We start from the raw sequence: 56628 nt of genomic DNA on the forward strand, positions 1-56628 counted from the left end.
CGCGTCGGGCGCGCTCGACCTCACGTCGATCGTCACACGCACCGTGTCGCTCGAGGATGCCGTCGCCGACGGCTTCGACGCGCTGCTCGCCGATCGCGCGCAGATCAAGATCCTCGTTTCACCCGCGCAACGGCCGGCCCGTCGCGCGTCCACCACCGGGAGCATCGAGCATGAGTCGTCAGTGGGCGTTTGACGGGCAGTCCGTCGTGGTGACGGGCGGCACATCGGGCATCGGCGCGCGCACCGCGCTGCGGTTCGCGCAGGCCGGCGCATCGGTCGTCGCGCTCGGGCTCGACGCCACCGGCCCGCATGCGCCCGTGCATGCCGGTGTCCGATGCGTGGAACTCGACGTGGCCGACGGCGCGGCGCTGACGCGCACGATCGCCGCGCTGCCGCGGCTCGACGTGCTCGTCAACGGCGTGGGCATCAGCCGGCACGCGGATGAATACCGGATGGACCAGTTCGAGCACGTGCTGAACGTGAACCTGACGTCGGTGATGCGGGCATCCGACGCCGCGCGGCCCGCGCTGGCGGCCAACGGCGGCAGCATCGTCAATATCGCGTCGATGTACACGTACTTCGGCAGCAAGGACCGGCCCGCGTACAGCGCGAGCAAGGGCGGTATCGCACAGCTCACGCGTTCGCTCGCGCAAGCGTGGGCCGATCACGGCATCCGCGTGAACGCGGTCGCGCCGGGCTGGATCGACACGCCGCTCAGCAGCGCTCTGATGGCCGCCCCACTGGCATCGCGCCGCATTCTTGAGCGCACGCCGCTCGGGCGCTGGGGCACGGCCGACGAAGTCGCGGAAGTGATCCTGTTCCTGTGCTCGCCCGGCGCGTCGTTCGTCACCGGCGCGGTCGTGCCGGTGGACGGCGGATATTCGACGGTCTAGCGCGCGGCGCGCGGGCCGCGGAAGGTCGCCGGATCGACGCGACCTGCCGATACCCGTTGCGCACCACCGCTTCCTTTGACCGTCGCCGAACCGGGTTCGCCCGGTTCATGTTTCTTCATATCAATCAGTAGTCCAATTAAAAATATCCGGCTCGATCGGATCATGTGAGGAGCACTTTGGAGATGACGAAAAAGACCTTTCTGGCGCTCGCGGCCTGCACGTTTCCGGCCGCGGCGTTCGCGCAGAGCAGCGTGACGATGTTCGGGCTGATGGATACCGGCATCAGCTACGTCAGCAATCAAGGCGGCCACGGCGCCGCGAAATTCGACGACAACATCTTCTTTCCGAACCTGCTCGGCTTCGAGGGCAAGGAGGATCTCGGCGCGGGCACGCGTGCGATCTTCCGGCTCGTCAACCAGTATTCGCTCGGCAACGGCGCGATCATCGGCGGCGGGCTGTTCGCGCGCACCGCCTATGTCGGGTTGCAGAACGACCGGTACGGCACGCTGACGCTCGGCAACCAGTACGAATTCATGGTCGATGCGCTGGCCGCCAGCGGCAACGAGATCGCGCAGGATCTCGTCGGCCTGTACGGCTTTCGCAACGGGCCGTTCGATCGGCTCGCGCTGCCGAACAACCCGACCGGTGCGTTCGACTGGGACCGCGTCGCGGGCAGCAATCGCGTCGCGAATTCGGTCAAGTACACGAGCCCGTCGCTGTCGGGCCTGACCTTCGGCGCGCTATACGGTTTCGGCAACGTCGCGGGGTCGATCGGCGCGAACAACACGGTCAGCGTCGGCGCCAGCTACGACCACGGCCCGTTCGGCGCGGGCGCCGCCTATACGAACCAGAAATACGGCGCGGCCGACGGACTGCCGCCCACCAGCGTACGCAACTGGGGCGCGGGCGTGCACTACACGGTCGGTACGGTCACGGGCAAGGCGCTCTTCACGACCGTGCACAATGCGCGCAACGGCGCGGGCGCGTGGTCGGCGGAAGCCGGTGCCGCCTGGCGGCCGTCGCCGGTATGGGTGATCGGCGCGAGCTACACGTACATGAAAGGCAACGACACGCTCGACGACACGCACGCGCATCAGTTTCTCGCCGCCATCCAGTACTGGCTGTCGAAGCGCACGATGGTGTACGTGGCCGGTGTGCATCAACGTGCGAGCCACGGCGGCAACGCGCAGATCAACGGCGTGATGGACGCGAACGGCGCATCGAGCGGCGCGTTGCAGTCGATCGCGCGGGTGGGGTTCAGTACGCGGTTCTGATCCGGCGCGGACGCGAACGGTCGGCGTTCCGGCAGCCCGCGCTGTTCGCCGACAACGCGATTGCGCGCGCAGGTCACAGAAACAGCAGCGCCGGATTCAACGCCGTTTCGTCGCACGGCTGCGCGCGCCAACCCAGCGCCACCGGCACCGAATACAGTCGCCGCGCGCCGAAACGCGGCCAGAAATGGCACAGCCCCGGTGCGATCACCTGCACCACGGACAAGCCAATGTCGGGCCGCGTCTTGTCGACGACGAGCACGTCCATGCCGGCTGCCGCGATGCGCTCGACACACTCCGCGATCACCGCCGGTAACGACGCGGCATCGGGCCGCCGCCACGTCGAAGGCGTCGTTGCCGGCATACCTGCCGCCGGATACAGAAATCCGGTCGACGAAAGCGTGTCGCGATCCCATGGATGCGGCGCATCCGCCGCGATATCGAGCAACTGGTTGACTTCGGTCAGCGCCCGCTGCACCGCGATCCGGCCATCGGGATGACAGCCGAAACCGATCGAGAAACGCCCGTCCTGCGGATTCTCCGCGAGCGCGACCACGGTCGGCACCGCGAGATCGGTCGTGATGTCGAGCGCCCATACGCGCCATCCGAACGTCGCGTATTCGTGCACGAGCGCGTCGAAATACGGATCGTCGAAACCCGCGAGATCGATGCCGGGGCGCGCGATCCGGTTGTACCACCAGATCGCGACCGCATCGCGCTCGATCAACTCGAGCATGCCTTGCAGAATCGCCTCGTCGAGGCTCGAGCCGGCGGCGCAGCCGTTCGGGTTGTGCACGCAGGCGGCCGTGGCCTGCGCGCTGTCGGGCGTTTCCGCGTAGCAGTAGCTCAGCGGCACGAGGCGACGCCGGCCGTTCACGAGCGACCACGCAGGCGTCCAGTCGATCACGTCGTGCGACGTGAAGCGCGGCGGCACCTGCTTGCGCACATCGCGAGTCAACGCGTTGATCGCGTCGCGCGCGTCGAATTGCCGTTCGCTGAACTGCTGAAGCGCGTTCACATGGATCGGCTCGGCGTCGCAGGCCGGATCGGCGCGCAGGCTGTCGAGGCTGCCGGTCACCGTCGCCTCGTCGCCCTGATACACGCTGCTGAAACGTTCGAGCGCCTCGCACAGCGCGCTGGTACGGGCCTGCTCGTCGGTGCGGCCCTTGCCGGAGCAGAGCCGGTCGAACCGGTTGCTGTCCGGCACGGCGGCCGGGCATACGAGAAAGCCCGACGCATAGACCTTGCGCAGGCCCGCGTGCCGCTTCGGCATCGGATGCAGATACGCGATCGCGCCGCTGACCGGCGAGATCAGATGCGCGTGACGCGCGAACACCTGTTGCGGATCGGCGCTCCGGTAGCCGCCGTCCGTCCGCGCCAGCGGCGCATCCCCGGCGAGTCGCGGCGCCCGCGCCGCCTGCTCGCGCATCCACGCGGGATTCCCGCAGCACGGGCATTGCGGCCGCCTGACCACGCGATGCCGTTCGACGGCCAGCGTGTCGAGTCGATGCGCAACGATGTGCGTTTGCGCACGTTCCGCGACCGCGCGGTTGGCCGCGAGCTGCTCGACCGTCGCGGCCACGAGCGCGGCCGCGGCGGCGGCGGCCGCACGCGAGGCGGCCACCGGTACACGCGTCGCGTCGCTGCCGTGATGGCGCGCCAGCAGCGCCTCGACCGGCCGGTTGACGCGCATCCAGTAGCGCACGCATTCGATGCACGGCGCCTCGGCGAGCGCGGCGCCGCCGGCCAGCAACGGTCCGATCAGCGTCTGCACGCCGCCGGTCGCCACGACGAGCAGCGCACCGCCGCGCGCCGCCACGCGGGCGGCATACGCGGCGAGATCGTCGCGGTCGTGCGTATCGACGATCGCGACGGTCAGTTCGGCCTCCTTCGCGATGCCGATACCAGCCGCGTCGAACGCGCGCCGGAGCGCCGCACCGGCCGCACCGAACGTCTCCACCGCGACCCGCAGTTGGGCCATGCGCGCGCACGCGGCGTCGCCGTCGAGCCCGGTCCGTTCGAAGAAGCCGCGCGCCGCATCGTCGGCGTGCGGTGGATCGGCGCGCACGTAGCCGCGCCGCACCAGATGATCGAGCCGCGCGAGCACGTCCCATTCGCCGAACGTGCCGGCCAGCGACGTCACGATCTCGGCAATCGTCATGCGCGCCCGCAGGCACGCGGCGATCCGCACGAAGATCGCGCCGGACAGCATCGCGCGCCTGAATTCGTCGACGACGAACAGGGTCTCGGGCCCGGCATCGAGCACGAGCAGGTGCGGCTTGAAGCGCAATACGCGCGAAAGGTCATCGAGCATGCGTCGGGTTCCGTGCGACGGGTCGGACAAACGTCGCGCGGCCCCGGGCAACCGCCCAGGGCCATGCGACGGTGCGCGGGTCGGCCGCGCCCGGTCAACAGCAGGTGAACAGGTAACACGGCCCCGCGTCGCAGTAGGCCGCGAGCGCCACGGCCTCCTCGTCCAGGTGCGTCGGCTGCTCCGGTATGCCGACCGTCATCACGTTGCGCGGCAGGTTCCAGCTCCCGCCGCCTTTCCCGTCGCTCGTCCAGCCATGATCGCCGCCCGTCTTCTCGATGTCGATGTCGATGATCCACGGGCACTGATAGCCGAAGTATTTCGCGAGCGTATCCAGCGGCCGGTCCAGCAGTTCGGCCTTGAACGCCGGGTCGCGCCACGAGAGCGCGATCGCGCGCAGATAGACCTTCTGAAACTCCAGCATCGATTCGAGCGTCGGATTAGCGTTGTCCTTTGCCATGTCGGTTTCCCCGGAGTCATTCCATGATGGTGATGTGGTCCGCGTTGTACGCAGCCAGCGCCTGCGCGAACTGCGCGTCGTCCACCGGCGCGGGCGGCAGGTACAGCGTGAGCCTGTTTTTCTGGCCGGCCGTCCAGTCGCCGTTGACGGTTGGTGTCCACTCCGACGATTTGAGCTGCACCTTCAGGTCGAGCTTGAACGGAAAGTGATAGTCGAACTGCTCGCGCAATGCGTGGACCGGATCGGCTTCGAGCTTGTCGAGAAACGCCGGCGAATGCCAGGCGAGGGCGATTGCCCGGATGACGGTCGCGCGGTATTCGAGAAACTGTTCGTACGTCGGTAATCGAAGATCCTTGCTCATCTTTATGCTCTCCTGAATGACGGTTTGAACTGCTTACGGCAACGACTGCAACGTCGCTTCGGCGAGCCTGGCGATCCGGCCCATGCCCGCCGTCGTTGCAATTTCGACTGCGCGCCGGCACGCGTCCAGCGCGGCCACGCCGCCGCAACGCGGATCGGCGCGGCGCAAGTACTCGCCCTGCTTGAGCAACAGCTGGGCTTCGTAATACCGTTCGCCGCTCGATTCGCACCAGGCGAGGCACTCCCCGATCTGCGCGAGCGCCGCGTCATAGTCGCCGCGTTCGGCATCCAGCTCGGCAAGCAGCGACGCGTAGTAGGTCAGCCCGAGCAGGCCGCCCGACTGCCGCTGTGCGTCGAGATGCGCGACGACGCCCGCGCGATCGCGTTGCGTCCATGCATGAATGATCGCGGCGTAGTGCCCGACCGCGCGCAGCCGGTGCGCATCCGCCAGCCGGAGAATCGCCTCCGACACGGCTCGCGCCGCGTCGCGGTCGCCCGCGAGCTGATGCGTGCGCGCGAGGTACATCATCGTGACGCCGAGCGTCGGCAGATGATCGAGGCAGGTCGCGCAATACACAGCCTCGCGCGCCATCGCGAGCGACGGTTGCGGATCGTCGTCCATGCACCAGCGCACGCTGGCGAGCGACGCCATCGTCCACGCACGCGTATCGAGCCCCAGGATGCGCCGGTGGCCCGCGTCGCGCCGCGCGTCGTAGCCGGCCAGCACCGCGTCGAACGCGGCACGGGCGCGCGCATAGTCGCCGTCGACCCACAGGCTCATGCCGCGCATCGCGTCCGCCGCGACCTGCACGCCCGCCTCGCCGCGCTCGGTCGCGAGCGTGTCGAGCCGCTTGCCGATCCGGCGCACGGTCGGACGGTCGCCGGCGACGTGGTAGTAGGTCGACAGCGTCCACAACGCGCTGATCTCGAGCTCCGGGTCGTCGAGCGTCCGGGTCTGCCGCAGCAACTGCTCCGCATGCTCGCGTATCTGCGGATCGGCCCAGCCGAATCGCGCCATCGTCGCGTGCGTCAACGTGGCGCGAATGCGCGCACTGTCGTGCTCGCGCTGGGCGTGATCGGCGGTCGCGAGCCAGTCGAATACGGCCTGCCCGTAGCGAATCGCGTCGTCGTATCGCGAATGTTCGAGCGCACGCCGCGCCGCGTCGATGCCTTGGGCGATCGCGTCCGCGCACGCGCCGGCGCGCGCGAAGTGCCCGGCGATGCCGAACGCGTGCGCACCGGCGCCGCGATCGGCCCGCGCGAGCAGCGCACGGCCGACGCGCGCGTGGTTGCCGCGCCGCACCGCCGGCGGCATCGATTCGTATGCGGCGTCGCGAATCAGCGCATGGCGGAACGCATAGAACACGCGATCGCGCCGATGTTGCGCGTACACGATCCGCTCTTCGAGCAGCAGCCGCAGATGGGCATCGAGCGTGGAGCGATCATGCGGCGATGCATCGGCGAGCAGTTGCGCATCCACTTCGAGCCCGATGGTCGCGGCGAGCTGCGCGGTGTCGCGCGCGTCGTCGATCCGGTCGAAGGCCAGACCGAGCATGCCGCCGAGACTGAGCGGCAGCGGATAAGGGTCCGTTGCCGCGGGCCCGGCAAGCGGACCGTCCGCGCCGCTCACCGTCAGTTCGCGCGCGACGGCCTCGATGAACAGCGGGATGCCCGCGGTGCGATCGGCGAGCCGATCGAGCCACGCCGGATCGAACGCGCCCGGGCCGAGATGCGCCGACATCAGGCGTTGCGCGTCGTCGCGCGGCAGGCGGCGCAGCACCACGCGGTCGGCCGCGCCGCGCCAGCGCGCGAGCCTGTCGGGGCGCGACGTGAGCACGATGCACAGTGCCGCCGCGCGCGGCGAGCGCCGCAGATACGCGAGAAACTCCTCGGTCGAACGATCGAGCCACTGAACGTCCTCGATCACGAGCAGCACCGGCGCGCCGTTGCCGAGCGATACGAGCAGTTGCTCGAGGACGTCGAACAGCGCGTGCTGCTCGCGCGCGCTCGACCACAGGAGCCCGTTCGCGTCGCAGGGCAGCCCGAGCCAGGTCGCGAGCGCGACACGCGCCGCCGCATGGTCGCAATCGAGCGGCGCGATCATCGCGTCGATCGCCGCGAGCGCCACGCCCGGCGCGCGATCGGCATCGACGAGCCAGTGCGCGGCGATGAACCGCAGGACCGGAAACAGCGCATGATTCTCGCGTTCTGGCAGGCAACCGCACTGCGCGAACGCGTGGCCCCGGGTCCGCACGGCCTCGCACAGCTCGTGCACGAGCCGCGACTTGCCGAAGCCCGCCTCGCCGACGACGAGCCGCGGCACGCCGAGCGGCGCCGGCTCGCCGCGCAGCGCGCGACGATGCCGCCCGAGCGTGTCCTGCCACGCGCGCAGCAGTGCGTCGAACTCACGCGCGCGGCCGACCATGGGTGTCCGTCTGCCGGCGTCGAGCGAATCGAACGGCGTATCGGCGTGCCGCTCGCCAAGCAATTCATGAACCGGCTGCGACACCAGGCCCGCCCGTGCGAGCCGCAACGCGGTCGGCCGCGAATCGGCATGCCGTTCGAGCACGAGCCGCGCATCGTCACTGATCAGAATCTGTCCGGGGCCGGCCAGCCGCAGCAGCCGCGACGCCGCGGCGGGCGTCGAGACGCCCGACATGTGCGACGCATGCGCGAGCACCTGCCCGACGTGAATCGCGGCGGCCACTTCGACCCGCCAGCCTTCTTCACCCTCGGCAGCACGGCCGCCGGCGGCTGGCGGCACCGGCAACCGCGCGCGCCCGGCGACGCGCACCATGTCGAGCGCCGCCCGCACCGCCCGGCGGGCGGGCCGGTCGATGTCGCCTTGCAGGCCGAAATGGAACAGCAGCGTGTCGCCGAGCCGTCCGCCCGCATGCGCGCCGTAACCGACCGCGATATCGGCGCACTTCGTCAGCCACTGTTCCTCGTAGCCGTCGAGCGCCATGCCGTGCTCGGTGCCGGCATGGCGTTGGCGGCCCTCGCCGGCAATCGTCACGCAGCAGCACAGCGTGGTGATCTGCCGGTACTCGCCCACTTCGGCGAGCGTCTCGCCGCGCGGCGCAAGCGGGCGCGAACGCGCCTTCCGACCGGCGCGACCGGCGTCGAACTGGCCGACCAGCGCCGCGAAGTTGAGCGCACGAAACTGCGTCGCGAGCGCCTCGGCCGACGCGGCACGCTGCCGCGGATTCTTGTTCAGCGCGTGCCGCAGCACCGCGCCGAGCGGCAGCGACGCAATCGACGGCGGGAGCGCGACATCTACCGGGCTCAGTTGCTGATAGAGGATCTCGGCCACGCTGGCGCCCTGCATGACGACCTCGCCCGTCAGGCATTCGAGCACGATCAGGCCCCACGCATACAGGTCGCTGGCGGGCGTCGGCGGCTCGTTGCGCAATTGCTCCGGCGCGCAGTAGGGCGGCGAGCCGAGTACTTCGGTCGCGAGCGTCGCGGTCTGGCGCGCGATGTCTTCGGTGCCGGGCAGCAATGCGCCGATGCCGAAATCGAGCAGCTTCGCGTGCGGCCCGTCGTCGGCGACCGCGATCACGATGTTCTGCGGCTTCAGATCGCGATGCACGATGCCGCGCCGATGGGCGGCCGCGAGCGCGTCGAGCACCTGCGTCATCAGCCGCCCCGTGTCGATGGCCGACAGCGGCCCGTCCGCCGCGAGCCGGTCGCGCACCGTCCGGCCCTCGACCAGTTCGAATACGGCGAACAGCCGGCCGTCGGGCGCTTCGCCGCGGTCCAGCAGCGCGACGATGTTCGGATGCCGCAGCGCCTCGCACAGGCTCGTCTCGCGCCGGAAGCGCGCACGCCGGTGCATCCGCTCCGGCACGGTCAGCGCGGCATCGTCGCGCATCAGCTTGATCGCGACGGCGTGCCCCGTCTCGTCGCAGGTAGCCCGAAACACCACGCCGTTGCCCCCTTCGCCGAGCAGCGGGCCGAGCCGGTAATGCCATTTGCCGGCGAGCGTTGCAAAAGGCACCGCGTGCTTCGGCGGTTCAGGTGCATCCGGCCGGGCGAGGGCGCGGGATACGGTCGGCAGCACGGCCGGTTCTCCCGCGTTCACGGGCAATGGACGATCGGGCCCGGCACCGCGCGCGGCACGCCGATACGCGGCCCGGCGGCCGGCACCGACTCGCATTCGAGATGCTCGCCGCGCATCACCCGGAACGGCACATCGCCGAAACGGACGCTGCCGCGTCGGCGCTCGACGAGCTGGCTCGCACCGAGCCCCGGCAGCGCCGCGAACTGGCTCCGCGCGCGATGAATCTGCACGTTGACATGGGACGCGTCGATGCCGAGCATGCGCGCGAGCCGGTCGAGTTCGATCCACCCTTGCGTGGCGGCGTCGTAGCCGGCCTGCATGTCGGCCGAGCGGGCGCGGGCGAGCGTGACGAGGCTGTAGTGATGGGCGCGCTCGCCGAGGTCGACCACGCCGCCGCGGACATGCAGCAGCATGCGCACGTGCTCCTCGTTGCGGCTGACGAGGAATTCGAGCAATGGCGCCGGCGCGGCCGGATCGGCGGGGGCGGCGAGCATCACCGTCGAGCCGTGGCGCGCGAGCGCGAGACGCCACGCGAAGTCGCCGGTCGACACTTCGTCGCCGTCATGGAGCGCGCGCGGCGGCAACGTGTCGTCGCACAGCCATTCGCCGGCCGGCGAACGAACGATCGTGACCGGCTGCGCGGCAGGCACCGGCAGGATCTGGCGCGGCGCGAGCACGATCGGCGCGGCGGCACCGCGAATCGGCCACAGCGTATCGGCCGGATCGTCGAGCGACTCGACCCGCCACGGCGCGGTGCCGGCCCTGCCGAAGCGGATCACGTCGCCTTGCTGCAGCACCGCATGCTCGCCATCGCGCAGCGATACGCCCGATACCGACGTGCCGTTGCTGCTGTGATCGTGGAGTTCCCAGAGCCCGCCGACCCAGCGGATATGGGCATGGACGCGGGACACCGAGCCATCCCGGATGACCGTGTCGCAGCGCGCGTCGTCGCGGCCGAACACGTGATACGCGCGGAGCAGGCATGCGTCTCCGGAAGCGTCGTTCTTGAGTATCGCCATGGCCGCCCCGTGTCGGATTCGCCCGGATCGTTCGAGTGACGCATCGACGCTGCCGGGCAAGCGATTGATTCGATGATCGCGAACAGTGCCGCCCGTTCGCCGCCTCGTTACCTGTTTTTCTGGTCAGTTGCCTTGCCGGGCGTTACCCAAGCGCCGCGCGTCATTTCAGTAAATTGAATGGTCGATTACTTTGTTGTTTTAAAACCGAGCGCCTCGATGAAAATCCTGCCAAATAAAATCGTGCTCCGCAACCGGCATACCTGGATAACGATTTTATATTGCAATGCTTTACCTTTTCGATGAATTTTCGGGGTGCAAATAAAGGGTCGAAATTCTTCATCGCCGCCCGAGATGCCTCCAGTCATGCGCAAGGCCGGCACGACGAAATTGAACGACGGAGCGGGATAATTGATCTTTGCCCGCGCGGAAGTTTTGTTTGGCCGGTCGAAAATAAAACCGTTTCGATTTTATAAATAATTTTCTCTGGTGTTTTTATAATCGCCGCCGTTTAACTTATTCATGAATCACGTCGTGCCGCGGCAAATATCCCGCGATATAGTCGGCGAACGCAGGGGGTGTCGGCACGACAGTGCCTCGGGAATGGTCACCCGACGGCAGCGGCACGTGATGCGGCATCGCGCCCTCTGTTTATCGAGGAGCCATCCACCGGCGCCCTCGACGGAGCGCGCCCACGAACCACGCCGGCACCGGCCATCCACCACAGCCCCCACCACCATCCCGCCCTCAATAATCCCCTTGACGCTGTATCTTTCGATATATATCTTTAGATATGTTTTACGACATATAGGACACGATCATGCGACACAACCCCTCCCGCGGCCATGCCCGATGCGACGGTCATGGTGCGCATGCCGGCCCTGACTGGTTCGCCGGCGTCTTGCACGCGATCGGCCGCCATCGCCGCGGCCACGACCCGTTTGGCGGTGGCGGCCCGTTCGGCGGCCGGGGCGGACGCGGCGGCTTTGGCGATTTCGGCGACGACGGCATGCCGCGCGGCCGCCAGTTCAGCTCCGACGACCTCCAACTGCTGCTGCTCGCGCTGGTGGCCGAACAACCGAGCCACGGCTACGAACTGATCAAGGCGCTCGACACGCGCTCGAACGGCTTTTACAGCCCGAGCCCCGGCATGGTGTATCCGGCGCTCACGTACCTCGAGGAAGTCGGCTTCGTCGCGTCGCAGGCGGAAGGCAACCGCAAGCGCTATGCGCTGACCGACGCAGGCCGCGCACATCTCGACGCCCAGCGCGAACGCGTCGACACGCTGTTCGCCCGCCTCACGCACCTCGCCCGCAAGATGGAGTTCATGCGCCGCGCGTTCGCCGGGGAATCGGCGGGCAATGAAGCGCAGGACGAATCGCAGGCCGGCTGGCTGCCGGAATTCGTCGAGGCCCGTCTCGCGCTCAAGCGCGCGCTGCTGCACAAGAGCGCCGCCGATGCCGACGAACAGCGCCGCATCGCGGCCATCATGCGCCGCGCGACGGCCGAAATCGAAGGCGGCGCCGGCGCGTGATGCGCGCCGCCCCGTCACCACCCAAGGAGAACGGATTGATGCAGAACACGTCCGAGCGCACCGTGACCCGCGTGCGCCACACCCTCAAGTTCCGCCTGCTGCAGGTGCTGCGCGTGCATGCCGTGACGCCGCATCTGCTGCGCGTCACGCTCGGCGGCCCCGATCTCGCGGATTTCGAATCCGCATCGTTCGACGATCACGTGAAGGTCTTTTTCCCGCCGCCCGGCGCGGAACGCCCCGCGCTGCCGACGCTCGGTGCGAACGGCCCCGAGTTTCCGGCAGGCGAACCGAAGCCGGTCGCGCGCGACTTCACGCCGCGCCGCTTCGACCGCGCCGCCCGCGAACTCGATCTGGAATTCGTGCTGAACCATCCGGGCCCGGCATCGCAGTGGGCCGCGCAGGCACGCGTCGGCCAATGGCTCGGCATCGGCGGCCCGCGCGGTTCGTTCGTCGTCCCGACCGGTTTCGACTGGCATCTGCTGATCGGCGACGATACGGCGCTGCCGGCCGTCGCGCGGCGCCTCGAGGAATTGCCGGCCGGCGCGCGCGCGGCGGTCGTGCTGGAAGTCGCGGATCGCACCGCGCAGATCTCGTTCGATACGCGCGCCGACGTGCATGAAATCTGGCGCTTCCGCGCCGAAGCCGACGCGGCGGACGGCGACGTGCTGCTGAATGCCGTGCGCGATCTGCCTTTGCCGTCGTCCGGCGACGGCTACGTGTGGGCGGCCGGCGAAGCGCTGTCGATGCGCGCGGTGCGCCAGCACCTGACCGGCGAGCGCGGCGTCGACAAGTCGCGCATCCGCGCGGCGGCCTACTGGAAGCGCGGCGCGGCGGCCGTGCACGAAACGCTGGAAGACTGACCGGGAGCGCCCGCTCGACCGGCGGCCGAAACAATCGTGGCGCCGGCGCAGCGGTGGGCTTGGCACCGGCATCGCGGCTGGTATATATGTATGTCTGCGACGCCGCTGTCGGGCGACAGCCGCCGCAGCCCGTCCAGGAGCGCCCGGTCATGACAAAAGCAAGCCACGCTTCGCCTTTCCTTCGCCATCTGAAGATCGCCGGTTATTGCGGCCTCGCCGCGGTCGTCCTCGCGCTGTTCGTCGCGATGTGCGCGATCCTGAAGGAAAGCGCCCTCGACCGCGATGCCGCGCGGCATCCGGCCGATACGCCCGAACTGCACGACGCGAGCGACGGCCCGTCCGCCTCGGCCGAATCGGCCCGCACACCCGGCTCGCCCGGCTGACGGCGTCCCTGCCGCTGCGTTCCGCCTCGTTCCGCTTACGGCGCCTGCCGGCGTCCCATCACGACCGCATGCACCGAATCGCCGAGCCGTTCGAGCAGCGCGGTCACGCGTTGCCCGTACAGGTGCGCGGCCAGCGCGCCCACCGTGCCGACCAGCACGCCGCCCGCCATGTCGAACGGCCAGTGCACGCCCGCATAGATGCGCCCCCATGCGATCGCCACGGCCATCGCGGCCATCACGAAACCGGTGACCCGCGTCGTGCCGCCGAGCAGCAGGCCGACCGCCATGCTCCACGCGAACGTCATGTGATCGCTCGGAAACGAACTGTCCGGCGCGTGCGGAATCAGCTGCGTGCCGACGCCGGCCATGAACGGGCGCGGCGAGAACCAGACATGCCCGAGCACCTGCGCGAGCACGAGCGCCACGCAGACGCCGACCCCGGCTTCGATCGCCTGGCGCCGCGCGGGGCGCGCGCCGAAGAGCCAGGTCAGCAGCAGCATCGCGGGCAGCGCATAGACGAGCCAGTCGGCGGCGAAGATCGCGAGGCGGGCGACGCCCGGGTGCGGTGCACCGCCGGCGTTGATGGCGGAAAAGAGGGCGAGATTGAGGTTCTGCATGAATCCGGTTGCGTGGGGCGTAAAAGATCGGCCGGTTGCCCGGCCGGAGTCGAACGATGCTAGGGCGTGGCCGCTTAAGCGGTGCTTAATGCGGCCGCCGCCCGGGCGAGGCGCGCGCGGCGAACGCACTTAGAGCCTGCACTGCAACACAAGTTCACACAATTGTCATATTCCCGCGCGACCGTCTCCCGTAAGGGCTCACCACCTCTCCCGTAAAGACTCACCCTTTTCACATGAGGGCGTCATCGACGCCTGCGACCATCGCCCGGCCGGCACGCCGTCCAGGCCGTTTGTCTCATTCATCTCAATATTTACGCCGCAAATTATTCGAAATCGGCAACAATTAATTCCAGATGCGGCATCGCACAACGGCAACGCACAGGCATACGATTACGTCCACTCATCCACGAAGCGATCAACAACAAGGAGTCCGCATGAAACCCAGCGATGTCCGATCGAAAGCGTTTGCGATGCCGTTGACCAGCCCTGCCTTCCCGATGGGCCCGTACCGTTTCGTCGATCGTGAGTTTCTGATCATCACGTACCGCACCGATCCGGACCGCCTCCGTGAAATCGTCCCCGAGCCGCTGCAGGTCACCGAGCCGCTCGTCCACTACGAATTCATCCGCATGGCCGATTCGACCGGCTTCGGCGATTACACCGAAAGCGGCCAGGTGATCCCCGTCGAATACGAAGGCCAGCCGGGCGGCTATACGCTCGCGATGTATCTCGACGATCACCCGCCGATCGCCGGCGGCCGCGAGCTGTGGGGCTTCCCGAAGAAGCTCGCGTCGCCCACGCTGCACGTGAACACCGATCACATCCTGGGCACACTCGACTACGGCAAGGTGCGCGTCGCGACCGGCACGATGGGCTACAAGCACAAGGAACTCGACATCGACGAGCAGACGAAACGGCTCGCCGGCCCCAATTTCCTGCTGAAGATCATCCCGCACGTCGACGGCACCGCACGCGTCTGCGAACTGGTGCGCTATTACATGCAGGACATCAAGATGAAGGGCGCGTGGACGGGCCCCGCATCGCTCGAGCTGGCGCCGCACGCGCTCGCGCCGGTGGCCGATCTGCCGGTGCTCGAAATCGTCGAAGCGCGCCACCTCGTCGCGGATTTGACGCTGGGCCTCGGTGAAGTCGTCTACGATTACCTGGCTCAGTAACACGTCCGCAGTCCTTTCTCCCTGTCAATCCTTTCACCACGGGAATTCGAACATGAGCAACCTGAATGGCAAGACCGCAGTCGTCACGGGCGCCGCGAGCGGCATCGGCAAGGAAATCGCGCTGGAACTGGCCAAGGCAGGCGCGGCCGTCGCGATCGCCGACCTGAACCAGGACGGCGCGAACGCGGTCGCCGACGAGATCAACAAGGCAGGCGGCAAGGCGATCGGCGTCGCGATGGACGTGACCAACGAAGACGCCGTGAACAGCGGCATCGACAAGGTGGCCGAAGCGTTCGGCTCGGTCGACATCCTCGTGTCGAACGCGGGCATCCAGATCGTCAACCCGATCGAGAACTATTCGTTCTCTGACTGGAAGAAGATGCAGGCGATCCACGTGGACGGCGCGTTCCTGACGACGAAGGCCGCGCTCAAGCACATGTACAAGGACGATCGCGGCGGCGTCGTAATCTACATGGGTTCGGTGCACTCGCACGAAGCGTCGCCGCTGAAGTCGGCGTACGTGACGGCCAAGCATGGCCTGCTGGGCCTCGCCCGCGTGCTGGCGAAGGAAGGCGCGAAGCACAACGTGCGCTCGCACGTCGTGTGTCCGGGCTTCGTGCGCACGCCGCTGGTCGACAAGCAGATTCCGGAGCAGGCGAAGGAGCTCGGCATCAGCGAAGAGGAAGTGATCAAGAAGGTGATGCTGGGCAACACGGTCGACGGCGTGTTCACGACGGTGCAGGACGTCGCGCAGACGGTGCTGTTCCTGTCGGCGTTCCCGAGCGCCGCGCTCACGGGCCAGTCGTTCATCGTCAGCCACGGCTGGTTCATGCAATGAAGCCGCACGCCCGCACCGAAAAGCAGGCCGTGGATGCGGCGGACCTGCACCACGAAGCCGGCGCACCGGCCGCTGCGCGGTCGCTGCCGTACGAAACGATCGCGCTCGTCCTGCAGGGCGGCGGCGCGCTCGGCGCGTACCAGGCCGGCGTGTTCGAAGGGCTGCACGAGGCGGGCATTCCGCTCGACTGGATCGCGGGCATCTCGATCGGCGCGCTCAACACCGCGCTGATCGCCGGCAATGCGCCCGAGCATCGCGTCGAGCGCCTGCGTGAGTTCTGGGAAACGATCTGCCAGCCGGCGTTCTTTCCCGCGATTCCGGCCGCGTTCGAATTCGCGCTGTTCAACAGCATCGATCAGGTGCGCACGTTCTTCACCGCGTCGCAGGCCGCGAGCGCGATGATGCAGGGCCAGCAAGGGTTCTTCGTGCCGCGCTTCCCGCCGCCGCTGCCGGGCGTGGCCGATCATCCGCAAAAGATCAGCTGGTACGACACGTCGGCGCTGCGCACGACGCTGCTCAAGCTGTGCGATTTCGACCGGATCAATTCGGGCGAGACGCGCGTGTCGGTCGGCGCGGTCAACGTCGGCACCGGCAACTTCGTGTACTTCGACAACTCGCGCATCCGTCTCGCGCCCGAGCATTTCATGGCGTCCGGTGCGTTGCCGCCCGCGTTCCCGCCCGTCGAGATCGACGGCGAGTATTACTGGGACGGTGGTGTCGTGTCGAACACGCCGCTGATGGAAGTGCTCCGCGCCCGGCCGCGCTGCGATACGCTCGCGTTCCAGGTCGATCTGTGGAGCGCGCGCGGGCCGCTGCCGCGCACGATGGCCGACGTCGCCGAGCGCACGAAGGACGTGCAGTATTCGAGCCGCACGCGTTTCGTGACCGACACGCTGCAGCGCGAACAGCGCTACCGCAACGTGCTGCGCCACGTGCTCGAACAGGTGCCGGAAGAGCAACGCAAGAACGATCCGTGGTGCGTCGAAGCCGAAGCGATGTCGAGCGGGAAGAAGTACAACATCCAGCATCTGATCTATCAGCAGAAGGCGTACGAGCATCACTACAAGGACTATCAGTTCGGTCTGTCGACGATGCGCGACCACTGGTCCGCGGGTCTCGACGACATCCGCAAGACGCTCGCGGTGAAGGACGGCCTCGCGCTGCCCACCAACGACGCGGGCTTCGTCACGCACGACATTCACCGCCGCCGGTAATGCCGTGTGCAACGGGCCGGTGCGCTGCCTGCGCCGGCCCGTCCTCCTTTCCGATTCGACATGCCGATTTTCATTGCGCTATTCGCGCTCATCGCCCTCGGATGGGGCGCCGTTCACCTGTTTCACGTCATCGCCGCGCAGTTCGGCCAGCCGGTCGCGATCGCGGCCGCCGTGCTCGCCGCCGCGCTCCTGATCGCGTTGATCGCGTGGTGGCTCAAGCGCCGCCGCGACATCGCACCGAACACGAAGGAAGCAGGCTGGACGCATATCGTGCATCGCGCGTGGGGCGAGTTGCGCGTGTCCACGACGCAAGGGTTGCTGTGGCTGTCGCATGACAGCGCGGACGGCCGCTATACGCTGTCGCAGCTCGACGGTTGCGAGGCCGCGCCGATCGACGGCCGCTGGCATCTCGTCGTGCGCGTGCGCGACGCCGTGCGCGGCGAATGGAAGCTGCCGATGATGGACAAGCGCGATGCGCAGCGCTGGGCGCGCGTGCTCACGCTGGCGAAGGACAACCGGCTCTGAACCTGCGTTCAGGCCGTACGGCCCGCACGGGCCAGCCGCACGACGGCCCGCTATCGCGCGCCGAGCGCCCGCAGCGCATCGAGCACGTGCTGCGTGGCCCGTTCGACCGGGCCGGCCCGATGGGCGATCCCCAGCTCACGCCACAGCGCCGGACGTAGCGGCCGCATGACGATGCGCGCATCCGGCAGCGGGGCGCCCGCCTCGTGCGGCAGCAGCGTCGCGCCGTACCCCGCGGCGACCAGGCTCTTGATCGCATCGTTGTAGTTGAGTTCGATCCGCGGCACGGGCCGGTGGCCGCCGAGCGCGAACCATTCGGTCGTGAGCCGCGACAGGCGCGTCGTCGCATCGTTGAGAATCAGCGGCCGCGCGGCCAGATACGCCGGCGTCACACGGGCCGGAAGCGGCCAGTCCGCGGGCAGGAAAGCCATCACCGGGTCGCGGCGCCACGAGCGGATCGACAGCCCCGCGACCGGCGCTTGCGGCAGCGCGACCAGCCCGACGTCGAGCGTGCCCTGTGCAATGCGCGCCAGCGTGTCCTGCGACGTGAGCACCGCGATCTGCACGTCGATATCCGGATGCTGCGCGCGCAGTCCAGCCACCGCCTGCGGCAGCAGATGCGCGATCGCGCCGGTCGACGCGCCGAGACGCACGCGCCCGGTCAACCCCTGCACCTGTCGCTGCACGTCGTCCAGCGTCGATTCGACTTCCGCCAGCAGACGCCGCGCCCGCTCCACCAGCACTTCACCGATCACCGACGGGCGCACGTTGCCGCGCGTGCGCGACAGCAGCGGCGCGCCGACGCGGCTTTCCAGCTCGGCGACATGCAGGCTGACGGTCGGCGGCGCGAGATGAAGCCATTGCGCCGCCGCCACGAAGGAACCCTGGTCCGCGATCGCGACCAGCGTACGCAGACGGTCCAGACTGATCTCGCGCATCACACTCCTCTCGTTCAGGAAATCTGAATCAGACGATCAGCAAATTCAACTTTTCCTATTCTAGGCGTTCGGTGGACGATACGGTTTCCCCGACGACCGAACGCGACGAGCACGACCATCATGAGCTTCCCCACTGTCTTCATCGACGGCGACCAGGGCACGACCGGGTTGCAGATTCACGCGCGTCTGCGCGACCGCACCGACGTGCGGCTGCTCACGCTTCCCGCCGCCGAACGCAAGGAGGCGGCGCGGCGCGCCGATGCACTCAACGCGTGCGATATCGCGATCCTGTGCCTGCCCGATGCGGCCGCGCGCGAAGCGGTCGGCTTCATCCGGAACCCGGCGGTACGCGTGATCGACGCGAGTTCGGCCCATCGCACGCAACCCGACTGGGTCTACGGCTTTCCCGAGATGGCCGACGGACACGCACACGAGATCGCGCATGCGAAGCGCGTGACCAATCCCGGCTGCTACCCGACCGGCGCGATCGGCCTGCTTCGTCCGCTGCTGCAGGCCGGGCTGCTGCCGCGCGACTACCCGGTGAGCATCCATGCGGTGTCCGGTTACTCGGGCGGCGGGAGAGCCGCCGTCGACGCATTCGAATCGGGCGACGCCGCGGCACGCGCGTTGCCGCTGCAGGTCTACGGCCTCGCGCTCGCGCACAAGCACGTGCCCGAGATCCGGCAGCATGCGGGGCTCGCGCACCGCCCGTTCTTCGTGCCGGCCTACGGTGCCTATCGGCAAGGCATCGTGCTCACCATTCCGATCGAGCTGCGCCTGCTTCCGGCCGGCGTGACGGGTGAGCGGCTGCATGCGTGTCTCGCGCACCACTACGCGGACGCCCGTCACGTCGATGTGATGCCGCTCGCGGACGCACGCGCGGCAACGCATCTCGATCCGCAAGCGCTGAACGGCACCAATGATCTGCGGCTCGGCGTGTTCGTCAACGCGAACGGCGGGCAGGTGCTGCTGTCCGCCGTGTTCGACAATCTCGGCAAAGGGGCATCCGGCGCCGCCGTGCAGAATCTCGACCTGATGCTCGGCGCGCGACACGCGGCGTGACGCTCCGCAGGCATCGTCGACGATGCCTGCGCACGCCCCCGTAAAAGCTCACCTTTAGCCGGTTTCAGGCCGTATCGTCACCCGCCGCGGCATTCAGGCCGGCCAGCGTCTCCACCAGAAAATCCACGCACACGCGCACCTTCGCCGACGCCGCGACGCGTTCCGGGTACACGGCCCAGATGTTCGCGGGCTGGGTCGCGTCCGGCAGCACGCGACACAGTTCGCCGCGTTCGATCAGCGGCCCGGCCTCCCAGATCGAGCGCAGCACGATGCCGCGTCCGGCCAGCGCCCATTGCACGGCCACCTCGCCATGGTTCGTCGACAGCGCGCCGCCAACCTTCACCGTGACCGTTTCCCCGCGCACATTCAGCCGCCATACGCCGAACGGATGATCGCGCTCCTTGATCGCGAGACAGTCGTGCGATGTGAGATCGGCGAGCGAGCGCGGCGTGCCGCGTCGGGCGAGATAGTCTGGCGACGCGCACAGCACGCGATGGTTCGTGGCAAGGCGGCGCGCGATCAGGTGATCGGCGATCTCGTCGCCGATGCGCACGTCGAGGTCGTAGCCTTCGCCCGCCACGTCGACGAGCCGGTCGAACAGATCGAGCCGCACATTCAACTGCGGATAGCGCGCGCTGAAGTCGAGCAGCGCCGGCGCGACGACGTGCCGGCCGAAGCCGAAGCTGCTCGACATGCGCAGCGTGCCGCGCGGCACCGTGCGCGTGGTCGACACGTCCTCGACGAGATGATCGACGTCGTCGAGAATCTTTTCGGCGCGCGCGAACACGCGTTCGCCGGCGTCGGTGACCGTCATGCGGCGTGTCGAGCGATGCAGCAGGCGCGTGCCGAGCTGCGCCTCGAGCATCGCGACGCGCTTGCTGACGTACGCGGGCGACACGGCGAGCTGCTCGGCGGCCGCGCTGAAGCTCGCAAGGCGGACGACCAGGCTGAACACGCGCAGGTCGTCGAGGTTCGGCGATTTATTCACGATTCGTGGAAAGTCGATTAACTTTTGAGCGATTTTAATCCAGATGGAAACAAATAGAATGACGTGACGGGCCCCTGCCTTTCCGGCAGCCGGCCAATCAGCCAAGGAGATTTGCATGACCGACAGGACTTACAGGATTGCCGTGATCCCCGGCGACGGCATCGGCCGCGAAGTGATGCCCGAGGGCCTGCGCACGCTCGCCGCCGTGACCGCGCGCTTCGGCGTGCGCTTCGACTTCGTCGAGATCGACTGGGCGAGCTGCGACTACTACGCGCAGCACGGCACGATGATGCCGGACGACTGGAAGGCGCAACTGTCGGGCATGGACGCGATCCTGTTCGGCGCGGTCGGCTGGCCGGCGACGGTGCCCGATCACATTTCGCTGTGGGGCTCGCTGCTGAAATTCCGCCGCGAATTCGACCAGTACATCAACCTGCGGCCCGCGCGCCTGTTCGACGGCGTGCCGTCGCCGCTCGCCGGCCGCCGCCCGGGCGACATCGATTTCATGATCGTGCGCGAGAACACCGAGGGCGAATATTCGTCGGTCGGCGGCACGATGTTCGAAGGCACCGAGCGCGAAGTCGTGATGCAGCAGTCGATCTTCACGCGGCACGGCACCGAGCGTGTGCTGAAATTCGCGTTCGAGCTCGCGCAGCGGCGCGCGAAGCGCGTCACCGTCGCGACCAAGAGCAACGGCATCGCGATCAGCATGCCGTGGTGGGATGCGCGCGCGGCCGAGATGGCCGAACGCTATCCGGAGATCGCGGTCGACAAGCAGCACATCGACATCCTGTGCGCGCGCTTCGTGCTGCAGCCGGACCGCTTCGACGTCGTCGTCGCGTCCAACCTGTTCGGCGACATCCTGTCGGATCTCGGGCCGGCCTGTACGGGCACGATCGGCATCGCGCCGTCGGCGAACCTGAACCCCGACCGCACGTTCCCGTCGCTATTCGAGCCCGTGCACGGTTCCGCGCCCGACATCGCGGGGCAATACATCGCGAATCCGGTCGCGATGATCTGGTCGGCGGCGATGATGCTCGACTTCCTCGGCAACGGCACGGGCCGCGAACGCGAAGCGCACGATGCGATCGTCGCCGCGATCGAGGACGTGCTGCGCACGGGGCCGCGTACCCGCGATCTCGGCGGCAATGCGGGCACGCAGGAAGTGGGCGAGGCGATCGCCGCGCGGATTGCGGGGTGAGAGGTGAGGGTCGTGCCCGGCGCTGGCGCCGGGCGGCCCTTCGTGAATCGGCTGCGGTGAGCGATACACGATGCGGTTGCGCACGTGTGCCGACTTTGACGATGCGGCGGCGGTGAACATCGAGCGGTGAGCAACGCCCTATCGCAGCGCGCACTGCTTGCGCGATTTTTCGTTGAAAGTCGCAAGATGATTCGATCGGTGAGTTGCACGTCGCGCTCGCACACACCGATCGGCAATGCACGATCGCTTCGATGCGATCGGTGAGATGCATCACGCAGGAAAGCACACCGCTGCACGTCGACATCTGCGCCGCTTTACCCCTGCGACGTCGCGTCGATCCGTTCAATGCACCCAGTTCGACGCGGCATTTCACCTCGTCCCGAAAAGTCTCACCTTCAGCGGGCGGCTCCCGAATTTCCTCACCATTGAAGCTTGGTGATGCGTTCGCCGATCCGTTGAACGCGTGCGCGCATCATCACAGCCCGAGATCGGACAGCCCCGGATGATCGTCCGGACGACGGCCGAGCGGCCAATGATAAAGACGGTCCGCCTCGCGAATCGGCAGATCATTGATGCTCGCGTGACGATGCGCCATCAGGCCGTTTTCGTCGAACTCCCAGTTCTCGTTGCCGTACGAACGGAACCAGTTGCCCGCATCGTCGTGCCACTCGTACGCAAAGCGCACCGCGATGCGATTGCCGCCGAACGCCCACAGCTCCTTGATCAGCCGGTAGTCGAGTTCGCGCGCCCACTTCCGCTGCAGCAGCCCGACGATCTCGTCGCGGCCCGTCACGAATTCCGCGCGATTGCGCCAGCGGCTTTGCGGCGTATAGGCGAGCGACACGCGTTGCGGGTCGCGCGTGTTCCACGCGTCCTCGGCGGCGCGCACTTTCTGGCGCGCCGTGTCGAGCGTGAAGGGCGGAACGGGCGGACGAACTTCGGGGGAAGCGGACATGGGTAGCTCCTGTTCAGGGTTCTGGCCGCGAACGCACGCAGCCGGTTCGGATTCGCTGCGTCGGCTACCGCGAGGCGGTGTCGAGCAGCAGTTCAGCCGTCGCGCGGGCATCGCGTGCAGCGTTTGCATCGCCACTGACGAGCGCCACGCCGATCGCGCCGTCGATCAATACGAGCCACTGACGCGCGAGGCGCGCGAGCCCGCGGCGCTCGATGCCGGTTTCGTCGGCATAGGCGTCGAGGCGCTCGCGCACGAATGCCAGCAGGCGCGCCTTGTGCATACGGGCGACGACGCGCACGGGATCGTCGGCGTCGGGTATCTCGCCCGACGCGTTCAGGAATGCGCAACCGTGGAAGTCGGGCTGCCCGAACCAGTCGCGCAGCACATCGAACATGCCGAGCAGTTGCGCGCGCGGCGCCTTGCCGCGCGCCAGCGTGCCGTCGACGAACCAGCGCATCCAGCGCTCGTCTCGCCGCTCGAGCGCGGCGACCACCAGTGCTTCTTTCGATTCGAAATGCGAATAAAAGCTCTTTCGCGCCGCGCCGGATCGCTTGACGATCGCGTCGACACCGGTCGCATGGATGCCGCCGGAGTAGATCAGCGCTTCGGCCGCGTCGAGCAGCCGGTCGCGAACGCCCGGTTCGCCGGAGGAGTCGAGAAGTGTGTTCATGGGGTTTACGGTAGAACGATCGTTCTCCGCCGTCAATGCCTGGATGAAAAGGCCCTGCCGGTGGGAAGGTTGAATCGTGCCTGAAGCGTCTGCTCGTCCTGACGAGTCTTCAGCTCGATTCGCGCTGATTGAATGGTGAACGGATCAAGTGGTGGCCTGCGCACCGGTCGAGGCCGATCGATGTCGATCGCATCGCCTATCAGTGAGGCGCAACGCTGTGTGCAGCTCACGGTTGATGTCCCGATTCGGCGCGATGTCGCATACGGCGGCAAGCAAACGCCCGCCTGCCAGGCGAAGCAGGGAAGTGTGTGGAAGAAGGAAAAGCAGGCGCCGAATGGCGTGACGAGAAGAAGCGAGGTGGCTACCGACAGGTGAAGCGGACGTGAAATCGCCATTCACCGATGCGGGATCGCGCGGCGATTCGGCACGCACACACAGCTCCCGAATAATCTCACCTCAAGCGCTGAATCACGCGTTCCGACGCGCAACGATGCGCGTGCAAACGAAAACAGGGCAGGCGGCGATCGCGCCGCACTGCCCCGTCTCGACACTCACTCGACTCAGGCCGTCCAGTCGAGAATCACCTTGCCGCTTTCGCCGGACAGCATCGCGGCGAAGCCTTGCTCGTAATCATCGGCCGCGAAACGATGCGTAATGATCGGCGACAGGTCGAGGCCGCTCTGCAGCATCGCGACCATCTTGTACCAGGTCTCGAACATCTCGCGACCATAGATGCCCTTGATCTCGAGCCCCTTGAAGATCACCTGGTTCCAGTCGATCGCCGTCTGCGCGGGCGGGATGCCGAGCAGCGCGACCTTGCCGCCGTGGTTCATCGCCTCGAGCAGGCTCGTGAACGCGCTCGGCACACCTGACATCTCGAGCCCGACGTCGAAGCCTTCGGTCATGTGCAGGTCGGCCATCACGTCGCGCAGCGACTCGCGCGCGACGTTGACCGCGCGCGTCGCGCCCATCTTGCGTGCGAGTTCCAGCCGATAGTCGTTGATGTCGGTGATGACGACGTTGCGCGCGCCGACGTGCTTCGCGATCGCGACGGCCATGATGCCGATCGGGCCCGCGCCGGTGATCAGCACGTCTTCGCCGACGAGGTTGAACGACAGCGCCGTATGCGTCGCGTTGCCGAACGGATCGAAGATCGACGCGAGATCGTCGGAGATCTCCGGCGGAATCTTGAACGCGTTGAACGCCGGAATCGCCAGGTATTCGGCGAACGCGCCTTCGCGGTTCACGCCGACGCCCACCGTGTTGCGGCACAAATGCCGGCGCCCGGCGCGACAGTTTCGGCAGAAACCGCACGTGATGTGACCTTCGCCGGACACACGATCGCCGATCGCGAAGCCGCGCACTTCCTGCCCCATCTCGACGATCTCGCCGACGTATTCGTGGCCGACGTGCATCGGCACCGGAATCGTCTTCTGCGCCCAGTCGTCCCACTTCCAGATATGGATGTCGGTGCCGCAGATCGCCGTGCGGCGGATCTTGATCAGCACGTCGTTGTGGCCGACTTCGGGACGCTTCACGCGCGTGAGCGTGAGGCCGGGGCCGCGTTCGAGCTTTGCCAGTGCTTTCATGGTCGCGCCTCCGTCAGATGATGCCGAGCGACTTGCCGACGCGCACGAACGCGGCGACCGTCTGGTCGACCTGTTCGGGCGAGTGCGCGGCGCTCATCTGCGTGCGGATGCGCGCACGGCCGCGCGGCACGACGGGGAACGAGAAGCCGATCACGTAGACGCCTTCGCCGAGCAGCTTGTCGGCCATGTTCGTCGCGAGCTGCGCGTCGCCGAGCATCACCGGGATGATCGGATGCGCGCCGGGCACGAGCGTGAAGCCGGCTTCGGTCATCTGCTTGCGGAACCGCGCGCCGTTCTCGCGCACGCGCTCGCGCAGCTTCGCGCCTTCGTCGCTGCCGAGCAGTTCCAGCACCTTCAGCGACGCCGCGGCGATGCTCGGCGTGAGCGTGTTCGAGAACAGATACGGACGCGAGCGCTGGCGCAGCAGCTCGATCACCTCGCGACGTGCGGCGACATAGCCGCCCGAGGCACCCCCGAGCGCCTTGCCGAGCGTGCCCGTGATGATGTCCACGCGACCTTCGACGCCGCAGTGCTCGGGTGTGCCGCGGCCGTGCGTGCCGATGAAGCCGACCGCATGCGAATCGTCGACCATCACGAGCGCGCCGTAGCGATCGGCGAGATCGCAGATGCCTTTGAGGTCGGCGATGATGCCGTCCATCGAAAACACGCCGTCGGTCGCGATCAGCTTGTGGCGCGCGCCAGCGGCGTCGGCTTCCTTGAGCTTCGCCTCGAGGTCGGACAGATCGTTGTTCTTGTAGCGAAAACGCTTCGCCTTGCACAGGCGAATGCCGTCGATGATGCTCGCGTGATTCAGTTCGTCGCTGATCACCGCGTCGTTCTCGTCGAGCAATGTTTCGAACAGCCCGCCGTTCGCGTCGAAGCAGCTCGAATAGAGGATGCTGTCCTCGGTGCCGAGAAACGTGGCCAGCGCGCTTTCCAGTTGCTTGTGGACGGTTTGCGTGCCGCAGATGAAGCGCACCGATGCCATGCCGAAGCCGTCCTGGTCGAGGCCGGCCTTCGCCGCGTCGATCAGGCGCGGATCGTTCGCCAGACCCAGATAGTTGTTCGCGCAGAAATTGAGCACGCCGGCACCGCCGGCGAGCCGCACGGCTGCCGCCTGGGGACTCGCGATCTCGCGCTCGGTCTTGTAAAAACCGTCCGCGCGGATCTGGTCGAGCGTCCCGCGCACCTGGGCGAGAAAGGCATCACGCATCGCAAAGCTCCTGACAGGGTTTCGCATTCCGCAGCGCACCGCTCGTGGCGGCGCAACGGCCTGCTACTGTTATAGTCGGTCGTTCGGTTGACCGCATTTATCCGATATTCCGAACTAGAATTCGAAATATCGAACAACTCTAAGCGAACGGAATCCAAATGGCAAGTTCCTCCGGATCGCGGCGCCCGGCCGCCGACGCCGCCCCGCAGCCGCCGGCCGCGACCCCGCCGCGTGTGGGCGAGCAGATTCAGCGCCTGCGCAACGAGCGCAAGCTGACGCTCGATGACCTGTCGCGCGCAGCCGGCGTATCGAAATCGATGCTCTCCGAAATCGAACGCGACAAGGCCAACCCGACCATCGCCGTGGCATGGCGGCTGACGAACGCGCTCGGCATCACGCTCGACGAATTGTTCTCGCAGCCGAAGGCGCCCGAGACGATCCGCGTGGACGGCCCGCACGACATTCCGACGCTCGCCGGCCACGACGGCCGGTACCAGTTGCGCGTATGGGGCCCGATCGACCTCGCCGGCAAGTTCGAGTGGTACGAACTGACGCTGCCGGGCGGCGGCGCCCTGGTATCGAACGCGCACGAACCGGGCACGCGCGAGCACCTCACCGTGCTGCAGGGCGCGATGGAAATCGAGGCCGCCGCGGCGAGCCGACGCCTGAAGGCGGGTGACACCGCGCGTTACCCGGCCGATGAGCCGCATGCAATCCGCAATCCCGGCAAGGCCGAAGCACGGGCCTTGTTGATCGTGATCCATCGCTGACGGCGCGGGTAGTCGGCCAAAAGGTCAGTTGCAGGCCAGTTGCGGAAAGTACTGTATGTTTGTACAGTATACGGACATTCCGCCATGCATGGGCCGGAGCCGGCGCACCGAGGCGCCCGCTCCGGTCGACAGGAGCCTGCAATGACAGAAGAACAAGATTTGGCCGCGCTCAGCTTCAAGGCTGCCGCGCATGACCTCGAATTGATCGTTCGCCATATCGCCGGGCGGTACATCCGTCAGCGCGTGCCGCTGACGTGGCGCCTGCTGCACGCGATCGAAGCCGAGGCGCTCGCCGATCTCGGCTTTGCGAGCCGGCACGACGCCGGCATGCGTCAACTGTTCGAACGGCCGTCGGACATGACGTTTCCCGAGACCGACGATCCAATCGACTTCGGGCGCTCGAACGCGCTGCCCGCGGTCTTTTCATTCGCCGTTCTCGCGTACGAAGCCGCGGCAACGACACACGATACCGTGCGTCCGTCGCGCCCTCTCCGCCCGTCCAAGGCGTGGGGCGACTGACGGCTCAACCGCGGCCGCCGCGCAGGGCGGCCGCTTCACCCTTTTGCTGCCCGAGACGTTGCGGAAAGGGCTACCATATACGCAACTAACGGAATTAATACCATGTCCCTTCCCGCCTCTCCCGACACCGCCGCCCCACCGGAAGAAAAGGACCTGTTCGACCGCGATGCGTCCGACTGGGTTCTTTCGCCCGAAGCCGCGTTCGACGCATGGCTGGCAATGCAGGACTATCGCCGCTCGTCGGCCGATGTCTATCGCGCGCAATGGGGCGCGTTTCTCGCATGGATGCGCGCGCATCAAAAGAACCTGGCGACGGTCGATACACCGACCATCGCGAACTTCGTCGGCGAGTTGCCGATCAAGAAAACGCAGCGAATGCGCTATCTGCGGCTGATCGAGCGCGTGCTCGATCATATTCGCCGCACCGAATATGCATCGACCAATCCGGCCCGCTTCATTGCTCAGGATGGCGAAGCGACTTGGCGCAAGGCCCGCGACAACGAACCGACCGGCTTCCTCACGCCGGCGGAACGCGCGACGTTGCTCGCGTATCTGTTTTCGCCGATCGGCGTGTCGGGTTCCGCGTACTGGAAGGAGCGTCGCGACCGCGCACTCGTCGCTGCATTTCTCGGCGCCGGCATCAAAACCGGCGAAGCGCGCGCGCTTACGATTAGTTGCATCAATACGAGCAACACGTCGCTGCGGATCGAATCGACGCATCCGGATTACGCACGCGAAACTCATCTGGCCTCATTCGCGATCGCGTTGCTGGAAGCCTGGCTCACCGAACGCAAACGCCAGGAGATTCCGGGGGAGCTCGTCTTCCCCGCGTCGCACGCCGGACGGCCGATGCACAAGGCGACGATGCTGCGCGCGATCGACGCGATCGTCGAATCGGCCGGGCTCACGTCGTCGCGCACTGCACGCACCAGCCCGCAAACCTTGCGCAATACCTACGCGGCGGAACTGTTCGAGCATGACGTGCCGCCCGAGCGGGTCGGCAAATGGCTGGGCTTCATGCGGCCGATCTCGTCGAATCGCCTGCATCGCGCGTGGAAAAACTGGCGCGACGGGCTGGCCGACAGCAACGGTGACGCGTCCGACCGCGACGAAACTCACTGATCAGGAAACGGCTGCTCGCGCGACGCGATCCGTGAGCAGCCTTGCGTGGCGCAGCCTCACCGTTTCACAGCTCCCGAAAAACCTCACCTCAAGCTTCCCGGATCATCTCACCTGTGCGCATCGCCGGCTTCCCGGTCAGGTTTGCGCAAAACGGGCGACGGCTTCGAAGCGGGACGGCCACGCGCCCGAAGCGTGCTCGCACTCAGGGCACGCGACTTCAAAACCCTCGTCGCCATGTGACAGCTCCGGTTCGCCGTCGCAATGCGGGCACCGCGCCGGGGCCGGAATCTCCTGATCCAGCGAGGTGCCGATTGCGGCATACGCGTCCGCGTCCAGTTGTCCGGCATCGGCCAGGCGCCGCAGCAGCGCGGCGATTTCCGGATTCATCCCGCGGTTCGCGCGCAACGAATTCACGTCGCGCGTGGCGCGTTCCAGTTCGTCGCTCTGGCTGCGCAACTGTTCCTCGAGCCGATCAGCACGCGCCTTGGCAGAACTCAACTGCTGCAGGAAATCGAATTCCTTGCGCTGAACGTCGCGCAACCCGCTCTGGTAGGTCGACGCCATGCTGCGCAATGAGTCCAGTTCGACCAGCATCGGCTTGACGCGGCGTTCGGCTTCCGCCACCGCATCCTTGATTTGCTGCGCGTAGTGCTCGGTGCGCTGTTGCAATTCGGCTTGCAAAGCATCGATGCGGTCACGCAGCGCAGCGTTCTGCGCCTGTTCGGCATCGATGCGGCCGGCGGCCGCGGCCAACTCCTTTTCGAGTCGGGCGACTGTGGTGAGCAAGGTTGCTTCGCTTGCCGAACCGTGGGTCGTTTGCGACGCGAGCTGAATTTCGAGTTCGGTCACCCGCGCCTGCAATTGCTCGTTTCTCGCTTCCCCGCGCGCGAGCGCACCTTCAAGCGTTTCCTGGCGGATGGTCGCGTCGCGCAAGCGCTGTTCGGCGTCGGCCATGTCGGCGCGAACCTGTTCGCGGTCGGCGTCGAGGCTGTCGCGCGCCGCTTTCAATGCCTCTTCATAGAGTGCGCCGAGCAACGCGCCGGCTTTTTCCTCGACGGCTTTCGGGATCGCCGCGCCGTCGAGCCGGATCTTGGAGGCGGAACGGATGCGTTCCCAGAAATGGTCGATGTCTTTCGGGATGTCGCTGGCGCTGCCGGTCTGGGTAAGATCGCGGACGTTGGCGGCCGACGGCCGAATGCCGAGATCGAAAAACAGCCGCTTGCATGCGTGCAGCGACAATTCCTGGCGCCGCGCACCGCTTGCACGCAGCGATTCCAGTTCTTCCCGAATGACTTGACGCATTTCGTCCAGGGTCATGACCACGCTCACAGACAATGAATTGTGGCAATCATAACGAAATACGTATTACTTGATACCTGTTTCGAGGGTCCGTTGTGAATTTACGTCGTTTTGCACAGAAATCGGATCAGGGAGCCAATCTTGCCGAAGGTGAGCCGGAATTCCGTGAAACAAAGCGAAGAAAGTTATTCAAGTCCTTGTCGCATAAGCATTTTTCAGCGGACCCGGAATTTTGGCCTTTGTTTCACATGACAGCGGAGCTGTTCGCCCGTGGGTGTTCTGGGGTTGAGGTGTCTGTGGAAAACTCGTCAGCCCGATGTCTTGAGAGTATTAGAAGTAAACACCCTTGAACCCTTAGTTAAAAACGTTAACGCCACGGCACAGCCTTATGCTGCAAGGCTCTCCGGCCGACAAGGTGAAGTTTTACGGGAGCCAAGGTGATCTTCTGCGGGAGCTGACGTGATGGGGTTCAGGGAGCTGCGTGAGCCGTTGCAGGAAGGGTCGTGAGCGGATTCGGGATCACAGTAAAACACACGTTTTCCTGAAGGTGAGGGTTTTCGGGGCCACACAGCCGTAGAAGCCGCGCTGTGCCTGACTTCACAGTTTTCTGCCTGTGCAGACATAGGTGAGAATTTGCAGGACCTGCTTCGCGCCCCGATTCTGCCCATCTTTTGGGCAAATTTGGCGAAAGGTGAGGTTCCACGGGACTCCACGGAAATTTGCCGTGAGGATTTGCGGGAAGTGGACGCCATTTTGCACAGCAAAAGTGCTCTCCTGGGCCTGTGATGCCCCAAAGGTGAGACTTTTCGGGAGGGAAATCCGGGTTTTCCTGCCCCGTTCGCCTTAAGGTGAGCTTTTTCGGGGCATGGATCACAGGCTCCGACTTGGCTTACAGGTGAGGTTTTCCGGGAGACGTATTTGCTGAAAAAATGGTCAAAGGTGAGGTTTTTCGGGACCTGTGAGGGGCGGAATTCGTCGAAAAGCCCGCCAGGACTGGAAGAAATCTCGTTTTTGCTGTGCCACTTTTTGGCACAGGTGAGAGTTTTCGGGGGGCGACATACGGTTGTCGTATGAAGGATACCCGTCGAAAGGTGAGGCTTTTCGGGGGCTCCTGGCGATGCACAGCCAAATGCCTTTTGTGCATAAGTATCGGAAGAGATTGGGATTTTTGATACCGCGGCGGTTACGGTGAGATTTTTCGGGAGCCATTTCCGTACCCGTTGCTGTGCCGCATTTTTTCGTTGAGGTGAGTGTTTTCGGGAGTCATTGGCAGCCGGTCGCCCGTGTGTCGGGCCTTCGTCGGCACCCGGATGAATCAACATGCTGTGCTTGAGGTGAGTATTTTCGGGACCGGATACGATCTGCGCGCTGTACAATGCGCGCCCGGCCCGGCCAAATAGGCACTGATCGGGCCGCGCATGCCGGTTTCGACCGCGCTTTTCCATGTGTCGAAGCCAGATCGATATCTCGGCGACCCGCGCCTGTACATGCATACAGGCCGATCGGCACAGTCGGAAAAGGTGCGGTGAGGTGCAATCGCGGCCCTGTGTCGAACTCACGTCTGCGCAGTCGCAAAATTACGACAAATCGAAAGGTGAGCCGATACGGGAGCCAATTTCGCACGTGTCGCGCACAGGTGAAATTCTGTGAATCGGCGCATGCCGCGGCACGTCTGGAAGAGTCCGGAACGCCGCACTGGCGGACCGGTGAGCGTTTTCGGGAGCTGTTCGGGTGAGTGCCGTTTTGCCGGCACGCTTCACCGGCTATGGTGAGCATGTCGTTCTGGACGCACATCACCGCAGGCGCTATCCTTCCGGGAAACTTCTCCTCCGACCCGACGTATGGCCACGACGAAGCGCGCCAAGAAAACCGATGTGGATGTGGTGAGTGCCAGTTCAGCCGAATTGCGAAAGGCCGTCGAGGCGATCGCCATTCAGCCGAAGAGCGGCAAGATCACGCTCCTCACTCGCAAGCTGTTCAATGTCCTGCTGGCCGTCGCGCAGCAGGCCGACGACTCGGGCGATACATATCGCGCGCTGCTGTCGGACATCGTCGCGAACTCCGCTTTCGATTCGAACGACACCGCATTGGTGAAGGAACACCTGCGCCGCATGGTGTCGGTGCAGGTCGAATGGAGCACGGGGACGTCGAGCCAGAAGCCGGGCCGCAAGTGGGGGATCTCCACGCTGATCGCCGATGCGGAAATTCTCGAGGACCCGACCACCCGCCGCGTGTGGGTCGAATTCTCGTTCGCGCCGAAGATCAAGAAGAAGCTGCTCGACCCGGTCCAGTATGCGCGGCTGAGCCTGCAGTTCCAGAGCCAGCTGCGCAGCAGCGCCGGTCTCGCGCTGTACGAGATCTGCGTGCGCTACCTGACGAACCCGAGCCACCTGACGATGCGCGAGCCGTGGGAATGGTGGCGGCCGATCCTGTCGGGCACGCCCGACACGGAAGCCGGCGACGAAGCGAAGCGCGAGTACAAGTACTTCAAGCGCGACTACCTGCGTCCCGCGATCGCGGAAGTCAACGCGGTCACCAACATCTTCGTCGAGCTGATCGAGCACCGCGAAGGGCGTCGGGTGGCCGAGATCCAGTTCCGCGTGACCGAGCGCAAGCAGCCGATGCTCGCGCTCGACGAACACCCGAACGTGTTCGACAGCACGCTGGTCGACCGGATGGTGAAGCTGGGAATCCCGTTGAAGGAAGCGCAGACGCTCTATGCGGACAGCGAGGAAAACCGGATTCGTGCCGCGCTGCAGATGACCGAGCAGCGGATGCGCAGCACGACGCTGCCGCCGGTGCGGAGCGCGCCGGCGCTGTTCAAGGACGCGCTGAAGAAGGGTTATGCGCCGCCGGTGGAGTCGGTCGACGCGCTGCCGGCCGGCACGCCTTCCGCGAAGGTTGCGGCTGCGCAGCCGGACGATCTGAAGGCGCGCTTGCTGAGCGAGTTCGCAGCGTTCCGCCGCAAGGAAGCGAAGGTGCTGTACGAAGAGCAGGGCGACGCGGAGCGCGAAGTGGCGCGCGAGTCGTTCGAGTCGGAGGCGTTGCCGACGATGGGCTCGCATCTGCGCGACGACTGGCGCAAGCGCGGCCTCGATTCCAAGCTGGCCGAGACGGCCTTTTTCGACTGGCTGGCCCAGAAGACCTGGGGCGAGCCGACGGACGGTGACCTGCTGTCGTTCACGCTGAACCAGTCGCGGGCCGCTTGAGGCCCGCTCAGGCCCGCTGACGGGCCACCGCCGGTCCCCACCCCTGATCGGGCAGGGCCGGCGGCCTCACCAGGCCTTGCCGGCCGTTTCCCTTACTCCGACAACAGCATTCGCTCGAGCTGCTCGAGGATCGCGTCGCGCTTGTCCTTCGGGAGGCCACGCAGGCGCAGTTCGATGCGGTCTTCGCCATACGACTTCAGGTCGCCGACCGACTTGCCGCCAAGCTTGATCTCGAGACGCTGCGCATAGCGCTGACGGCCCGCGGCCTTCGGCGTCTCCTGTGCCGCGACGCGGCCCTTGACGATGTCCGACACCTGGCGTGTGCTGAGATCGTCCGACACGATCTTGTTGATCAGTCGCAGCGTGGCCTCGGTGCCGCGCGCATTGTGATAGCGACCGACCTGATACGCCATGTTCGACCCGAAGCGATCGGGACGCGCGACCATTTCCTGCATGATCGCTTCCGGCAACTTGCCGATCGACAGCGCGACGGCCACCGTCGACTCGTCGAGGCCGAGATGCTCGGAGAGCTCCTTCTGGCTCTGGAAATGCTTGTCGTCGAGGAAGCGGCGCCACACGACCGCGTTGTCGAACACCGTCTGCGAATCGCGCTGAACGTTGAGGTCGTAGCCGAGCTTGTAGCTCTGGATGCCGATCGGCACGTCGATCACGATCGCCTTGACCGACTCCTTGTTCGCTTCCTTCAGCGCCCGCACGCGGCGGCCACCATCGCTGACGAAATACGTGCCCGGATTGTCGTAATCCGGAATCACGTGGATCGCCTGCTGCTGCCCCTGCTTCGCAAGGTTGACCGCGAGTTCGGCAATCGACGATTTCAGATAGAAGTGCCGCGGGTTGAACGGGCTGTGCTTGATGGCCTTCAGCGGCAGTTCGATCACCTGCCCGGGCGCATAGCGATTCTCGAGGCGCCACGCGCGGTATTGCGGCGATTCGTCGATGGACGGATCGATCGCGAATGCCGGAGCAGGCGGCGGTGCGATGTCCTTCTTCGCGGATTTGGTCGGCACCGGGGTCGGCGTCTCGGACTTGACGATGCCGTCGATCGCATTGAGCCGATCAAGCGCGGTGCGCTTCTCGCTCGTCGTGATATCCGGGCGCGCTTGGAATCCTTTGGCGAATTGGGAGGGTTTCATGTGACTCCTTTATGCGCATAAAGTCAGGGCAGCATGGCGACGATTTCGTCGGCACATGCGCGAATTTCGGCGGCGGCCAGCTTGCCGCCGCGATCGTTCATTTGCAGCACGGTCTGACCGAGCGCCATCGCCTGCTTGTACGCTTCCCGAGTCGGGATCTGCGTCTTCAGCAGCGGGAAGCCGAGTTCTTCGAGTGCACGCTTGAGCTCGCGGGTCAGCATGCGCTTCTCTTCGGTCTTGTTCAGCAGGAAGACCGCGCGGAGGTCTTCGTTCATCACCTGCGCCTGCTGAATCAGTTTGACCAGCCCGACGCTCGACCAGTAATCGGCCGGCGACGACGATGTCGGGATCACGGCAATCGAGGCGGCCAGCAGGACGACGCCGGACACTTTCTCGGTGATCGACGGCGGGCAGTCCACGACGATGATGTCGTAGTCGTTGATGAACTTCTTGATCTCGCGATGGATCTGGCCGTCGGCTTCGGCAAGATTGACGACCGGAAACGGGATGCCGTTGTCGCTGTCGCCGGATGCGCTCGACCAGTGAACCAGCGTGTTTTGACGGTCTGCGTCGATGACGAGGACGCGCTTCCCTTTTTCATGGAACGCGGCGCCGAGATGCATGGCAATCGTGCTTTTGCCGACGCCACCTTTTTGTTGAGTGACTGCAATGATTTCCGCGGCCAATTTTCACTCCTGTTTTGGTCGTTGGAATTCTACAGGACGATATTTGAATTTCAATGAAATTGTCGTTCAACAACTACGCGTTGGCCATTCGGACTATCGGTTTATGCGCATAAACGGCGTGATGGAAATTGGATTGCCGGTTAGGACGGCGTGTAGGAGATGGCGAGACTGATGTAGAGCGGTCGATGCAGTGCTCGATGGTGGATCTCTTGTGCTCCAACGCCGGGGCGGTTCGTCGCGGCGATGTCTCGGTGTGCTGCCCTCTCGCTGGACGCGGCGAGTGGCCGGCGAGCCGGAAGTTTGTGCGCATAAAGTCCGCGGCGGTCGGGGTGATCGACTTCGTGGCTGGAGCGCTCGGGATTCGCCACAGAGAAGTGTGTTCTGCTGGCCGGAGTCAGATGCACGGCCCCGAGGCACGTCGTTGAACGTGTATGCATCGAGGCAACGTTCCGTTTGCCCGCAGCGTTTATGCGCATAAACCGGACGCAACGATGACCTACGATGGAGGGGAAGGCAGAGACCTGGCCTACGTCAGGCGCGCAATGATGTTGGGACGATAGCCTATCGATACGACCGTCGTCCGGTGCCGTATCCCTGTCGACATACGTCAATGCCTGGAGCCGCACCTCACCTCGCAGGCTTTATGCGCATAAGCGACCCGAAGTGTCCCGCGATCCCCGCGCTCTTTTTGCCGCCCGAGACAGCCCTCACGAGACATCAGGCGGGCTAACCGCCGCTCTCTAGTCTCCATGAAGCCGTTGCCTGCCCGCACTTTATGCGCATAAACAACCACTCGCTGAGGTGTGTCTCACGACATCAAACACTCACCCTCTCGCGATCACGGCGCATCACTAAACCGAACCGCGCCAGCGACCGACTGCCACGAGGAAGGCCACACGATCTCAGCTGCCCCACCCGCCGAGCCTCCCATGCAGACTGGCTACAATACAGGGCTCCACCATCCAGGCTTGAATGATGATCACGATCTACCACAACCCCCGATGCTCGAAGTCCCGCGAGACGCTTGCGTTGGTCGAGTCGCTGAATACGGCCGGCGTGCCGCTGAACGTCGTCGAGTATCTGAAGACGCCGCCGACAGTCGAGGACCTGGAAACGCTGCATCGGCAACTCGGCCGCCCGGTTCGCGACATGCTGCGCGACGGCGAGGAGCCGTACCAGACGCTGAACCTTGCCCGCGCGGACCTGACCGACGCTGAAGCCTACGCGGCGATCGTCGCTCATCCGATCCTGCTGCAACGCCCCATCGTCGTGTACCGCGGCAAGGCGGCTATCGGTCGTCCGCCCGAGTCGGTGAAGGCGCTGTTCGAATAATTCTTGTCCGGCGTATTTTTCTTATTGCATCAACGCGGCCTGACTCAGCCCTGCACACGTAAACGTAACGGCAATCCAGACCGACACGACCGTCAGGCCGCACGCGCCGCCAGCCGTCCCCGGAACGATATGTCGCCACCGCGGCGTCTAGCCTTTACCGGAAGACGACCCATCATCATCGTCCGGCTCCCGCCCCGCCGCCGCCTTCGCGGCCATCCGCAACAGCGAGATCTGCCCGCGATAGGCGCGGCATCCGCTGCAGGTCGGCAGATGCACGCGCACCTGCAGGCGCTCGTGCAGCGTCAGATGCCGATCGAGCGCATCCGACAGCAGGCGTGTCACGTCAGTACATTTCCCCGGCAGCATCTTCGGTCGTCAGTCCTTTTTCGCTCAGGCAGGTTCGCAGGCGCGTGCGCGCCCGGTACAGCAGCACGCTGCAATGATTCGTCGTCAACGTCAATTCGTTGCAGATGTCCGCGATCTCGACATCGAGGAATTCGCGCATCATGAACACGCGTCCGATCTGCTCCGGCAGATGGTCGAGGCAGACCTGGAACAGCGTCCAGAACTGCTGTTGCTGCAACAGCGTGTCGGGCTTCGGCCACGGTCGCGGTTTCGCATGCGCGGCCCAGTGTCCATTGTCCTTGAACAATTCGCGATCGAGGATCGATTCGCCGTCGAGCTCGGCATCGAGCGCGGTCAGGCTCACCATCCGCTGCCGTGCGCGCAGCACGTCGATCAGCTTGTTGCGCAGGATGCCGAACACCCAGGTTTTGTGGGCCGACAGCCCGGCGAACTCGCCGGCATGCGACCACGCGGCAGCCAGCGCTTCCTGCACGGCGTCTTCGGCTGCGTCGGCATCGCGGAGCTGGAGTCGAGCGAAGCGCAGCAGGTCGTGCCGCAGTTGCGCGAGATAGGCGGGGTCGTCGTGTGCGGACAGCATGAGTGAATGGCGGTGTCTCGAAGCGATCGCGCGTGCGTCACGGAGCGGACGCATCGCGGTGCGTGCAGCTTACTGGGCGCGGTCTTCGCCTGCAACGCAATGTTCCGTCACGAATTCACGGAACCGGCTGCCGCGCTGCGCTATGCTTGCCGAACCCCGTCTCGCGCGTCGCCGGCGATGCGCGTCGGGCAATCTGTAACGTCAGAACATAACGGTCGAGTTATCCACAATTTCTGTGGAAAACCTTGTGGAAAGTCGGCCGGACGGCCCCGTGGGACGGCTCGCGGGCTGGCTTGCCTATAAACAGACCTTTGTCGCCCATTCGGAAGCAATCGATCCGATTCCTCACTCACCGGAAGGAGAATGTCATGTCCTATCGTATTGCGGTCGTCGTCGGCAGCCTGCGTCGCGCTTCGACCAACCGCGCGCTCGCGCACGCCGTGATCTCGCTCGCCCCCGCCGATTTTTCGTTCGAGTTCGTCGAGATCGGCGAGCTGCCGCTGTACAGCCAGGACTACGACGCGGATTTCCCGGAAGTCGCGAAACGCTTCAAGCAGTCGATCGAAGCCGCCGACGCGCTGCTGTTCGTCACGCCCGAGTACAACCGGTCGATTCCCGGCGTCCTGAAGAATGCGCTTGACTGGGGCTCGCGCCCGTGGGGTTCCAACTCGTGGTCGGGCAAGCCGGGCGCGGTGCTCGGCACGTCGCCGGGCGCGGTGGGTACCGCGCTCGCGCAGCAGCACCTGCGCAACGTGCTCGCGTACCTCGACGTGAAGACGCTCGGTCAGCCCGAGATGTTCATCAAGCACGACCCGGCGCGCATCGACGACCAGGGGCAGATCGTCAGCGAGGACACCCGCAAGTTCCTGCAGGGCTTCGTCGATCGCTACGCGAGCTGGGTGCGCCTGCTGAAATCGGCCTGACCTCGTTGGCCTGATCGCCGCCGCGCGTGCTCACGCCGTCGCGGCGGCGCCGCCCCCCCAACCAAGAGCGGATCACGCGCCGGCGTGTCGTGCGTCGCGCGCTTCGCGGATGCCCAGCAGGATCTCGTCGAGCAGCGCGATGTCGAACGGCTTCGACAGCACGCGGACGTTGACGGTGCGCGTACGGTCGAGCTCCTCCGCATAACCCGTGACGAGAATCACGGGCAGCTTCCCCGGCCGCTTTTCGACCGCTTCTGCCAGGTCGATGCCGTTCAGGCGGCCTGGCATGTGGATATCCGAAATCACGAGATCGAACGCGTCGTTCGCTGCGGTGCCCTCGATCAGGCGCAACGCATCGTCGGCGGTGGGCGCATAGGTCACGCGATGACCGAGCAGCGACAGCAGCGCTTCCGTGCCGGCCGCGACTTCGTCGTTGTCCTCGACCAGCAGCACGTGCAGACCGGCGAGCGCGCCGTTGCCCCCCTCGTGCGCGACGGCTGCCGGCCGCGCGACGACGTCCTCGGCCCGCGCGCGCGGCAGGTACAGACGCACCGACGTCCCCGCGCCGACCGCGCTGTCGATCGTCGCGAGGCCGCCCGAGCGTTCGCAGAACGCGAATACCTGCGGCAGGCCGAGCCCCGTCCCCATCCCCTGCGCCTTCGTCGTGAACAGCGGTTCGAACGCACGGGCGAGCACGTCGGGCGCCATGCCCGAACCCGTGTCGTCGAGCGAGATCTGCACGAAGTCGCCGGTCAGCGGGAAGCCGTCCTCGCGGCGCAGCGTGACGTTGCGTGCGCCGACCGTGAAGCGTCCGCCGGTTGCCATCGCATCGCGCGCGTTGACCGCGAGGTTGATCACCGCGAGCTCGAGCTCCGCGACATCGACGCGAATCGGCCAGACGCCCGGCTCGATCGCGACGACCAGCGACGACTTCGACCCGAGCGACGTCTTCAGCAGTTCGCGGCACGTGCCGAGCCATTGCCCGATGTCGATCGTCTCGTTGTGCAGCGGCTGCTTGCGCGCGACGCCGAGCAGCTGGCGCGTGAGCGACTGGCCGTTCTTCAGCGCGCGCTCGATCGCGCCGAGCTCCTTGTCGAGATGCTGGACCCCGCGTCGCCGCGCGATCTGCACGTTGCTCGAGATGATCATCAACAGGTTGTTGAAGTCGTGCGCGACGCTGCCGACGAGATTGCCGAGCGCCTGCATCTTGCGCGACTGCCGGTACGCCGATTCGATCGAGCGCCGCATCGACGCTTCGGCCTGCCAGCGGTCCCACGCTTCCTCTTCCGCCTTCAGCCGCTTGAGCGACAGCCAGATCACGGACCACAGCGCGACCGACGGCGCGAACATCGAGATGAACAGCACGCTCAGGTGTTCGTACCATTCATGCCAGATCGCCGACGTGCGGTACGCGCAGGTCACGTAGACGGGATAGCTGCCGACCTGGCGATACGCGACGATCTCGCTGCTCGCGCCGTCGTGGCCCACGCGCACCACGCCCGCGCGCGGATCGTTGCGCGGGTTGCCGAACGTGACCGAGCGATCGGTGTGCGCGAGCGACGGCGGCGGCGGATACGACGCGATCACCGCGCCGTCCGAGCGCGCGAGCGCCATCGTCATCGGCGTGCTCGCGCCGCCGAGCAGGTCGCGGTAGAACGCATTGAAATACGACGACTTCAGCGCGATCGACACCATGCCGGCGAACGAACCGTCGCTATGGCGTCGCGCGACGCCCGTGTTGAAGACGGGAATGTTCTCGAGCTTGAGCGGCCCCATCATCAGCCGCGAGATGTGTTCGATGACCTTGCCGTCGCGGATGCCGGCGAAATCGTCGCGGTTCGCGATCGACGCGTATGGCGCCGGATAGTAGAGACTGTTGGCGAGCAGCATCCCGCTCGCGCCGAAGATCGACACGGCGGCCACCTGCGGATAGCCGCCGCCGATCGTGTTCAGCGCTTCATGGATGTCGGACTCCTTGCTGCGCACGGTCGCGTCGTCCATGTCCTGCACGAGGTCGACGATGCGCGCATCGAGCGTTTCGCTCAGGTCGAATACCTTGAGCGCGTGTTCCTCGGCGACCCGCACCGTGCGCATCGTCACGTCGCTCGCGGCGGCCTCGCGCGCCTTCAGGTCGTTGTACGCCATCACCACCACGTAGATGCACGGCAGCACGATCGCCGCGACGAGCAGCACGATCAGCGTCACGCGGCGCACCGCGAAATCGTGCTCGGGTGCGCCGGACGCGTAGCTGCCGTCATCCTGCCAGTCGTCGGCGGGAGAAGGGGCGGGGGCGCGGGAGTCGGCAGGCCGTTCGGACGTCATCGAGGAAAGCGGGTGAGGCAGAGGTGTCTGCCATCATAAACGAGTTGCGGTGGCCCGCCGTGCGGTGCCGTACGGGCGCAAACCTGTCGTATATGACAGAGGTAAACCGTCAGATTGAAAACGCGACGAATCCGGCAGCGCAAACGTACACAAGGAAAAATTTTGCGTGCTTATCTCGAAAATGGTCGCGGCTGTTTTCGGAATCACGCGCGATCGGACCGATTCTGTTCGAAATGGTGAAAATGGCGAGTTGCATCGCCTCCGGTTTACTCCGAGAATCGCGCCTTGCTTTCCCTATGACAGATACATGCGCCCGTCGGCGATTGCCGCGCGGTGCGTCGCGCGCACCTGCGTCGCGGCGCCCGTGCCTGGTCGCAAGGCGGTTGGCCGCGCCCGAAACGCAAGGCACTAAAGAAGAGCGCCGCGCGGTCGTTAACGCGAGAGAGACCATTCCGTATACCGCATCGCCCCATGCCTTTGCCGATTGTAATTGCCGACGATTCGCTGCTCGCTCGCAAACTTCTGACAAAGGCGCTGCCGGGAGACTGGGACGTTGACGTCGCGTATGCAGCGAATGGTCGCGAGGCCTTGGCGCTCTATCGTGACGGCAAAGCTTCCGTGATGTTTCTGGACCTGACGATGCCCGACATGAGCGGATATCAGGTCCTGGAAACACTGCGCCACGAAGATCTGAACACGTTCGTGATCGTGGTATCCGCCGATATCCAGCCGCAGGCGCAAGCACGCGTGCGTGAATTGGGCGCGATCGCATTCGTTGCCAAGCCCGTGACGTCGGAGGCATTGCTGCCCATTCTCAAGGAGTATGGGTTGTATGCCTGAATCGGTGTTCACGGCGGAGCAACGCGACGCGTTGCAGGAAATCGCCAACCTTGCAATGGGCCGCGCCGCCGCGCGGCTTGCGTTGTTGCTCGGGCATTTCATCGAGCTGTCGGTGCCGCGCGTGCGCGTCGTGAAAGCGGCCGACGCGGGCGACGCGCTGCGCGAGATGACGGGCATCCACGACAACGTGACTGCCGTGCGCCAGGGCTTCCGTTCCGACATCAAGGGCGAGGCGATCGTGCTGTGCCGCACGGCGGGTGTCGCGCGGCTCATGTCGGTCGTCGACCGTACCTTCGGCGACGGCGTGTACGGCGGGATGGCGACGCCGGACGAGATCGTGTTCGACGTCGCGAACGTGCTGATGGGCGCCTGCGTCGCGTCGATCCTCGACGAACTCGGCCGCAAGCCCGTGTTCTTTCCGCCGGGGCTGCTCGGTGCGAACGTGTCGTTCGACGACGTCTTCCAGCCGAACGAACTGGGGTGGAGCGTCGCGCTGCTGCTCGAGGTGAACTTCGGGCTCGAGGACCATACGTTCCGCGCACATTTCGTGATGCTGATGGCCGAGGATTCGATCCGCCTGATGGGCGACGCGCTCGACGCGTTGCTGTCCGCGCTATGACGGCCGCCGCCCCGTCGCTGAGCGACCTCGTGATCGAGCGGGTCGGCTTCGGCCTGTTCGTGCTCGACCGTTCGATGACCGTCCTGATGTGGAATCGCTTCATGCAGGACCACAGCGGCATCCCGGCCGCCGACGTGATCGGCCGCAACATCTTCGACTGCTTTCCGGACCTGCCGCGCGCGTGGCTGTCGCGCAAGCTCGAGAGCGTGTTCCAGCTGGGCAGCTTCGCGTTCAGCTCGTGGGAGCAGCGGCCCTATCTGTTCCGCTTCGAGCACGACCGGCCGATCACGGGCGGCGTCGACTACATGCAGCAGGACTGCACGTTCATGCCGCTCACGCGCGGCCGCGACGTCGAGGCCGTGTGCGTGACGATCTCGGACGTCACGCACGTGAGCGTGATGCAACGAGAGCGCGAGGAAGCGGTCGCGAAGCTGCGCGAACACGCGAACCGCGACGGGCTGACCGGCATCGCGAACCGGCGCTTCTTCGAGGCGCGGCTCGGCGACGAATTCGCGCGCTGGCAGCGCTACGGCGGCGACCTGTCGGTGCTGCTGTTCGACCTCGACCACTTCAAGACGATCAACGACCGCTTCGGGCATGCGGCGGGCGACGCCGTGCTGCGCGAGACCGCGCGCCGCGTCGCGTCGATCGTGCGCGCGCAGGATACGTTCGGGCGTTTCGGCGGCGAGGAATTCGCGCTGCTGCTGCCGTGCACGAATCTCGACGAGGCGATGCGGGTGGCCGACAAGGTGCGCGAGGCGATCGGCAGCATGCCGGTCGATGCCGAGGGCGTCAGCGTGCCGGTCACGGCGAGCGTGGGCGGCACCTGCGCGAAAGCCGGCGCGCTGACCTGCGACGTACTCGTCAACGAGGCCGACGCCGCGCTCTATCGTGCGAAGCGGCTCGGGCGCGATCGGTCGGTCGCGTACGCTGACTGACCGCGCCCGCCCCGCTCAGCTTTTCGCGATGTCGGCGAGCACGCCGGCCAGCACGGCCGGCTGCGACACGAACGGCGAATGGCTGCTGTCGAGCTGGTGCACGTGGGTCGGGTTGCCGGGCGCGAACGCGTCGGCTTCGTCGATGAAGCGCTGCTGCAGCGCGGGCAGGATCACGCGATCCTGCAGGCACTTGACGTAGTGACGGTCGATCGCACCCCAGCGGGCGGCGGTCGTCGGGATCGCGGTCGCGAACGGCGCGGCCGGCACGTCGCAGCTCATCAGGTTCGCGACCGCATCGAAGTCGGCCTGCGGCACGTCTTCGTACAGCGCGCGCTTCATCAGTTCGCGATACGCGGCATCGCCGCTGTGCGGATCGACGCGCAGCGCACCGGCCACGCGCGGGCTCGCGAGCATCAGCGGGCCGAGCAGCTCGCCCTTGTTTTCCGGCGCGCGCACGTAGTCGAGGCCCGGCACGCCCGACGCGGGCATGAAGGCCGCGAGATAGACGATCTTCGCGATCTTTTCCGGCGCACGTTCGGCTGCCGCCGTGATCGCGAGGCCGCCCATGCTGTGCCCGACCAGCACGACCTTGCCGCGGCCGAGCGCGTACGCGTCGTCGACGGCCTGCATCACCTGCGTCGCGTAGTCGTCGAGCGTCGTGTTCGCGACCGGCGACGGCTCGGCGCCGAACGCGTCCTTGTCGAGCGGCCGGGCGAGGTACGACGCGGGAAAGCGCGCATGGATGCCGTGCGCGGGCAGGTCGCGCGCGATCGACAGGTAGCCGCGCGCGGCCAGCGCGGCCGCCACGTGGGCGTAGCACCACGCGCCATGCCACGCGCCGTGCACGAGCACGAAAACGGGATGATCGGACTGCGGGGTGGCGTTGTCGTTCGTCTCCATGGTGTCCGTATTTTTCGAGAAAGGTGTCATCTTAGACGAACCGGCCGCCATCGAAACGCGATCGCGCGGCGCGTTTCCCGGGCGGCAACGATCCGTCCCTTTGTGTCGCGCAGGCCACATTTCGTCGGTATCCGATTTGAATTTGTGCCGAAGCGCGCTAATTTGTTGCTTTGCCTGCGATTGCGCCCCATGAACGTCGACTATCTCTTCTACCGGAAGCCGAACAAACCCGGCCCCTATTCGCTCGACGACCTCGGCGACATCGCGCCGCCGATCGGCCCGGGCGACCTGGTGCGCGCGGGCATCGCGCGCGTATTCGAGCAGATCGACTGGCAGGAATCGCCCGACGTGCCGGGCGCGTGGTTCGGTACGGGCGGCGCGGTTTTCCAGTTCACCGCCGAACCCGACGGCCGCGTGACGAGCTTCATGGGCTCGCGCCTCGAGCGCCGCTCGATGCTGCAGCTCACACGCGAAATGGGGCTCATCGCACTCGATCTGCAGCGCGACATCGTCTACGGCTGACGCGTCGCGCGAGGCCCGTTCGCCGAGGCCGGCCGCGCCGCCCTCTCCAGGGCGCTCAACACCCCGCCACACATGGCGCGTGTCCGCCATCGAACTTCAAAGATTGCTATACTTTCGGCCAATTCCGGCTTCCGGCCGGTAATTTGTGCCTGTCTGCGTCGATCGTTCGCCTATCCCGCACGCATTCGACGCCCTGACCATCCCTGCCGGGCATGGCTTCTTCAATCGCCCCGCGTGGGTGTCTCCGTGGAGCTCGTCTTGGCCGTTTCCCATTCCGTCGTGGACGAACAAGAAACCGACGCCGCTGCCGTCACATCGGGCAGTTCTTTCTATCTGGCGATGCGCATCCTGCCGGCCGTGCAGCGCGATGCGATGTTCCAGGTCTACGCGTTTTGCCGCGCGGTCGACGACATCGCCGACAGCGACCTGCCGCGCGCCGAGCGCAACGCGGGCTTGAATCGCTGGCGCGCGGACATCGACGCCTGCTTCGCCGGTCGGCCGCCGCGCCACCTGGTCGCGCTCGATCGCGAGATCCGCGCGTTCAACCTGCAGCGCGACGATTTCCACGCGATGATCGACGGAATGGCGATGGACGCGGCCGAAGATATCTGCGCGCCCGACGAGCCGACGCTCGACCTCTTCTGCGATCGCGTGGCGAGCGCGGCCGGCCGGCTATCGGTGAGGATCTTCGGGATGCCGGAAGCCGAAGGGATCGCGCTGTCGCACCACCTGGGCCGCGCGCTGCAACTGACGAACATCCTGCGCGACATCGACGACGACGCGGCGATCAACCGGTGCTACCTGCCGCGCGAGCTGCTCGCGCGCGAAGGCATCGCGATCACCGATCCGGCGACGATCGTGCGCGATCCGGCGCTGCCGCGCGTGTGCGCGACGCTCGTCGAGCGCGCGCTCGAGCACTTCTGCCAGGCCGATGCGGTGATGGACACCTGCCCGCGTGCGCAGGTGAAGGCGCCGCGCATCATGTCGGGCGCGTATCGCTGCATTCTCGAGGCCGCGATCGCACGCGGCTTTGCCGCGCCGCGCGCGCCGCTGCGCAAGCCGAAGGCGCGCATGCTGATGATCGCCGCGCGCTACGCGCTGTTCTGAGTCGACCGAGGCGATGCCCAGAACCGTCCACGTGATCGGCGCAGGACTCGCGGGCCTGTCTGCCGCGGTCGAGCTGCAACGTCGCGGGCGCCGCATCGTGTTGCACGACGCGCATGCACACGCGGGCGGCCGCTGCCGCTCGTGGTTCGACGGGACGCTGAACACGACGCTCGACAGCGGGCTGCATACGGTTTTCGCGGGGCAGCCCGCGACGCAGCGCTACCTGCGCGCGATCGGCGCGGCCGATCAACTCGCGGGGCCCGCGCTGGCTGAATGCCCGGTCGTGGACGTCGCGTCGCAGCAGCGCTGGACGCTGCGCTTCGGCAACGGCCGCTGGCCGTCGTGGCTGTTCGATGCCGCGTCGCGCGCGCCGGGCACGACGCCGCTCGACTACCTCGCGCTCGCCCCGCTCGCGTTCGCCCGCACGGGCCGCTCGCTCGCGCAGACGATGCGATGCGACGGCGTGCTGTGGGATCGCTGGCTGCGGCCGTTTTTCCTTGGGGTGCTGAATATCGAGCCGCGCCACGCAAGCGCCGAGCTGGCGCGCGCGGCGCTGCGCGGCGCGTTTGCCGCGGGCGGCCCCGGCTGCCGCCCGCTCGTCGCGCGTCGCGGGCTCGGCAGCGCGTTCGTCGAACCGGCGCTGCGGATGCTGCAGTACGGCGGCGCGCAGATCCGCCTGAATTCGCGGCTCGACGCGTTCGAATTCGGCGCGCACGGTAATGCGGTCGATGCGGTGTCGATCGGCGGCGAGCGCATTGATCTCGCGCCGGGCGACGCGGTCGTGCTGGCCGTGCCGCCCGAGGTCGCGCAGCCGCTCGTGCCCGAACTCGCGGCGCCCGACACGTTCAGCGCGGTCGTGACCGCGTATTTCGCGGTCGACGCGTCGACCGGCAATCCGCTGCAGACGACCGTCGTCAACGGCGTCGTCGACGCAGTGCGGACCGGCGACGGGCTGCTCGCGGCGACGATCCGCGATGCGGGTCGCTGGCTCGACATGCCGCGCGACACGCTCGCGCGGCGCATCTGGGAAGACGTCGCGCGCGTGAGCGGCGCGAACCCGGAAACCATTCCCGCGTGGCAGCTCGTCGTCGAGCCGCGCGCGGGCTTTGCGGCGGTGCCGTCGCAGGAAATGAAACGTCCGGCCGTGCGTACGCGCTGGACCAATCTTGTACTCGCGGGCGACTGGATTGCCACCGGCTTGCCCGCCACGATCGAGGGCGCGATCCGTTCCGGCCAGCTGGCCGCGGACGTGCTCCAGACGCAATAAAGAGAGGGACCGATGAACGATCTCACCGAAATGGCTACCTTGTCCGCCGGCGCCGTGCCGGCCGGCGTCGACGCGGCTGTCGCGCGTGCGACCGACGCGCTGCTCGCCGCGCAGCAAGCGGATGGCCACTGGGTCTACGAACTCGAGGCGGATTCGACGATTCCCGCCGAATACGTGCTGCTCGTCCACTATCTTGGCGAGACGCCGAACCTCGAGCTCGAACAGAAGATCGGCAAGTATCTGCGCCGCATCCAGCAGGCCGACGGCGGCTGGCCGCTGTTCACCGACGGCGCGCCGAACATCAGCGCGAGCGTGAAGGCGTATTTCGCGCTGAAGGTGATCGGCGACGACGAGAACGCCGAGCACATGCAGCGCGCGCGCCGTGCCATCCATGCGATGGGCGGCGCCGAGATGTCGAACGTGTTCACGCGCATCCAGCTCGCGCTGTACGGTGCGATTCCGTGGCGCGCGGTGCCGATGATGCCGGTCGAGATCATGCTGCTGCCGCAGTGGTTCCCGTTCCACCTGTCGAAGGTGTCGTACTGGGCGCGCACCGTGATCGTGCCGCTGCTCGTGCTGAACGCGAAGCGTCCGCTCGCGAAGAACCCGCGCGGCGTGCGCATCGACGAGCTGTTCATCGATCCGCCCGTCAACGCCGGGCTGCTGCCGCGCCAGGGCCATCAGAGCGCGGGCTGGTTCGCGTTTTTCCGCGTGGTCGACCATGCGCTGCGCGCGGTCGACGGCCTGTTCCCGAGCTATACGCGCGAACGCGCGATCCGTCAGGCCGTGTCGTTCGTCGACGAGCGCCTGAACGGCGAGGACGGCCTCGGCGCGATCTATCCGGCGATGGCCAACGCGGTGATGATGTACGACGTGCTCGGCTATGCGGAAGATCATCCGAACCGTGCGATCGCGCGCAAGGCGCTCGAGAAGCTGCTCGTCGTGCACGACGACGAGGCGTATTGCCAGCCGTGCCTGTCGCCCGTGTGGGATACGTCGCTCGTCGCGCATGCGCTGCTCGAGACCGGCGATGCGCGTGCCGAGGAAGCCGTGCTGCGCGGCCTCGAATGGCTGCGCCCGCTGCAGATCCTCGACGTGCGCGGCGACTGGATCTCGCGCCGCCCGAACGTGCGGCCCGGCGGCTGGGCGTTCCAGTACGCGAACGCGCACTACCCTGACGTCGACGATACGGCCGTGGTCGTGATGGCGATGGATCGCGCGCAAAAGCTCAAGCAATCGGACACGTATCGCGAATCGATGGCGCGGGCGCGCGAATGGGTCGTCGGCATGCAGAGCAGCGACGGCGGCTGGGGCGCGTTCGAACCGGAAAACACGCAGTACTACCTGAACAACATCCCGTTCTCCGATCACGGCGCGCTGCTCGATCCGCCGACGGCCGACGTGTCGGGCCGCTGCCTGTCGATGCTGTCGCAGCTCGGCGAGACGCCGCTGAACAGCGAGCCGGCCCGCCGCGCGCTCGACTACATGCTGAAGGAACAGGAGCCGGACGGCAGCTGGTACGGCCGTTGGGGGATGAACTACGTGTACGGCACGTGGACGGCGCTGTGCTCGCTGAATGCGGCCGGCCTGACGCCGGACGACCCGCGCATGAAGCGCGCCGCGCAGTGGCTGCTGTCGATCCAGAACAAGGACGGCGGCTGGGGCGAGGACGGCGACAGCTACAAGCTGAACTACCGCGGTTACGAGCAGGCGCCGAGCACGGCGTCGCAGACGGCCTGGGCGCTGCTCGGCCTGATGGCGGCCGGCGAAGTGAACAACCCGGCCGTGGCGCGCGGCGTCGACTACCTCGTCGCTCAGCAGAACGAAGAAGGGCTGTGGGACGAGACGCGCTTCACGGCAACGGGCTTCCCGCGCGTGTTCTACCTGCGCTACCACGGTTATCGCAAGTTCTTCCCGCTGTGGGCGCTGGCGCGCTACCGCAACCTGAAGCGCGCGAACGCGACGCGCGTGACGGTCGGGATGTAACGCGTGGCGACGACGCAGCACGACGGCGTATTGCCCATCATCGCGGTGACCGGGATGGCGTTCGAGGCGCGCATCGCGCGCGGTGAAGGCGTCGAGGCCGTGTTCGCCGCGCGGGCCGACCGGCTCGAGCGGGCGCTGACCGAAGCGACTTCGCGCGGTTGCGCGGGCATCGTCAGCTTCGGCACGGCGGGCGGGCTCGCACCGGATCTCGCGCCCGGTGCGCTCGTGATCGCGAACGCGATCGACGGGCCGTTCGGTCGCGTGGAGACCGACGCGGGCTGGAGCACGCGGCTCGTCGCCGCGCTGCACGACACGCCGGTGTGGGCGCGCGTCACGCGCGGCACGATCGCGGCCGTCGGCGCGCCGGTCGTCAGCGAACAGGACAAGGCGGCGCTGCATCACGCGAAGGGCGCGCTGGCCGTCGACATGGAGTCGCATATCGCGGCGGCCTTCGCGGCTGCACGCGGCGTGCCGTTCGCGGTGTGCCGCGCGATCGTCGATCCGGCGTGGCGCACGCTGCCGAGCGCAGCGACGGCCGGCCTGCGCGACGACGGCAGCACGGCGATCCTGCCGATCCTGCGCGAACTGCTGAAGCAGCCGTCGCAGCTCGGGCCGCTGCTGCAAGTTGCCAGCGATGCGCGCGCAGCGCGCACGACGCTGATTCAGGCGCGGCATGCGTTTGGGCGTGCGGGGGCGATGCGGATCGTCTGAGCAGACACACGCCGCTACCCTTCTTTCCCGCTTTTCGGTCTGCCGTTTCGCGCGCAAAAACAAAGAGCGCTGCATCATGCAGCGCTCTTTGTTTTTGCGCGGACGCCGTTGCGGCGTTACTGCGCGGCGTTACTGCGCGGCGGGACTGCTCGCGGGCAGCGTCGGCATCGCCGGCGCGATCGGCGCGCCGTTGGCAGCCGGCGCTGTCGTCGCTCCCGCCGACGCAGCTGCGGGTGCAGCAGCCGACGCAGCGACCGGTGTCGCGGCAGGCGCACTCGCCGGCATCGCGCTATCCGCGCCCGGATCGTCGTACTGCGGCAATCCCGGCGCGGCCGGTGCATTGTTCGGCGCCGCGCCCGATGCGCCGCCGGGTGTGCCGCCCGCATCGCCCGGGTCCTCATAGTTCGGCAAGCCGCCCGGCATGGTCGGCGTGGCCGCCGGCACTGCACCGGCTTCACCCGGCTCCGCGTAGTTCGGCGCCGCGGCCGACGCCGACTGGCCGTGATACGTGAGCGACTTGCGCTGCTGCAGGTACGCGTCGCGCACGAACGAATACGGATCGAGCGCGGCCTGCTTCAGCAGGTCGGTCGCGCCGAGCAGGTCGGAACGCGCGCTGATGAACTGCGCGATGTACATCGGATTGCGCGCGGCCGGCTCGATGTAGTTCAGCAGGTTGAAGCGCACGTCCACCGCGCGGCCGACGCCATCGCGGATCGTGCTCGGCCCGAACACGGGCAGCACGAGGTACGGGCCGGACGGCATGCCCCAGCGCGCCATCGTCAGCCCGAAATCCTGGTGATGCTTCGGCAGCCCGGCCGGCGTCGCGATGTCGATCAGGCCGGCGACGCCGAACAGCGAGTTCATCGCCACGCGCATCAAATCCTGCGTCGCATCGGTGATGCGCAACTGCAGCAGGTTGTTGGCCATGTTGCCGAGATCGCCGAGGTTCGAGAAGAAGTTGCTGATCGCGGTGCGCACCGGCGTCGGCGTGACTTTCTGGTAGCCCTTCGCGATCGGCTGGGCGATGTTCGTGTCGACCGTGTCGTTGAACTTGTACATCGCCCGGTTCATCGGCTCGAGCGGGTCGTTGGGGTTGCGGTTCGGTCCCGTCGCGCAGCCGGTCAGCACCGCGCTGGCGGCGACGGTCGCCGCAATGATTCGCACCTTATTCATTGATTCCTTGCGATTGGTTCTTGGCGCGCTTGACGCGCGGTTTGCCCATCAGGACGGGCTGGAACACCACGGCGCCGATCAGCGTACAGGTCAGGGCCAGCGCGAGCAGCTTGCCCATGCTCGACGTGCCCGGATGGTGCGACAGCCACAGGCTGCCGAAGGCGGTTGCCGTCGTCGCGGCGCTGAACAGCACGGCGTGCGTGAGGCTCGAATGCAGCAGGCCCGTCTGCCCCGCGCGCCACGCCATCACGAAATACACCTTGAACGCGACGCCGACGCCGAGCATCAGCGGCAGCGCGATGATGTTCGCGAAGTTCAGCGACATGCCGAGCACGACGCACATCTCGAGCGTCACGATGCCCGACACGAGCAGCGGCACGAGCGTGCGCAGCACGTCGCCGAAGCGGCGCAACGTGACCCACAGCAGGACCGTGATCGAGATGATCGACCACATCGCCGCGTGCAGGAACGCGTTGATGATCGTGTCGGCCGAATGCAGGATCGAGATCGGCCCGCCGGTCGTACCCGGTTCCGCGGCCTTCACGGCCTTGGCGAAACGGCGCAGCATCGTGTCGTCGTTCGGATCGACGCCCTTCGGCACCTTCGGCGAGATCTGCACGAGCGCGTGGCCGTCCGGCGCGACCCAGTCGCGCACGATCTGCGGCGGCAGCGATTCGCGCGTGATGTCTTGCGGCTGCAGCAGCGCGGCGAGCTGGTTGAGCGCGATGCGCAGCGTATCGGAGAATGCGCGCTCGGCACGGTCGCGCGTCGCGCTGTCGGCGGCGGCAAGCTTCGCGAGCGACGCGGACAGGTGCTGCGCGGCCGCTGCGCCCGGGCCCGGGTGATCTTCGGCTGCATAGCTCAGCAGATCCGACACGCGCTTGAGCGCGGCCACGCGTTGCGCGTCGGTCGCGGGCGGCGCGGCCGGCTGTGTCAGCGCGGGCAGCAGTTCGCTCGCGGCCGCGGCGATCGCCGCGCGCTTGGCCGGCTGGTCGGCCGGGATGAAGGTCGACAGCGTGGTCGTGCGGCCGACTTCGGGCAGCGCGTCGAGGCGCTTCGCGACCGCATCGGCCTGCGCGAGCGACGGCGCGAGCAGCGTGACGTCGTTGACGGCGGCTTCCGGCGAATCCTTCAGCGCGAGCAGCGTCGCCATCGATTCGCTGTTCGGGTCCTTCAGGTGCAGCGGGTTGAAGTCGAAATGCAGGAACGCGAGCAGCGGCAGCGCGCCGATCACGACCGCGAGCGTGCCGATCAGGATCGGCTTGCGATGGCGATCGAGGTAATCGTCGACGGGCGCGAGCCACGGGAAACCCGGCGTCTTCGATTCGCCCGGCGGCGCGAACAGGCGCAGCAGCGCCGGCAGCAGCGTGAGCGTGGTCAGCAGCGCGACGAACATCCCGACGCCCGCGATCAGACCGAGCTCGGACACGCCGCGATACGCGGTCGGGATGAACGAGAAGAAGCTCGCCGCGACGGCCGCCGTGGCCAGCGCGAGCGGCATGCCCATCGAATGCGCGGCGCCGATCAGTGCGTGATCGATGCGCTCGTCGCGGAAGCGTTCCTCGCGATACTTCACGCCGTACTGGATCGAGAAATCGACGCCGAGGCCGACGAACAGCACCATGAACGCGACCGAGATCATGTTCAGCGAGCCGACCATCGCGAGGCCGAGCGCGGCCGTCACGACGAGGCCGACGAACAGCGTGACGAGCACCGAGCCGATCATCCGCTTCGAGCGCAGCGCGAGCCACAGGATCACGAGCACGGCGAGCAGCGTGAGTACGCCGTTGAGTGCGGCGCCGTCTTCGACCGACGCGAATTCGTCGTCGGCGAGCGGTTGTTCGCCGGTCAGGCGCACGGCCGCGCCGTAGCGCTTGTCGAGCTCGAGCGACCGGGCCGCGTCGCGGATCACCTGGCTCGTTGCCGCGCCGGCCTTCAGCGCGCCGTAGTTGACCACCGGCTGAACGGTGACGAACGCGCGCGCGGGCTGCCGCGCCGCGTCGTTGTCGACCAGCGCGCGCCACGAGAACGCGGCCGGCTTGCCGGCCAGCACGTCGTCGACCGTCGCGGCGCTGCGCGCGAGCAGCTTCGCCATCGCGGGCAGCTTCACCTGGCCGGTCAGCAGCGGCTGGCCGAGCGTGGTGGACAGCGTGGTGGCGAGCCCGGTGAGGCTCGGGTTCTTCGCGAGTTCGTTGACGAGCGGGCGGGCGCTCGCGAGCTGCGCGGTCGTATCGGAGACCTCCTGCGGCGACAGGAACAGCAGCCCGTTGTGCTCGAAGAACGGCCCGCCGCCCGGTTCGGCGACCGGGCCGATACGGCCGGCATCGGCGTCCTTGCGCAGCGCTTCGGTGAGTGCATGCGCGGCGGCAGTCGCGAATTCGGGCGCGGGTGCCTCGACGACGGCGAGGATCGTGCCGTTGCGTTGCGGGAACGCGTTGTCGACCGCCTTGCTCAGTGCGGCCCATTGCGGCTCCGCATCGACGAGCTTGCTGATGTCGGTGTTGATCTTGAAATGCTGCGCGACGTAGACGCCGCTGAAGGCGGCGATGACGAGCGACAGGACGACGACCCAGACGGGGCGGCGCACCGACCACGCAACGAGTCGGACGATGAGAGATGTCACCATGTGGCGGTGGGGAGCGGCTGGCTAGGGCAAAGTAGCCAAGTATACCGGCGCGGCGCGGCGACGGTCGTGACGTTGCAGAGAATCGGGGCGGGAAGGATATTTGCTACCGGCGTGGCAATCGGATCGCGCAGCCGGCCCATTTGTATGGGGATATTTACATAATCGCCACGGCGATGCGTCGACACGCCGCCAAGGGCCTGTGACAAACGGCGCTGAAAGGTAACAGTCGGTCACCGCGCGGCAACGGGGCGTCAGGCCCGGTATACTTTGCTCCACCGGCCGATGCAAAGAGCCGGCCGTTTTTTCCCATCGAGTGCGAAATTCGTATGAAACGTCATCTGTTTGCTTTCGTCGCGGCGGCCGCCGTGTCGGTTTCCGCTTTCGCGCAGAGCGCGCCGGTCGATGTCGTCCGCACGGCGGTCGAGGGTACCGTCAATGCGATGAAGGCCGATCCGGCCGCGCGCGGCGGCGACATGGCGAAGATCACGCAGGTCGTCGAGCAGCGCTTCCTGCCCGTGACCAACTTCGAGCGCACGACCCGCATCGCGGTCGGCGACGCGTGGAAGCAGGCCACGCCGCAACAGCAGCAGGAACTGTACAAGCAGTTCCGCTTGCTGATGACGCGCACCTACGCCGCGTCGCTCGCGCAGCTCGGCAACCAGGACGCGAAGTTCTCGTTCAAGCCGGGCGGCGCGTCGGGCGCGGACGCGCTCGTGCAATCGACGGTGACGACGCCGGGCGACAGCCAGTCGGTCGGCTATCGTCTCGGCAAGGTCGGCAACGACTGGAAGATCTACGACATCGACATGTCGGGTGCGTGGCTGATCCAGGTCTATCAGGGTCAATTCAAGAGCCAGCTCGCGACGGGCGGGATCGACGGCCTGATCGCGTATCTGCAGAAACACAATTCGCGGACGAACTGACGGCTGTTGCAAGGCCGTGGTCCGAATGCAGGAAGGGCGCCCTCGGGCGCCCTTTTTTCATGGCGGCGAGTGGATTGCCGCTATGTGCCGACACCGAGCATCCGCAGGCAATCGTCGACCACCGCATCGACGAACGCGGCGCGATCCGTTTCCGGCGACGCGATGATGTGGTCGGTCGCGCCGTGCACGCCGGCGTAGATCAGCAGCGCGGTGACTGGCGGGTGCGCGAGCCGCCAGGCGCCGGCCCGGACGCCACCGTCGAGAATCGCACCGAGCTGCTCGAGGATCGCGTTCTTGTCGGCATTCTCGCGATCGTGGTGATGATGGTTCGTGTAGACGATGTCGTGCGTGCGATAAGTCGCCGCGTAGATTTCGATGCTGGCGCGGATCCACGCACGCAGGCGCGCGAGCCAGTCGTCGGCGTCGCACCCGTTCACCGCGTGCTGCAACTGGTCGAGGAAGGATGCCGTGTAGCGCTGCGCGAGCGCCGCGAGCATGTCGGCCTTCGATTCGAAGTAGTGATAGAACGTGCCCTTCGCGACCTGCGCGTGCTCGACGATCTCGCTGATGGTCGTCGCCTCGACGCCCTGCGCGAGGAACAGCGTCTCGGCCGCGGCCATCAGCTCTTCGAGGCGGACTTCCGCCGGCTTCGTGCGCGGCTTGCCCGCCGCCCCGTCGTCTTTCCCTGTCCTGATCCCTGTCTTGGTCCTGTCCGTCATCGCGCGGCTCGACGCCCGTTCATGCAAAGCCCGCAGTTTAGGCCAGCACCTCGTTTACGGCCAACGTAGTTAATTGACCGACGGTCAGTCGATATATAAGATGAGAAGCATTCTCATTGACAGGCCCGCCGCGGGCCGACCGCCATGTCTCGTTACCGTCGTGCCGCACTCGTTCTGGCCGCGTGTCTGGGCACCTTTCTCGCCACGCTGGACATCAGCATCGTCAACGTTGCGTTACCGACGCTGCAGACGGCGCTCGATACCGATATCGGCGGCCTGCAGTGGGTCGTCAACGCGTACGCGCTCGCGCTGTCCGCATTCATGCTGTCGGCCGGCCCGCTCGGTGACCGCTATGGTCACAAGCGCGTGTGGCTCGCCAGCGTGATCCTGTTCACGGCCGGGTCGATCGTCTGCGCGTGTGCGGGCCGGATCGAGCCGCTGCTGGCTGGCCGCGCGATCCAGGGGCTCGCCGGCGCGTTGCTGATTCCCGGTGCGATGCCGATCCTCACCCATGCGTTTCCCGACGCGCGCGAACGCGCCCGCGTGATCGGCGGGTGGTCGGCGTTCAGCGCGCTCGCGCTGATCGTCGGGCCGCTGCTGGGCGGCCTGCTCGTCGAGCATGGCGGATGGCAGGACATCTTTCTCGTCAACGTGCCGATCGGTATCGTTGCCGTGCTGCTCGGCGCCTGGGGCATTCCGGAGCGGCGGCATCCGGAGCATGCGGCGTTCGATCCGTTCGGGCAGGTGCTGAGCGTGGCGTGGCTCGGCCTGCTGACCTACGGGCTGATCGGCATCGGCGAAGCCGGCACCTCGCACGTGAAGGTGCTGGCGCCGCTGGCGGGCGCGGCGGTGGCGTTCGTCGTATTCGTCCGTGTCGAAACGCGTGTCGCGCGGCCGCTGTTGCCGGTGTGGCTGTTTCGCGACCGGCGGCTGGTGCGCGCGAATCTCGCGTCGTTCGTGCTCGGGTTCTCGGGGTACAGCAGCCTGTTCTTCCTGTCGTTGTTCCTGCAGCAGGCGCAGGGCCGTGCGCCCGCCGCAGCCGGGTGGCAACTGATGCCGCAGTTTGTGATGACGGCGATCACGTCGATGCTGTTCGGGCGCATCGCGGCGCGTATCCCGTTGCGCGCGCTGATGGTGGCCGGGTACGGGTTGATCGGCGCGATGCTCGCGGTGATGGCCGGCTTCGGTGCGGCAACCCCCTATGCGGCGCTCGGCGTGGTGCTGGCGCTGCTCGGCGTCGGCATGGGGCTCGCGGTGCCGGCGACCGGCATGACCGTGATGGAGCTGGCGCCGGCGGAGCGCGCGGGCATGGCGTCGGCGACGATGAACGCGTTGCGCCAGACCGGGATGAGCCTGGGCATCGCGGTGCTCGGCAGCATGATGAGCGTGGGCGCGTTGCACCGGATGACGGTGGCGATGCACGTGGCGGGCAGTGCGCAAGCGGATACGCTCGCGCGGCAGGCAGTGATGGAGCACGTGTTCGTGGCTGGGCGACCTGACATGCTCGGCGCGTATCGGGATGCGATGACGCACGGGTTTTCGATCGCGATCCTGTGTTCCGGGATCCTCAGTATGGCGGTCGTGGTGATGTTGACGATGCGGCGTGAAAAGGAGCCGCGAACGGCCGTATCGTGCGTGACGCCTTCGCAGCCGGAACCGGAATGAGGCGGCGTTTCGGCCGATCGCCTTTTTCGTTGCGAATCGGTGCGGCAGGCGCGCCTACCGCCGCCGATGCTCGACCGCGAACTTGATCAGCTCGGCCTGCCCTTCGATCTCCAGCTTGCGCTTCAGGTTGAGCCGATGCGTCTCGACCGTGCGCACCGACAGCCCCGTCTGTTGCGCGATCTGCTTGCTCGACAGCCCTTCGGCCAGCGCGTCGAGGATG

The 56628-nt window shown here is 66.7% G+C and carries 51 protein-coding genes and 1 pseudogene (1 of these 52 only partly in view); 29 read left to right on the top strand and 23 right to left on the bottom strand.

The features are described from left to right. The 3 genes and pseudogenes from AP428_RS26985 to AP428_RS26995 form a co-directional block, all read left to right on the top strand. Positions 1-193: pseudogene (locus tag AP428_RS26985) on the top strand (butanediol dehydrogenase); the annotation flags it as partial. Continuing rightward, positions 171-893 (top strand): SDR family NAD(P)-dependent oxidoreductase, encoded by a 723-nt coding sequence (locus AP428_RS26990; protein ID WP_011548726.1) that lies wholly within the window; start codon positions 171-173, stop codon positions 891-893. The pseudogene AP428_RS26985 and the gene AP428_RS26990, both read left to right, overlap by 23 nt. A gap of 182 nt (positions 894-1075) precedes the next feature. Then, on the top strand, positions 1076-2167 hold the full coding sequence (locus AP428_RS26995) for a porin (protein WP_011548727.1): 1092 nt from the start codon (positions 1076-1078) through the stop codon (positions 2165-2167). A 73-nt stretch (positions 2168-2240) separates the two neighbouring features. On the opposite strand, the gene AP428_RS27000 is transcribed toward AP428_RS26995, so the two are convergent. The 5 genes from AP428_RS27000 to AP428_RS27020 all read right to left on the bottom strand — a co-directional run bounded on the left by AP428_RS27000 (position 2241) and on the right by AP428_RS27020 (position 10377). Further along, positions 2241-4478: a TOMM precursor leader peptide-binding protein gene (locus AP428_RS27000; RefSeq protein ID WP_011548728.1), complete on the bottom strand. Its 2238-nt coding sequence runs from the start codon at positions 4476-4478 to the stop codon at positions 2241-2243. A gap of 94 nt (positions 4479-4572) precedes the next feature. Continuing rightward, positions 4573-4935, bottom strand: a complete 363-nt coding sequence (locus tag AP428_RS27005) for a BMA_0021/BMA_0022 family TOMM bacteriocin (RefSeq protein WP_006480160.1) — start codon at positions 4933-4935, stop codon at positions 4573-4575. A 16-nt stretch (positions 4936-4951) separates the two neighbouring features. Then, complete coding sequence (locus AP428_RS27010; protein WP_011548729.1) at positions 4952-5296, bottom strand: BMA_0021/BMA_0022 family TOMM bacteriocin; 345 nt, start codon at positions 5294-5296, stop codon at positions 4952-4954. Between the two features lie 33 nt (positions 5297-5329). Beyond that, on the bottom strand, positions 5330-9379 hold the full coding sequence (locus tag AP428_RS27015) for a TOMM system kinase/cyclase fusion protein (protein WP_011548730.1): 4050 nt from the start codon (positions 9377-9379) through the stop codon (positions 5330-5332). After that, entirely contained in the window at positions 9376-10377 is a 1002-nt protein-coding gene (locus AP428_RS27020; RefSeq protein ID WP_011548731.1) for an FHA domain-containing protein, read from the bottom strand. The genes AP428_RS27015 and AP428_RS27020 overlap by 4 nt, the downstream gene beginning before the upstream one ends. Before the next feature lie 817 nt (positions 10378-11194). Here AP428_RS27020 and AP428_RS27025 point away from each other — a divergent pair. The 3 genes from AP428_RS27025 (at position 11195) to AP428_RS27035 (ending at position 13151) form a co-directional block, all read left to right on the top strand. Continuing rightward, positions 11195-11908, top strand: a complete 714-nt coding sequence (locus AP428_RS27025; RefSeq protein WP_011548732.1) for a PadR family transcriptional regulator — start codon at positions 11195-11197, stop codon at positions 11906-11908. A 38-nt stretch (positions 11909-11946) separates the two neighbouring features. Then, on the top strand, positions 11947-12768 hold the full coding sequence (locus AP428_RS27030; protein ID WP_011548733.1) for a siderophore-interacting protein: 822 nt from the start codon (positions 11947-11949) through the stop codon (positions 12766-12768). A gap of 149 nt (positions 12769-12917) precedes the next feature. Further along, positions 12918-13151 (top strand): hypothetical protein, encoded by a 234-nt coding sequence (locus AP428_RS27035; RefSeq protein WP_011548734.1) that lies wholly within the window; start codon positions 12918-12920, stop codon positions 13149-13151. A 35-nt stretch (positions 13152-13186) separates the two neighbouring features. Here the strand turns inward: AP428_RS27035 and AP428_RS27040 are convergent, their stop codons facing one another. Continuing rightward, positions 13187-13768: an undecaprenyl-diphosphatase gene (locus AP428_RS27040; protein ID WP_011548735.1), complete on the bottom strand. Its 582-nt coding sequence runs from the start codon at positions 13766-13768 to the stop codon at positions 13187-13189. A gap of 434 nt (positions 13769-14202) precedes the next feature. On the opposite strand from AP428_RS27040, the gene AP428_RS27045 reads away from it, so the two are divergent. Genes AP428_RS27045 through AP428_RS27060 form a run of 4 tightly spaced genes read left to right on the top strand, consistent with a single transcriptional unit; the run spans position 14203 to position 17520 of the window. Beyond that, positions 14203-14943: an acetoacetate decarboxylase gene (locus AP428_RS27045; RefSeq protein ID WP_011548736.1), complete on the top strand. Its 741-nt coding sequence runs from the start codon at positions 14203-14205 to the stop codon at positions 14941-14943. Between the two features lie 52 nt (positions 14944-14995). After that, the gene (locus tag AP428_RS27050) at positions 14996-15781 is read left to right on the top strand and encodes a 3-hydroxybutyrate dehydrogenase (protein WP_006480179.1); all 786 of its coding nucleotides are present in this window, start codon (positions 14996-14998) and stop codon (positions 15779-15781) included. Further along, positions 15778-16995 (top strand): DUF3734 domain-containing protein, encoded by a 1218-nt coding sequence (locus AP428_RS27055; protein WP_011548737.1) that lies wholly within the window; start codon positions 15778-15780, stop codon positions 16993-16995. The genes AP428_RS27050 and AP428_RS27055 overlap by 4 nt, the downstream gene beginning before the upstream one ends. Positions 16996-17055: 60 nt before the next feature. Then, positions 17056-17520: a hypothetical protein gene (locus AP428_RS27060; protein ID WP_011548738.1), complete on the top strand. Its 465-nt coding sequence runs from the start codon at positions 17056-17058 to the stop codon at positions 17518-17520. A 50-nt stretch (positions 17521-17570) separates the two neighbouring features. Here AP428_RS27060 and AP428_RS27065 read toward each other — a convergent pair whose 3' ends face one another. Next, positions 17571-18455 carry a LysR family transcriptional regulator gene (locus AP428_RS27065; protein ID WP_011548739.1) on the bottom strand — a complete coding sequence of 295 codons (885 nt, stop codon included), beginning with the start codon at positions 18453-18455 and terminating at the stop codon, positions 17571-17573. Between the two features lie 120 nt (positions 18456-18575). Between AP428_RS27065 and argC the strand changes: the two genes are divergently transcribed. Then, on the top strand, positions 18576-19517 hold the full coding sequence (argC, locus tag AP428_RS27070; RefSeq protein WP_011548740.1) for an N-acetyl-gamma-glutamyl-phosphate reductase: 942 nt from the start codon (positions 18576-18578) through the stop codon (positions 19515-19517). A gap of 64 nt (positions 19518-19581) precedes the next feature. On the opposite strand, the gene AP428_RS27075 is transcribed toward argC, so the two are convergent. After that, positions 19582-20505 (bottom strand): LysR substrate-binding domain-containing protein, encoded by a 924-nt coding sequence (locus AP428_RS27075; RefSeq protein WP_011548741.1) that lies wholly within the window; start codon positions 20503-20505, stop codon positions 19582-19584. A gap of 115 nt (positions 20506-20620) precedes the next feature. Between AP428_RS27075 and AP428_RS27080 the strand changes: the two genes are divergently transcribed. Beyond that, positions 20621-21706 (top strand): tartrate dehydrogenase, encoded by a 1086-nt coding sequence (locus tag AP428_RS27080; RefSeq protein WP_011548742.1) that lies wholly within the window; start codon positions 20621-20623, stop codon positions 21704-21706. Positions 21707-22181: 475 nt separating this feature from the next. Here AP428_RS27080 and AP428_RS27085 read toward each other — a convergent pair whose 3' ends face one another. Both AP428_RS27085 and AP428_RS27090 read right to left on the bottom strand, forming a co-directional pair. Beyond that, positions 22182-22661 (bottom strand): nuclear transport factor 2 family protein, encoded by a 480-nt coding sequence (locus AP428_RS27085; RefSeq protein ID WP_011548744.1) that lies wholly within the window; start codon positions 22659-22661, stop codon positions 22182-22184. Positions 22662-22725: 64 nt separating this feature from the next. After that, positions 22726-23331, bottom strand: coding sequence for a TetR/AcrR family transcriptional regulator (locus AP428_RS27090; protein ID WP_011694925.1), 606 nt, complete (start codon positions 23329-23331; stop codon positions 22726-22728). A gap of 180 nt (positions 23332-23511) precedes the next feature. Between AP428_RS27090 and AP428_RS36035 the strand changes: the two genes are divergently transcribed. Continuing rightward, on the top strand, positions 23512-23706 hold the full coding sequence (locus AP428_RS36035; RefSeq protein ID WP_226292220.1) for a hypothetical protein: 195 nt from the start codon (positions 23512-23514) through the stop codon (positions 23704-23706). Between the two features lie 185 nt (positions 23707-23891). Here the strand turns inward: AP428_RS36035 and tdh are convergent, their stop codons facing one another. Both tdh and AP428_RS27100 read right to left on the bottom strand, forming a co-directional pair. After that, the gene (gene tdh / locus AP428_RS27095) at positions 23892-24920 is read right to left on the bottom strand and encodes an L-threonine 3-dehydrogenase (RefSeq protein WP_011548747.1); all 1029 of its coding nucleotides are present in this window, start codon (positions 24918-24920) and stop codon (positions 23892-23894) included. 13 nt (positions 24921-24933) lie between these two features. Beyond that, positions 24934-26133 (bottom strand): glycine C-acetyltransferase, encoded by a 1200-nt coding sequence (locus AP428_RS27100; RefSeq protein WP_011548748.1) that lies wholly within the window; start codon positions 26131-26133, stop codon positions 24934-24936. A 158-nt stretch (positions 26134-26291) separates the two neighbouring features. Here AP428_RS27100 and AP428_RS27105 point away from each other — a divergent pair, with 158 nt between their 5' ends. From AP428_RS27105 to AP428_RS27115, 3 genes are all read left to right on the top strand, one after another. Continuing rightward, entirely contained in the window at positions 26292-26903 is a 612-nt protein-coding gene (locus AP428_RS27105) for a helix-turn-helix domain-containing protein (protein WP_006480189.1), read from the top strand. A gap of 141 nt (positions 26904-27044) precedes the next feature. Beyond that, on the top strand, positions 27045-27422 hold the full coding sequence (locus AP428_RS27110) for a DUF2471 family protein (RefSeq protein WP_011548749.1): 378 nt from the start codon (positions 27045-27047) through the stop codon (positions 27420-27422). 102 nt (positions 27423-27524) lie between these two features. After that, complete coding sequence (locus AP428_RS27115) at positions 27525-28544, top strand: tyrosine-type recombinase/integrase (protein WP_011548750.1); 1020 nt, start codon at positions 27525-27527, stop codon at positions 28542-28544. A gap of 135 nt (positions 28545-28679) precedes the next feature. Here AP428_RS27115 and AP428_RS27120 read toward each other — a convergent pair whose 3' ends face one another. Beyond that, positions 28680-29861, bottom strand: coding sequence for a DNA-binding protein (locus tag AP428_RS27120; protein WP_011548751.1), 1182 nt, complete (start codon positions 29859-29861; stop codon positions 28680-28682). A 1823-nt stretch (positions 29862-31684) separates the two neighbouring features. Here AP428_RS27120 and AP428_RS27125 point away from each other — a divergent pair. Further along, on the top strand, positions 31685-33052 hold the full coding sequence (locus AP428_RS27125; protein ID WP_006480193.1) for a replication initiation protein: 1368 nt from the start codon (positions 31685-31687) through the stop codon (positions 33050-33052). Between the two features lie 92 nt (positions 33053-33144). Here AP428_RS27125 and AP428_RS27130 read toward each other — a convergent pair whose 3' ends face one another. Together AP428_RS27130 and parA are read right to left on the bottom strand one after the other, a co-directional pair. Next, entirely contained in the window at positions 33145-34206 is a 1062-nt protein-coding gene (locus AP428_RS27130) for a ParB/RepB/Spo0J family partition protein (protein ID WP_011548753.1), read from the bottom strand. A 23-nt stretch (positions 34207-34229) separates the two neighbouring features. Next, on the bottom strand, positions 34230-34892 hold the full coding sequence (parA, locus tag AP428_RS27135; RefSeq protein WP_006480195.1) for a ParA family partition ATPase: 663 nt from the start codon (positions 34890-34892) through the stop codon (positions 34230-34232). 975 nt (positions 34893-35867) lie between these two features. Here parA and arsC point away from each other — a divergent pair. Beyond that, positions 35868-36224 (top strand): arsenate reductase (glutaredoxin), encoded by a 357-nt coding sequence (gene arsC / locus AP428_RS27140; RefSeq protein WP_041489445.1) that lies wholly within the window; start codon positions 35868-35870, stop codon positions 36222-36224. Between the two features lie 147 nt (positions 36225-36371). On the opposite strand, the gene AP428_RS27145 is transcribed toward arsC, so the two are convergent. Both AP428_RS27145 and AP428_RS27150 read right to left on the bottom strand, forming a co-directional pair. Continuing rightward, complete coding sequence (locus AP428_RS27145; protein WP_011548755.1) at positions 36372-36590, bottom strand: zf-HC2 domain-containing protein; 219 nt, start codon at positions 36588-36590, stop codon at positions 36372-36374. Further along, entirely contained in the window at positions 36568-37167 is a 600-nt protein-coding gene (locus AP428_RS27150; protein ID WP_041489655.1) for an RNA polymerase factor sigma-70, read from the bottom strand. Before AP428_RS27150 ends, AP428_RS27145 begins: the two co-directional genes overlap by 23 nt. 368 nt (positions 37168-37535) lie before the next feature. Here AP428_RS27150 and AP428_RS27155 point away from each other — a divergent pair, with 368 nt between their 5' ends. After that, a complete protein-coding gene (locus AP428_RS27155; protein WP_006480199.1) occupies positions 37536-38090 on the top strand; it encodes an NADPH-dependent FMN reductase in 555 nt (184 codons plus the stop codon). Between the two features lie 72 nt (positions 38091-38162). Here AP428_RS27155 and AP428_RS27160 read toward each other — a convergent pair whose 3' ends face one another. Beyond that, the gene (locus AP428_RS27160) at positions 38163-40412 is read right to left on the bottom strand and encodes a hybrid sensor histidine kinase/response regulator (protein ID WP_011548757.1); all 2250 of its coding nucleotides are present in this window, start codon (positions 40410-40412) and stop codon (positions 38163-38165) included. Positions 40413-40883: 471 nt separating this feature from the next. Here AP428_RS27160 and AP428_RS27165 point away from each other — a divergent pair, with 471 nt between their 5' ends. Genes AP428_RS27165 through AP428_RS27175 form a run of 3 tightly spaced genes read left to right on the top strand, consistent with a single transcriptional unit; the run spans position 40884 to position 42809 of the window. Next, entirely contained in the window at positions 40884-41252 is a 369-nt protein-coding gene (locus tag AP428_RS27165) for a response regulator (protein ID WP_011548759.1), read from the top strand. Further along, positions 41245-41871: a chemotaxis protein CheC gene (locus AP428_RS27170; protein ID WP_011548760.1), complete on the top strand. Its 627-nt coding sequence runs from the start codon at positions 41245-41247 to the stop codon at positions 41869-41871. The genes AP428_RS27165 and AP428_RS27170 overlap by 8 nt, the downstream gene beginning before the upstream one ends. Beyond that, on the top strand, positions 41868-42809 hold the full coding sequence (locus AP428_RS27175) for a GGDEF domain-containing protein (RefSeq protein ID WP_011548761.1): 942 nt from the start codon (positions 41868-41870) through the stop codon (positions 42807-42809). The genes AP428_RS27170 and AP428_RS27175 overlap by 4 nt, the downstream gene beginning before the upstream one ends. 15 nt (positions 42810-42824) lie before the next feature. On the opposite strand, the gene AP428_RS27180 is transcribed toward AP428_RS27175, so the two are convergent. Continuing rightward, entirely contained in the window at positions 42825-43709 is an 885-nt protein-coding gene (locus tag AP428_RS27180) for an alpha/beta fold hydrolase (protein ID WP_011694908.1), read from the bottom strand. 189 nt (positions 43710-43898) lie between these two features. Between AP428_RS27180 and AP428_RS27185 the strand changes: the two genes are divergently transcribed. The 5 genes from AP428_RS27185 (at position 43899) to AP428_RS27205 (ending at position 49302) form a co-directional block, all read left to right on the top strand. Then, positions 43899-44231, top strand: a complete 333-nt coding sequence (locus tag AP428_RS27185; RefSeq protein WP_006480205.1) for a hypothetical protein — start codon at positions 43899-43901, stop codon at positions 44229-44231. 258 nt (positions 44232-44489) lie between these two features. After that, a complete protein-coding gene (gene hpnD / locus AP428_RS27190) occupies positions 44490-45338 on the top strand; it encodes a presqualene diphosphate synthase HpnD (RefSeq protein ID WP_041489446.1) in 849 nt (282 codons plus the stop codon). 13 nt (positions 45339-45351) lie between these two features. Continuing rightward, positions 45352-46605, top strand: coding sequence for a hydroxysqualene dehydroxylase HpnE (gene hpnE, locus AP428_RS27195; RefSeq protein ID WP_011548764.1), 1254 nt, complete (start codon positions 45352-45354; stop codon positions 46603-46605). Positions 46606-46617: 12 nt separating this feature from the next. Beyond that, positions 46618-48591, top strand: a complete 1974-nt coding sequence (shc, locus tag AP428_RS27200; protein ID WP_011548765.1) for a squalene--hopene cyclase — start codon at positions 46618-46620, stop codon at positions 48589-48591. Positions 48592-48594: 3 nt separating this feature from the next. After that, positions 48595-49302: a phosphorylase gene (locus AP428_RS27205; RefSeq protein ID WP_011548766.1), complete on the top strand. Its 708-nt coding sequence runs from the start codon at positions 48595-48597 to the stop codon at positions 49300-49302. 129 nt (positions 49303-49431) lie between these two features. Here the strand turns inward: AP428_RS27205 and AP428_RS27210 are convergent, their stop codons facing one another. Both AP428_RS27210 and AP428_RS27215 read right to left on the bottom strand, forming a co-directional pair. Further along, positions 49432-50475 carry a VacJ family lipoprotein gene (locus AP428_RS27210; protein ID WP_011548767.1) on the bottom strand — a complete coding sequence of 348 codons (1044 nt, stop codon included), beginning with the start codon at positions 50473-50475 and terminating at the stop codon, positions 49432-49434. Then, a complete protein-coding gene (locus AP428_RS27215; RefSeq protein WP_011548768.1) occupies positions 50468-53101 on the bottom strand; it encodes an MMPL family transporter in 2634 nt (877 codons plus the stop codon). Before AP428_RS27215 ends, AP428_RS27210 begins: the two co-directional genes overlap by 8 nt. A gap of 326 nt (positions 53102-53427) precedes the next feature. Between AP428_RS27215 and AP428_RS27220 the strand changes: the two genes are divergently transcribed. Further along, the gene (locus AP428_RS27220; RefSeq protein ID WP_006480212.1) at positions 53428-54024 is read left to right on the top strand and encodes a phospholipid-binding protein MlaC; all 597 of its coding nucleotides are present in this window, start codon (positions 53428-53430) and stop codon (positions 54022-54024) included. A gap of 80 nt (positions 54025-54104) precedes the next feature. Here the strand turns inward: AP428_RS27220 and AP428_RS27225 are convergent, their stop codons facing one another. Then, positions 54105-54743, bottom strand: a complete 639-nt coding sequence (locus AP428_RS27225) for a TetR/AcrR family transcriptional regulator (protein ID WP_011548769.1) — start codon at positions 54741-54743, stop codon at positions 54105-54107. Between the two features lie 144 nt (positions 54744-54887). On the opposite strand from AP428_RS27225, the gene AP428_RS27230 reads away from it, so the two are divergent. Continuing rightward, complete coding sequence (locus tag AP428_RS27230) at positions 54888-56408, top strand: MFS transporter (protein ID WP_011548770.1); 1521 nt, start codon at positions 54888-54890, stop codon at positions 56406-56408. Between the two features lie 54 nt (positions 56409-56462). On the opposite strand, the gene AP428_RS27235 is transcribed toward AP428_RS27230, so the two are convergent. After that, a protein-coding gene (locus AP428_RS27235) for a response regulator transcription factor (protein WP_011548771.1) crosses the window boundary here: on the bottom strand, positions 56463-56628 show its final stretch. The gene runs 479 nt beyond the window's last position; only the last 166 of its 645 coding nucleotides appear in the window; its start codon lies beyond the right edge, outside the window; it ends in the stop codon at positions 56463-56465.

Source organism: Burkholderia sp. E168m22 (genome assembly GCF_001319805.1).
GTDB classification, from domain to species: domain Bacteria; phylum Pseudomonadota; class Gammaproteobacteria; order Burkholderiales; family Burkholderiaceae; genus Burkholderia; species Burkholderia orbicola.

Excerpts from the sequence above, each read along its gene's own strand:
- AP428_RS26990 (WP_011548726.1), top strand. The coding sequence starts at position 171 with ATGAGTCGTCAGTGGGCGTTTGACGGGCAGTCCGTCGTGGTGACGGGC.
- AP428_RS26995 (WP_011548727.1), top strand. The coding sequence starts at position 1,076 with ATGACGAAAAAGACCTTTCTGGCGCTCGCGGCCTGCACGTTTCCGGCC.
- AP428_RS27000 (WP_011548728.1), bottom strand. The coding sequence starts at position 4,478 with ATGCTCGATGACCTTTCGCGCGTATTGCGCTTCAAGCCGCACCTGCTC.
- AP428_RS27005 (WP_006480160.1), bottom strand. The coding sequence starts at position 4,935 with ATGGCAAAGGACAACGCTAATCCGACGCTCGAATCGATGCTGGAGTTT.
- AP428_RS27010 (WP_011548729.1), bottom strand. The coding sequence starts at position 5,296 with ATGAGCAAGGATCTTCGATTACCGACGTACGAACAGTTTCTCGAATAC.
- AP428_RS27020 (WP_011548731.1), bottom strand. The coding sequence starts at position 10,377 with ATGGCGATACTCAAGAACGACGCTTCCGGAGACGCATGCCTGCTCCGC.
- AP428_RS27025 (WP_011548732.1), top strand. The coding sequence starts at position 11,195 with ATGCGACACAACCCCTCCCGCGGCCATGCCCGATGCGACGGTCATGGT.
- AP428_RS27030 (WP_011548733.1), top strand. The coding sequence starts at position 11,947 with ATGCAGAACACGTCCGAGCGCACCGTGACCCGCGTGCGCCACACCCTC.
- AP428_RS27035 (WP_011548734.1), top strand. The coding sequence starts at position 12,918 with ATGACAAAAGCAAGCCACGCTTCGCCTTTCCTTCGCCATCTGAAGATC.
- AP428_RS27040 (WP_011548735.1), bottom strand. The coding sequence starts at position 13,768 with ATGCAGAACCTCAATCTCGCCCTCTTTTCCGCCATCAACGCCGGCGGT.
- AP428_RS27045 (WP_011548736.1), top strand. The coding sequence starts at position 14,203 with ATGAAACCCAGCGATGTCCGATCGAAAGCGTTTGCGATGCCGTTGACC.
- AP428_RS27050 (WP_006480179.1), top strand. The coding sequence starts at position 14,996 with ATGAGCAACCTGAATGGCAAGACCGCAGTCGTCACGGGCGCCGCGAGC.
- AP428_RS27055 (WP_011548737.1), top strand. The coding sequence starts at position 15,778 with ATGAAGCCGCACGCCCGCACCGAAAAGCAGGCCGTGGATGCGGCGGAC.
- AP428_RS27060 (WP_011548738.1), top strand. The coding sequence starts at position 17,056 with ATGCCGATTTTCATTGCGCTATTCGCGCTCATCGCCCTCGGATGGGGC.
- AP428_RS27065 (WP_011548739.1), bottom strand. The coding sequence starts at position 18,455 with ATGCGCGAGATCAGTCTGGACCGTCTGCGTACGCTGGTCGCGATCGCG.
- argC (WP_011548740.1), top strand. The coding sequence starts at position 18,576 with ATGAGCTTCCCCACTGTCTTCATCGACGGCGACCAGGGCACGACCGGG.
- AP428_RS27080 (WP_011548742.1), top strand. The coding sequence starts at position 20,621 with ATGACCGACAGGACTTACAGGATTGCCGTGATCCCCGGCGACGGCATC.
- AP428_RS27085 (WP_011548744.1), bottom strand. The coding sequence starts at position 22,661 with ATGTCCGCTTCCCCCGAAGTTCGTCCGCCCGTTCCGCCCTTCACGCTC.
- AP428_RS27090 (WP_011694925.1), bottom strand. The coding sequence starts at position 23,331 with ATGAACACACTTCTCGACTCCTCCGGCGAACCGGGCGTTCGCGACCGG.
- AP428_RS36035 (WP_226292220.1), top strand. The coding sequence starts at position 23,512 with ATGTCGATCGCATCGCCTATCAGTGAGGCGCAACGCTGTGTGCAGCTC.
- tdh (WP_011548747.1), bottom strand. The coding sequence starts at position 24,920 with ATGAAAGCACTGGCAAAGCTCGAACGCGGCCCCGGCCTCACGCTCACG.
- AP428_RS27100 (WP_011548748.1), bottom strand. The coding sequence starts at position 26,133 with ATGCGTGATGCCTTTCTCGCCCAGGTGCGCGGGACGCTCGACCAGATC.
- AP428_RS27105 (WP_006480189.1), top strand. The coding sequence starts at position 26,292 with ATGGCAAGTTCCTCCGGATCGCGGCGCCCGGCCGCCGACGCCGCCCCG.
- AP428_RS27110 (WP_011548749.1), top strand. The coding sequence starts at position 27,045 with ATGACAGAAGAACAAGATTTGGCCGCGCTCAGCTTCAAGGCTGCCGCG.
- AP428_RS27115 (WP_011548750.1), top strand. The coding sequence starts at position 27,525 with ATGTCCCTTCCCGCCTCTCCCGACACCGCCGCCCCACCGGAAGAAAAG.
- AP428_RS27120 (WP_011548751.1), bottom strand. The coding sequence starts at position 29,861 with ATGACCCTGGACGAAATGCGTCAAGTCATTCGGGAAGAACTGGAATCG.
- AP428_RS27125 (WP_006480193.1), top strand. The coding sequence starts at position 31,685 with ATGGCCACGACGAAGCGCGCCAAGAAAACCGATGTGGATGTGGTGAGT.
- AP428_RS27130 (WP_011548753.1), bottom strand. The coding sequence starts at position 34,206 with ATGAAACCCTCCCAATTCGCCAAAGGATTCCAAGCGCGCCCGGATATC.
- arsC (WP_041489445.1), top strand. The coding sequence starts at position 35,868 with ATGATCACGATCTACCACAACCCCCGATGCTCGAAGTCCCGCGAGACG.
- AP428_RS27145 (WP_011548755.1), bottom strand. The coding sequence starts at position 36,590 with ATGCTGCCGGGGAAATGTACTGACGTGACACGCCTGCTGTCGGATGCG.
- AP428_RS27150 (WP_041489655.1), bottom strand. The coding sequence starts at position 37,167 with ATGCTGTCCGCACACGACGACCCCGCCTATCTCGCGCAACTGCGGCAC.
- AP428_RS27155 (WP_006480199.1), top strand. The coding sequence starts at position 37,536 with ATGTCCTATCGTATTGCGGTCGTCGTCGGCAGCCTGCGTCGCGCTTCG.
- AP428_RS27160 (WP_011548757.1), bottom strand. The coding sequence starts at position 40,412 with ATGACGTCCGAACGGCCTGCCGACTCCCGCGCCCCCGCCCCTTCTCCC.
- AP428_RS27165 (WP_011548759.1), top strand. The coding sequence starts at position 40,884 with ATGCCTTTGCCGATTGTAATTGCCGACGATTCGCTGCTCGCTCGCAAA.
- AP428_RS27170 (WP_011548760.1), top strand. The coding sequence starts at position 41,245 with ATGCCTGAATCGGTGTTCACGGCGGAGCAACGCGACGCGTTGCAGGAA.
- AP428_RS27175 (WP_011548761.1), top strand. The coding sequence starts at position 41,868 with ATGACGGCCGCCGCCCCGTCGCTGAGCGACCTCGTGATCGAGCGGGTC.
- AP428_RS27180 (WP_011694908.1), bottom strand. The coding sequence starts at position 43,709 with ATGGAGACGAACGACAACGCCACCCCGCAGTCCGATCATCCCGTTTTC.
- AP428_RS27185 (WP_006480205.1), top strand. The coding sequence starts at position 43,899 with ATGAACGTCGACTATCTCTTCTACCGGAAGCCGAACAAACCCGGCCCC.
- hpnE (WP_011548764.1), top strand. The coding sequence starts at position 45,352 with ATGCCCAGAACCGTCCACGTGATCGGCGCAGGACTCGCGGGCCTGTCT.
- shc (WP_011548765.1), top strand. The coding sequence starts at position 46,618 with ATGAACGATCTCACCGAAATGGCTACCTTGTCCGCCGGCGCCGTGCCG.
- AP428_RS27210 (WP_011548767.1), bottom strand. The coding sequence starts at position 50,475 with ATGAATAAGGTGCGAATCATTGCGGCGACCGTCGCCGCCAGCGCGGTG.
- AP428_RS27215 (WP_011548768.1), bottom strand. The coding sequence starts at position 53,101 with ATGGTGACATCTCTCATCGTCCGACTCGTTGCGTGGTCGGTGCGCCGC.
- AP428_RS27220 (WP_006480212.1), top strand. The coding sequence starts at position 53,428 with ATGAAACGTCATCTGTTTGCTTTCGTCGCGGCGGCCGCCGTGTCGGTT.
- AP428_RS27225 (WP_011548769.1), bottom strand. The coding sequence starts at position 54,743 with ATGACGGACAGGACCAAGACAGGGATCAGGACAGGGAAAGACGACGGG.
- AP428_RS27230 (WP_011548770.1), top strand. The coding sequence starts at position 54,888 with ATGTCTCGTTACCGTCGTGCCGCACTCGTTCTGGCCGCGTGTCTGGGC.